We start from the raw sequence: 57,671 nt of genomic DNA, 5'->3' as shown, positions 1-57,671 counted from the left end.
GAGCAACTGCTTGGTTCCCTTGCTCAAGCTGAGATAAAAAAAATTAAGGGTGCTGTCATCATTGATGATACCGCTTTTGATAATGAAGCGATGAGCCCTGGCACGACCTGGGATGATAAGGATTTCTGTTGGGGCGCTCCGGTTAGTGCTCTGATGATTAATCAGAATTGTGCCAATGCGACCCTTGTTCCCGCTTCCAGGCCAGGGCAGCCGGCGACACTTAAACTGCCTGATTATCCTCAACCTATTCGTTTTATTAATCAAGTGACTACTAAGGCGCCAGCAACGAAAGATTGTGCTATCAAAGTCAAGCCAGAAGGGGATAAAACTTATGCAATCAGTGGGTGTATTAAAACAAACGCACAGCCTCAAAATGTAGCGATGGCGATTAGTGGACCCCGTGAGAATACTCGGTTGCTGGTGGATTACTTATTAAAGAAAAATCATATTCAAGTGAGTAAAAAAATAGAGTTTAGAAAAATGAGCTTCTTACCAGCTGAAGTTTTTTCAAAACAGGATTCACTACCCTTTAAGGCTTTAATTACAACCATGTTAAAAGAGTCTGATAATGGTATTGCAGAATCCCTATTTAAGACTATAGGTGCTCTCTATACCCATGAAGCTGGCAGTTTCATTAATGGTAATAATGCCGTGCGGGCTATTCTGGCTGAAGCGGCGCATTTGAATTTTCCACCAACAACACTTATCGATGGTTCGGGAGCTTCTCGTTATAATTTTATTACTCCAGAGCAAATCGTTGCTTTATTACAGAAAGCATTCTACTCTGATTATGCTGCTTATTTTATTTCTTCTCTACCTGTATCGGGAGTGGATGGAACCCTTAAAGATAGAATGAAAGACCCTTTAACACGTGGAAAAGTACATGCAAAAACGGGCTCAATGTCAGCTGTTTCCTCTTTATCGGGCTACCTTGAAACCAAGACGAAAAGAACGCTTATTTTTTCTATTATGATTAATGGTTTTGTTGATTCCCCAGAAAAGTACAAAGCCTTGGAAGATAAGCTTTGTGCAATATTGATAAAATCCAGTTGATGCTTTTATGCTAATTTTTTTTACAAGTCTTGCACAATTGAGCAAAGCGCTATAATTTAAGTCATCTCAGTTTATAAGGACAGTCAACAATTCGCCAACTTGAGTACTTAGGCCATGATTTTCTGGGGTACAGAAAATCATGGCCTAAGTACCAAGATAGCAGATTGTCAACAGCCCTTAGGTTTGCTTGTGTTAGGAGTCACTATGGAATTTGTTAGCCGTTACGTTTCTCATCAGCCTGATGCCCAAGGTCTGGTATCCTATTCCACTGAAGAGCACCGTATCTGGCAAACGCTTTATGAGCGCCAAATGAAAATCATTCCAGGAAGGGCCTGTGAGGAGTTCATACACGGTTTGCAGAATCTTGGTTTGACTGCTAAACAAATCCCCCAATTGCCTGATGTGAGTTGCCGTCTGCAAGAACTAACTGGTTGGCAAGTAGCGCCAGTTGCTGCGTTGATTTCAGCTCGTGAATTCTTTGAATTATTGGCTGAGAGGAAATTTCCTGCAGCCACCTTTATTCGTTGTGAAGAAGAAATCGATTACGTGCAAGAACCTGATATTTTTCATGAAATATTCGGGCATTGTCCTATGTTAACTCATCCTGTTTATGCCGATTTTGTTTGCACTTATGCGCGTAGAGTCTTGGAGTTGCCGGAAGAAGAATGGCCTCTTTTACAACGTCTATTCTGGTTTACGGTTGAGTTTGGTTTGATTAAAACACCCCAAGGAATCCGTGCTTACGGTGGGGGGATTTTGTCCTCAATCAGTGAAACGGCTTACAGTGTTGAGAGTGATATAGCCATGCGTGTGCTATTTGATCCTGTTGTCGCCTTCCGCATGCCTTATCGCATTGATATGTTGCAACCAGTCTATTTTGTGATCGACGATTACAAAATTTTGTATAAATTTGTAGAGTCTGATATTAATAAATATATTCAACGCGCAAGAGAATTAGGTGAATACCCACCGTTGTTTCCAGTGGATAAAGATAATCCTAACATTCATATTCTTGCTTGTTAAAAAATTGACAACACTTAAGCGTAGAGTTTTAGTATATGCTAAATCTATAGCGGTAGAGGTTTTTAAATGGCTGTGTTTGTAGTGCTATTGGAAGATAATTCAAGAATTGATGGTGAAAGAAATGATTAAAATCAGTTCCAATTGTAATGCCTGTTCAGTCTTGTTAATATCAGAGCATATCTTATGTTCATTGGCGATACAGTCAAGGAGCAACGCTTGATTAAAGTTCTAATTGTTGATGACCACGCTCTTGTACGAATGGGGATTCGACGATTACTAGAGGATTTACCCGATGTGGATGTGGTTGCTGATGCAGAAAGCGGCGAACAGGCATTAACCTTGGTTAAATCTCATAAACCCGATGTGGTTTTACTCGACATGAAAATGCCGGGAATTGACGGCTGGGAAGTAACCAGACGGCTCAAGAAATCGAATCCGCAAGTGAAAGTCATTGCTGTAACTGCTGTGTGTGCAGAGCCAATGCCTACAAGAGTTCTGCAACTTGGTGCCATGGGCTATCTGACAAAGGAGTCTGGAGCCGAAGAAATGGCTGCAGCAATTCGTAAGGTAGCAAAAGGAGAAAAATATTTAAGTGCCGAAATTGCGCAAAAAATGGCAATTAACAGTTTGGAAGCAGTACAAGATTCTCCCTTCGATTTGTTGTCTGAACGAGAAATGCAAGTGATGTTGATGATCACGAGTGGTATGACTGTACAGGATATTGCTGATCGTTTGTTTTTAAGCAGCAAAACCATCAATGGTTACCGATACCGTATGTTTGATAAGTTGGGTATAAAAAATGATGTAGAACTTACCTTCCTGGCAATGAAACATCGAGTCATTGAACAGCCTAATGATGCTTTACATGATGAATAATAAAGTAATAACGCATCAGTAAAAGGCATTTCTGCAGCAATTAAATAACCCACAAGCCTGTTTACTGAATTGGGTACAGTTCATGAATGAAAAGTTAATTCCAGCTTCTTTGAATAAATTTTTAGCCAATCTCACTAATGAGCCTGGTGTTTACCGTATGCTAAATAGCGAAGGTACGGTGTTATATGTAGGTAAGGCAAGTAGTCTAAAAAAGCGGGTTAACAGTTATTTTACCAAGCAAAATGCTGGTGCTAAAACACGCTCTTTGGTAAATCAAATTGCGTCCATTGAAGTGAGTGTGACACGTAGTGAAACCGAAGCACTTTTGCTGGAAAGCAATTTAATTAAGGCATTGCGTCCCAAATACAATGTGTTGCTGAGGGATGATAAGTCTTACCCCTATATTCACGTTACTCCTAACCACCCGTTCCCACGCATGGAATTGTATCGTAGTAAGAAAAAACCGCAAAAAGGCGAGTATTTTGGTCCTTATCCAAGCGTGGCGGCAGTACGGGAAACTTTAAATACCATTCAGAAGGTTTTTAAAATTCGTAATTGCCGAGACAGCTATTTCAGCACTCGCTCACGGCCCTGTTTGCAATATCAAATCAAACGTTGCAGTGCGCCTTGTACAAATTATATTTCCGCTAAGGATTATCAGCAGTCAGTTAATGATGCAATTCGTTTTTTGCAGGGAAAATCTCAATTAATCCTTGATGAATTGGCTAAACGGATGGAGCAGGCTGTAGAGCGTCTTGCTTTTGAAGAAGCTGCTGTTTTGCGTGATCAGATCAAGAGTCTGCGCCTTGTACAAGAACAACAAGGTGTCGTGCAATTACGCGGGGATGCGGATGTGATTGCCATTGAGGCACGGCCTGGTTTCGCCTGCATACACTGTGTCACAGTACGTGATGGGCACGTGTTAACGAGCCAAAGCTTTTTCCCTTCTGTACCAAAGCTTCGTTTTGACGAAAAAAATGATGAGCGGGGATTGTGGGAGCAAGTCTTTGAAGCATTCATCGCTTTTTATTATGTTGATGCGCCGGAGAGAATCCCTGCCTTGATCATTACGCATGAACCCATTGCTGAACTTAATCTTTTGCAATCAATGTTGAGTGAATTACGAGGAAAAAACTGCCAAATTCAAATTGCTCCACGTGGTGTTAAAGCTCGCTGGTTAGATTTTGCCCGGGATAATTTACGATTGGCTATAGCCGACTACATAGCTTCATCAACAACTATGAAAAAACGTTATCAAGCCTTGAATGAATTGTTAGAACGAGACGTTGCCATTACACGGATGGAATGTTTTGATATTAGTCATACGAAGGGAGAGGCTACTATTGCTTCCTGTGTAGTTTTTGATGCCCATGGGCCATGTAAAAATGAATATCGCCGATTTAATATTGATGGGATTACTCCTGGTGATGATTATGCTGCTATGGAGCAAGCAATTTTACGGCGGTTTAAGCGTCTGATCCAAGAACAGCATTTGCCGGATGTCCTGATTATTGATGGAGGTAAGGGGCAGGTCGCTGTGGCAAAACGCGTTTTTGCTGCCTTGCAAATAGAGGGAGTAACCTTGCTCGGTATTGCTAAAGGACCCGATCGAAAAGCGGGGTGGGAGCGGTTGATTTTAGCGACGGATGGAATAGAAAGGACTTTACCTGCTGACTCACCTGCCTTGCATCTTTTACAACATATTCGCGATGAGGCCCATCGCTTTGCCATAAGTGCGCATAGAAAAAAACGACAGAAAGCCAGGCTTGATTCCTCTCTGGAAACCATTGAAGGTGTTGGACCTAAACGTCGACAAGCGTTATTGCGTCGTTTTGGTGGTCTACGTGAACTAGCGAAAGCCCCTCTTGATGAAATAGCCAAGGTTAATGGCATTAACCAGGAGTTGGCAACACGAATATTTCAACATTTTCACCAATAAGTTAGCAAAATCCGGGTATAAAACATTGTAGCCAAGCCATGAGATCTGCATTTGATGGTTGCCTGGCACCTTGCCGGCGGCAATTTATAGATTTTTTCCCGTTCACAAAAAGAATAAAAAGAAATTTTTATTTTCTAAATAGTTAAATTTTTGACATTTGGCATTGTTTTCCTAAGCGTTGGCATTTCAACTTTATGTAATATAAACAGTAGGTTATGTGAAATTTTCTGTGTAGCTAAACTTTTTAGTTGCATGACCGAAATAGTAGCTAGAAGGTGGAATCGCATTTAAGCACACTTCTTGCATCACAAAGATTACGTTAATTAGGGGAATCACGACATGAGAAAACTTGCCGGAGTGATTACACTGATGATGGTGGCCTTTCAAGCCAAGGCAGTGAGTTATTATGGTACAGGGCTTTGTGCTTACCCGCAATACCAATGTATCAAAGTTGGGAGCGGGCAAAGCTGGGAGAAATTGTTTCCTGATGAACAGCAACGCGATATCGTACAGCGTTTAAATCGTTCTTATAATTATTTATGGGCAGGGAAGGTGATTGTTGTACCACGTGACCTGGCTCAAAAAACGATCCTGGATTTTTCTCCATTCCCTTTAAAAATTGATGCCGAAGGTGAAAAACAAGTTATTGTAGACCAGGATAAACTGGCTTGGGGTGCCTATGATGCGCAAGGCCAGTTGGTAAAATGGGGGCCTATTTCTTCTGGTAGGGATAAATGTCCCGATAGCGCTCATTCCTGCAGAACAATGACAGGTATATTTCGTTTCTTCAGTAAAGAAAATGAAAAATGCCGTTCCAATGTTTACCCAATAGGACGTGGTGGAGCGAAGATGCCTTATTGCATGTATTTCCACAAAGGGTTTGCTTTACATGGTTCATTTGACATACCAGGCTATCGTGCCAGTCATGGTTGCGTGAGATTATTTACTCGTGATGCTCAATGGCTTAATCATGATTTTGTTGAGACTTCTACTGAGAAAAATAATTATCTGGGAACAAAAGTTATTGTTCGTCCAGTTATGATAAGTGAGAAACAGCAATGAAAAAAATAATTCAACTGAGTCTAACTGGTGCACTGTTCTTCTCTGTATTTTCGGCATCAGTTTTCGCTGATGCGGAAGAAAAAGATAATAATAAACTCCCACTGGGGTGTCGGGATACTGGGTATGAGTTTGAACTGAAGACATTGCATTTATTGCCTGGAAAAAGTGGTGATCGGCAATCGATGTATTTCTTGTTTAATACCTTAGGTCAGCCCGTGAGCCTTTATCAAATGAGAGATGAAGAAAGTTCGCGTAGTATGTATTTAAATCATGCCATTCACCCTCGTCAATGGGCGGTGTTATCAACGAGTGAGAAACAGGTAAAATTTATTTGTACGGTACCTGATAAGAAATCACGCTATGGCAAAATTGTGGATTGCTCGGAAAGTCTTACCATCTGTGAGTACACAAACGTTCGCTATGGTATGAATAATCGGGGTAACTATTGGATAGTAAATTCCAATACAAGAAATGGGGCATTAAGGGAAGTAGTGCGATACGGCATTATTCCTGCGCAGTAAACCGCAATATTGTGGTAAACAAATAAAGAGGGGAATTACCATGAAATCATTCGTACCATGGTTTTATCTGGTTGCTGCTACTGGAGGTCAAGCTGCCTTTGCGATTAATGGCTTGGATGCTTATCGTCAGGGGAATTATCCATTGGCTGCACAGACGCTTATTAATCAGGCGGGTAAAGACCCCATTGCAGATTATTATTTAGGCCGCATGCGCCTCTATGGCTATGGTCAATTAAAAAATAATGCTATGGCTCTGCGGTATTTCAATCAGGCTGCGGAGAAAGGCGTTTTGCCAGCCCAGCAGTTTCTTGCCCGCTATAACCTTGTAGAGGCAAAAAATCTCGAGCAGGCTTTGTATTGGTTTAAAAAATCGGCGGCGGCAGGGGATATACAGGCACAAATGTACTGTGCAGCTGCTTATTTGTTTGGTCTTGGTACAAAAGAGAATCCTGATTTAGCCAGACGTTACTATATTGATGCTGCCAAAAGTGGTAATGCGATTGCGCAATATACTTTGGGAGATCATTTCCTGGATAGTCGTCATGGTGAAAATAAAAAGCTTGGTGTGATTTGGTTAACCAAAGCGGCCGATCAAGGTAATCCCAAAGCCCAATTAGCACTGGGTGAACTGTATCTAGCTGGTAAAGTAGTGGGTCTTGACAAGGCCAAGGCACAAGATTTAATAACAAAATCGGCAACACAAGGGTATGTGCCAGCTATGCTCATGCTCGGTGAAATGGCGGTAAAAGAAAAAAATTTCCAAGTTGCCAAAGACTGGTTTACTAAAGCAGCTATTGAAAATGATGTTCATGGAGAGCTTGCTCTGGCGCGTTTTTATTTAATACCAGAGTCTAGTTTTAATAATCCAAAAACTGCTTTTATGTGGATGTTGCAAGCAGCGCAGAATGGTTCTAGTGAGGCGCAGGAAGCTCTGGCTTTAATGTATAAAGAGGGCACAGGCGTCGCTGCTGATGAGCGCTTGGCAGAACAATGGCAGCTAAAAGCTAAAGAAACGGTTGCCAATGAAGGGAAAGTGGCCGCGCTGAGCGAAGCTGCCCGCTGGTTAAGTAATGATAAAGCAAACTCTTTCACTGAGGATGAAACTTATCGTTTAGGTGGAATCTATAGTGCTTGGAAAAATCCCCTTGCATTAAAAGAGAATAATTATAATCAGGCTCCACAAATGGAAGGAGTTACTCGGGCTGAACTTTATAAACCCCAATTTGTTATGGTTAAGCCCAATGAAATTGCTATTAATGATTATTTTGACCTCCTTGCGCCAAGCATGGGCGGTAATCAGCAAACAGCGTTAATTTTCCCCCGTTATCCTCTTGATCAACAGATAGAGGCGTTACAGCAAAATGAGTCGTTGGTTTTAAAGCATAAACCACGGGTATCCATGATTAATGAGGGCTTGCCTTATCCTGATAAAGCTGGTCCGCAACATTTTGATTATTTTGATGAAATGACGAAAGGATGGGAGCATCAAGCCAATTACCAAGCAGTTCTTAGCCAATTGTATGGCCAGGCAATTCTTGGCGATTCTGATGCCCAATTTGAGTTAGGACAGCTTTATCAATATGGGGTTGCCGTTGCTAAAAATCCACAGCAGGCAATTGTTTACTATGAGTTAGCTGCGATACAACAAGATGTAAGGGCTGAATACAATTTAGGCATTTTATATCTTGAAGGACAAACAACCCCCGTTGATTATCAAAAGGGTATAAATTGGATGACCGATGCGGCTTTTAAAGGAAATCCTTATGCTCAGTATGTGTTGGCTTCCATTTATGAAAAAGGTTTTACTGAGCCTAATGGTACTGTGGTTGTTCAGCCTGACATGCAGCAAGCAATGGCGATGTATTATCTCGCTTCAGCCAATGGCTATGGTTTGGCGGAATACCATTTGGCGGATTACCTGGTTAAGCAATCGAAGAATGGTTTAAGTGTTGCTGCGAAGAGAAACCGCACAAAGCTAATTAAACGACTTTATGCAGGAGCAGTGGCAGATGGTGTCGCCGAAGCCCGGTTACCCTTGGCGTTTTATAATGCGATGGATGACAATCCAGAAAAGCAAGCGCAAGCGTTTGCTGTAGCCAAGGAAGAAGCGAATACAGGTGATAGTCGTGCTGCTTTATTACTAGGAATGATGTTTGAAAGAGGTTTATCGGTAGCGGCCAATCAAGTGGAAGCCTTATATTGGTATCAGCAAACTGCAATGAATCCAGGCATTGCTTTCATTCTTGGTACTTATTACAGCCAAGGCATTGGGCTTACCAAGGATTTGCAAAAGGGGAGGGCGCTTTTACAACAAGCGGCTGATGCGAATTTTTCCTATGCCAACCTAAATTTAGCGGTATTGAAACAACAATCAGGAGAAACCTTCCTCTCTGATTTAGATAAGGCGCGAGAGCTAGGCAATAGTAAAGCTGGTTTATTGCTTGCTGATTATTATCTGGCTCAAGCCAGTGATCCCGAAAAAATGCAACAGGCTCGGGATATTTACCAGCATTTTGCTGAAAAAGGGGATAAAGAGGGGCAACTGAAGTTGGGTTATCTTTATGATAAAGGGTTTGGTGGCCAAATCGATAGGGCAACAGCTGCAAAATGGTACAGTTTGGCTGCAGAACAGGGAGAGCCTGTAGCCCAATATCTGCTTGGTCAACTTTATCAATTGGGTCGTATAGGTACTCAACCCGATTATGCTGCTGCTAAAAAATGGTACGCAGCTGCACAAACCAGTTACCCCAGAGCATCAGTAGCACTTGGTTTTATCTATGATACGGTTGATGATAATTACTTGAAAGCATTAGAAAATTACCAATTGGCTGCGGAAAAGAATGATGCAGTGGGTCAATATAACCTCGGACTGGTGTATGAGGATGGTAAAGGGTTGCCAGTTGATTATGTCAAAGCAAAAGATTTTTATACCAAAGCAGCATCACTTGGCTATAGTAAAGCAATGACACAGCTTGCTGATCTCTACTTTTCGGGTGCCTTAGGTAGTAGAGATGAACAACAGGCTCTGCACTGGTATAAAAAATCAGCCGCTTTAGGGGATGGCGATGCACTGTATCAATTAGGATTATTATCTGAAACAGGTGTTGCTACGAAACTTGATTTTGCTAATGCCACTAGTTATTACCAGCAAGCCGCTGCAAAAGGTAATGAAAAGGCCAAGCTTGCACTCGCAAGGATGTATCAGTATGGTTTAGGCATACCTAAAGATAATGAACAAGCAGCACGTTTGTATGGGGAATTGGCGGCAAACAATAATGCCTATGCCCAATATCAACTAGCTCAGATGTATTTGGATGGTCTCTTGGGCGAGCGCAAACCTGAGTTGGGCAAGAAATTATTAGAACAAGCCCGTGCAAATGGTAGTCCACAAGCAAGTAAATTGTTGCAATGGATGGATGCCCAGCAGCAAGAGCGCTTTAGTTTCATTGAGCCTATCTCTATCAACAAGGTGCCGTCTTTAGCTGATAAATCAGCTGATTTAATGTATTTCGATGCCTTAAGTGAATGGAACAGTGGTGATGAGGCTTATTCACGGATGATCCTGGATCGCTTAAGGAATCAATTCCCACAATATGTGCCTGCCAAACGTGCTTATGAACAATTAAATCAGCAGGACATTGCGTTCTCAGGCTGACTCAAATCGAAATAGTGAGCAAAACAATTACGCCATCTTGACCGATGGCGTAATTGTTAACGGTCAGACAAACATCCTTAATTTTAGTAGGTTCGAATAGTAGTAATCATGTTATTCTTAAAACGGCTTGGTAGTGTAATTTTATTCACAAACCTTTTGATAAATAAATTAATTAGGGGAGTGGAGCTATTTGAGGGGATAGTATGTCATTCAGTAAGCTTCCGACAGAAATATTGAGGGAAAGAGCAACGACAAATGAGGTAGCTCAATTGCAGAGCTTACAACAAAAAGTCAGGAGAGACTTTAGTATTTGTTGTCGGGTTGCTAAAGAGTTAGCAGAGCAATTAGATTTTAATGTCTGTGTCTATGACCCGGCAGGGGGGAAAAGCTATCATGGCCAGTTGGACTACTTGGCTGACTTTGGCATTCATGATCTAAGGAAGCCACCCAATGGGGGAATTGTCGTATTGATAGACTCATCTAATAAAAACCTTGGTGATGCTTTAAAGAGTATTGGTTTTAACGAGTATGCAAAAGATTGGTCCGCAGAAGACAGAGGTGTCTCTGCTCTGCTCATTTCTCCTTGGGATAAACAAAATAGGGTTGAGATGAAAAAGATTGAGTCTTTACCCAAGGATTTCGAACAAGCATTCAACGCGAGTCCTGGTGCTTCCGTATAAGTTATTGTTCGGGTTAGCTCTTTCCCAACAAATTATCTTAAAAATAATTTTTGGCAGAGGTTGGTTTTGTCAAAAAAGGCTTTGAGAAAAAAGTTCTGTTTTTGATAGAGGAACCGAACCGGGAAGCCCGGTTCGGTGTTTACGTTACAGACTTAGAGCGACGGAAACACTGGGTTTAAGCAGCCATGGCTTTAACACGTGCGCTCAGGCGGCTTTTAATACGGTTAGCTTTATTTTTGTGGATCAAGCCTTTACCAGCTGCTTTATCAATAATTGGTTGTGCTTTAGCATAGGCAGCACGTGCAGCTTCTTTATCACCAGCTTCAACAGCCTTAAGAACATTTTTAACGAAGGTGCGGAACATGGAACGTGCACTAGCATTATGTTGGCGTAGTTTGACGTTTTGGCGCGCACGTTTGATCGCTGATTTAATATTTGCCACTTAAGAATCTCCACTCATTTTCAGATGTCACAAAAGATGGTGATCATGCACAATGTGCCAGAATTTGTCAATATACCCAAAGAAATAGAGCGTTGTACGTAAAGACTGGCACTGAACAAATTGTGGCCCGTGAACGTGCCTATGCCGGTGCCTGATTTAATTATTGTGTACTACTTAGCTGGCAAGGTTTTCTAATAGCAAAATACAAAGGAATCCAATAAAGAAGCAGGCTGTAATGACGGGTGTTTCAGTAAATTCTTGTTCATGGGCTTCGGTTAACAATTCTTCTGTGACCAGATAAAGCAAGGCGGCTACACCAAAGGCCAGGAAACCATCGGTAATAACAATGGGTAATTGCGATAATAAAGCGGCACCAACAATACTGCCAATGGGAATCAATAATGCGAGGCAAAAACTTAGCAGTAAACGAGTTTTAATTCCTACCGAGCGACTGCCTAAGGTTGCTGTGGTTGATAACCCTAAAAATAGAATTTCCATTGCCAAGGCGATGGCAATCAGGATGCCTCCTCTGGCCCCTGCCAAAAAGGACACGCCAATTAAGATGCCGTCAATGAATAAATCAACACCCACTGCACTTACTAGACCCAGTGAAATCCCTTTTCTTTGCTCTTCATTCTCCATGAGCCTATTTGAAAATTTTTTAAGCAACAGCATGGAGATGACACCTAGAGAAAAACCGATAATGAGCACTATAGGTTCATTTTCAGCGCCAAGTTTGGGTAACAATTCTTTTGCAACTGCGGCAAATACGACGCCTGCTGCAAAATGTTGCGTGGCAGAGGTTAATTTCTCATTGGGCTGATAGACACTGGCAATTGCACCACCGAGGATCATACCAAGCGCGGGTGCCAGGGAGTATAACGCGATAGTGGGGAGTGAAGTGACTATCATGAAAATCCTTTTATTCTTCTAATCCAGTTACTTTAACAGAAAGTTTACGACCCAATTTAAAAAGATAAAAAATCTTTGCTAAAAATCAATAAAAACTGGTTTCTCGGTATATCATAGAGCACGCCTTAAAAAATAATTAAACTATGTCTGCGATTGAAACCATGGTACCAAAACGACAAAGCCTGCTGCGCTCTACCTCCCTTGTGTCGATAATGACGCTAATATCAAGGCTTGTGGGCTTTGCACGCGATATGATACTGGCGCAACTGTTTGGTGCGCAGGCAGGGATGGATGCTTTCTATGTTGCTTTTAGAATTCCCAATTTTATGCGCCGTTTATTTGCAGAGGGTGCTTTTTCACAGGCTTTTGTTCCGGTGCTTGCAGAATATCAACAAACACGGACGGTTGATGAAGTACGTACTTTTATCGCTCGTATTGCGGGCCAATTAGGAGCGATTCTTTCAATAGTCACAGTAATCGGGGTTTTCGCTGCACCTGTGATTATTTTTATTTTTGCACCAGGTTTTGGCGAGAACAGTGTGCGTTCATTGCTTGCGACAGAAATGCTGCGCTTAACCTTTCCTTTTCTAATGCTGGTTTCCCTAACCGCCATGGCTGGCGCTATCTTAAATACCTATGGTTATTTTGGCGTTCCAGCATTTACGCCAGTGTTACTCAATATCTGCATGATTCTGGCAGCGCTTTATTTATGCCCACTGCTTAGTCAGCCCGTCGTTGGTTTGGCTTGGGGAGTATTGATCGCGGGAATCGCTCAATTATTGTTTCAAATCCCTTTCCTTTATCAACGAAAATTGCTGGTTAAACCCAAGTTGGTGTGGAACGATCCGGGTGTAAAGCGCGTTTTAAAACTGATGATCCCTGCCTTGTTTGGTGTGTCGATTGCACAGATTAATTTAATGGTTGATTCTATCTTTGCATCCTTTTTGAAAGTAGGTAGTGTGACCTGGTTGTACTACACGGATCGGCTGACCGATTTTCCTTTAGGTGTGTTTGGAGTGGCGATTGCTACAGTTATTCTACCTCATTTATCCCGACGCCATGCGGAACAAAGCAATGAGAAATTTTCTCGCGCACTGGATTGGGGATTACGCCTGTTAATGTTGATAGGGATTCCCTCCGCTGTAGGGTTGTCTTTATTTGCCATGCCTTTAATTGCTGGTTGTTTTGCCTATGGTGCATTCTCGGCTGATGATGTCATTCAAACCCAAAAAAGTCTTATTACCCTGGGTGCTGGTGTACCCGCTTTCATGATGGTTAAGGTGCTTGCTTCCGGTTTTTATGCTCGCCAGGACATCAAAACACCGGTCAAAGTAGGTGCTTTAGTCATGGTAATTAATAGCTTACTGTGTCTGGTGTTCATTTGGCCTCTTGCTCACGCAGGCCTTACTTTGGCTTCGGCTTTGGCAGGTTATATTAATTGCGCGATCTTATTGTTTCTATTAAAGCGGCGAGGGATTTATCAACCAATGACAGGTTGGCTTAAGTATATTCTACAGTTAGGCGTTGCCAATACAGCAGTGGCAGTCTATTTGTTATTAATGACTGGTAAAGTGAGTTTTTGGTTAGCCCAATCGCCTGTATTAAGATTAACCTGGTTACTGGCCCATGTGACGGTTGCAGTATTGATTTATTTTGTCAGTTTATATGTGACTGGTATTCGTCCAGCGCAATTCCGTGGTCATATGAAGGAGTAATGATGCGTGCAGATCTGTTTTATGATACTCATTCTGAAAAGGCCGTGCCTTTGTTGTTAGTGACTAAAGCCGAATGGGAAAAGGGTTTGGAAACTTTAACTACAGCAGAGCGTAATGCATTTGCTGGACAGCAATTCAAAGGTAAAGCAGGTGATCTTTGTCTGATCAATACGCCGGATGGTCTTCTTCACAAGGTCTATCTCGGCACGGGTGATGACGATAATCAAAGTCAAGCCCTTGCTCAAGCTGCTAAGTCCTTGCCGCCTGGCCATTATATTCCACAACAGGATTTAAAGCAGGAAGCCTGTATCGCGTGGGCACTGGCACAATATCGTTTTACCGATTATAAAAAACAAGACACTCTTCCTACTGTACTCATCGTCAATAAAGCGCAATTGACGGCAATCCTCGCAGACTGTAATGCCATTTTTCTGGTGCGTGATTTAATCAACAAGCCGAGCAATGATATGGGTCCAGAGGAATTAGCCAAGGTGTTGGCTGATTTGGCAAAGGAACATCGTGCGCATTTTGAGCAATGGGTAGGTGATGAATTGCTAGGTGCTAATTTTCCTGCGATTCATACTGTTGGACGGGCATCGGCAAAAGCACCACGTTTATTATCTTTGACCTGGGGTGATGAGAAACATCCACGTGTAACCCTGGTGGGGAAAGGAGTTTGTTTTGATAGCGGTGGCCTGGATATCAAACCATCCAGTGGTATGCGTTTGATGAAAAAAGACATGGGCGGTGCTGCGCATGTGATAGGCTTGGCGCAGTGGATCATGACCCAGCAATTGGCTATCCATTTACAAGTTCTTATTCCGGCTGTTGAGAATTCAGTAGGGCCTGATGCCTTTCGCCCAGGCGATGTATTAACCATGCGTAATGGTTTAACGGTGGAAATCGATAATACGGATGCAGAAGGGCGACTAATTCTGGCGGATGCAATTGCCAAAGCGTGTGAGGAAAAGCCTGAAGTGCTTTTTGATTTTGCTACCTTAACAGGCGCTGCCCGTGTTGCTGTGGGGACTGAGATCGCTGCTATGTTTTGCAATAAGGATGATATTGCACACGCATTGATTGAATCGTCAAAGGCTGTTAATGATCCGATGTGGCGTTTACCACTCTTTGCCGGTTATGACTCGATGCTTGACTCATCAATTGCCGATTTGGTGAATTCAAGTTCTTCCGGTTATGCCGGCGCCATCACTGCAGCACTATTCATACAACGCTTTGTTGCCTCCTCTATTCCCTGGATCCATTTTGATATCATGGCCTGGAATGTCAGCAGCAAGCCTGGAAAACCAGAGGGCGGCGAAGCGATGGCTTTGCGAGCGGTGGCGCATTATCTAGCGAAGACTTATGGAAAATATAAATAGGATCGACTAATAGGTCTATCTATAGCTTAACGTACATGAGTAGAGTTAAATATTTTGAAATAGATAACTCCTCTCAGCCCAATGAGATCTCGTAATAATTAGAGACACTGATAATTAGACGTAAAGTTCCTATTTTTTCGACGTGACCTTTAGTTTTTGTTAGATTTTTAGTCAATTGAATTGCTAAACGAACACTAATGTTTCCTATAGTCCGACACGGCCAGGAACAGTCTCGTCTCTTGCTTGTGTTGATTTTAAAGTAGGTCGGATCTTGACCCGACGAGCTGTTGGGCGAGGCGCCCAACCTACAATTGCTCGACGTTCCGCAGCTTAGTTAATTCTCAGTCAGAGCACTCACTGGATTCCGCGAATAAAGCGCGGAACTTAGAGAATCTTACGGTAAGTAGCATCGGTGAAGCCGGAATTTGGAATTTTAAATACAAGGAAAAATCATGGCACAACTCTTAATCATTGAAGACAATTGGCTTTCACCCAGAGTTTAGTGCAGATTTGATTCAATACGGTGAATGACCTCTGAACTTTTACCGGGCTACAATTGAATGTCATGCGTATGCAGTTCGCATTGTTTTAGCCGATATTCGCGGTAATGGGCGCGGCTTAATTCTTTGGCTGTTTCGTCGTTGACAACGATTTCCATAACACGGCGAAAGCGTGCATAAAAGCTGGGAATTGGAGAAGCCAAATTCAGCAAAATATCATTGAACCCGCGTGGCTCTCCCTGATAGCCAAGTTGTATGGGTGGCGGTGGCTCGGGACCTTCTCCTTGTAAGTTATGAGGGATGAAACTATTGTCTTTGAAAGTCCACAGTAACTCATCTAGTTGTTCTGCATCCTGTTTCGTATCGCAGTAGACGAAAACCTGATGGCCGCGTAGATAGGCTTTTTCCAGCAAACGACAAGCCAGTAACCAACGAGAAGACAGCTCATTGCTATTTAATAAGTAGAAATCAACGCGTACTGATGGCATGGCGTAATAACTCAATTAATAAAGGAACAGGGCGACCCGTCGCATTGCGTTTTTTACCTGAAATCCAGGCAGTGCCTGCTATATCCATATGAGCCCAGCGGTATTTTTTGGCAAAGCGTGAGAGAAAGCAGGCAGCGGTAATTGCACCAGCACTGCGATCAAAAGAAGCATTGATCATATCAGCCAGTGGACTATCAAGAGCCTCCTGATACGCTTCATCCAGTGGCATGCGCCAGGCCTTATCGTCACTTTCATTGGCGGCAGCAAGAATCATGTTAGCCAGCGCCTCGTCTTCCGTCATAAAACCTGTAGTGACATGGCCAAGCGCTATAATCATTGCTCCGGTAAGTGTCGCCAGATCGATAACCCATTCTGGTTGAAACCGTTCTGCATAAGTTAGCGCATCGGCTAGCACTAACCGTCCTTCGGCATCAGTATTTAGTATTTCAATCGTCTGACCGGACATGCTGGTTACAATGTCACCCGGTTTTATGGCGGTGCCACTGGGCATATTTTCTGCACTGGCAACAAGGCCAATCAGGTTAATCGGTAATTTTAATGTTGCACAGGCTTTGATGGTTCCAAAGACAGCTGCAGCACCCGACATATCATATTTCATTTCATCCATGGCATTACCTGGCTTTAGCGTTAAGCCGCCAGAGTCAAAGGTGATCCCTTTGCCAACCAGGACAACAGGTTGGGTATCGCCACCGCCACAATATTGCATCTCAATTAAACGGGGTGGTTCTGCACTGCCTTTAGCAACCGCAAGCAATGCACCCATGTTCATGGCGTGCATATCCTCAGGGCACATTATTTTTGCGGATAGGTTTTCGTGCTGTTGTGCCAGCTCCATAGCCTGTTCTCCCAGGTAGGTGGGAGTGCAATGGTTGGCCGGTAAGTCGGACAGTGTGCGAGCAAGCTGTACGCCTGCAGCGATTGCTTTGCCAGTTTCGATAACAGTGCTGGATGCTCCTGGCAGATAAAAATCAATTGCTTCCAGTCGATTGGGTTTTTTATTTTTGGTTTTAAAATCGGAAAGTTGGTATAACTGCGCATCTAACTGCAGCAGCATTTGTTGAACTTGCCAATCGGCATTATGCTCATTAACCTGTGGTAAACAGAGCGTGGCTGTAACGATACGTTGTTTAATCAGCGCGGCACCGACGTCACCAAGACGTTTGCGCAAATTTTTTGCAGAAAATTTGGCTTTTTTGCCACAATGAAGAAGCATTAGACTGTGCCCATCAATATCAGCCTGCCATATAGAATCGCCTTCTTCATTTAATTTTTTAAATAAACGGGAAATAAGATGATTGCACTGCTTATCCAGTGTTTTGCCAAAATCACACAAGCCGCAGTCGTCAAAGAAGCCAAGAACAAGGCATTCATTGGTTTTAAGTGATGGTGTTGCAATTAACCCATACTTCATTTCTACTTCCTATCATGCGCAAAAACTGCTAGTTTACCTAGGGTCGGTTCGTAATTCTACTGCCATTTCTGGGAAGACGTTAAGCAATCTATCTTCTTATGTTATGCTGTGCTGTTAAAGAATCTACGTTTAAGTATCGTAAACGATTCAGGAGAAACATTTTGTCCAAAATCTATCTAATACGTCCTGATCAATAGAGACAGGCCGTGCTGATTTTTCGTTATTTAGCCAAAGAAGTTTTTGTTACTTTAGCATCGTTAACGACTATCTTGTTGTTAATTTTCATGTCTAATCAATTTGTACGTTATCTTAATCGTGCTGCCAGTGGACAAATTCCTGGCATGATCATTATGAAATTAATGATGCTGGAATTGCCAAATCTTATGGGATTATTGCTCCCGCTTGGGTTTTATGTGGCTTTGTTAATTGCTTATGGCCGTCTCTATGCTGAAAGTGAAATGACGGTGTTGCAAGCCTGTGGTTATGGACCTTCTCAATTACTGCGTCATAGTTTTGTGATGGCGGCAGTTGTAAGCGTACTAGTAGGGATTATTATGATATGGGCAAGCCCGGTGATTGCCACTGAGCGAGCAAAATTATTACGCACAACAGGTATTCAAACCGCCATTCAAATGATTGTGCCAGGCCGATTTAGGGCTCTATCGGAAGGCAGGCAAATCTTTTATGTAGAATCAATGAATCGAGAGCATTCAAAAGCTCAGCAGGTATTTCTTGCGCGCCAGGTCGTTAAAGATAATCATTTGCAATGGGATATTCTATTGGCAGAGCGGGCTTTTGCTGAAACTGATCCGACTACCCTGGAAAACTATATTGTTTTGCAACAGGGCAGCGAATATGAGGGGATGCCTGGAAAGGCCGATTTTCAGGTTTCAGAATTTGATCAATATAAAGCTCGGTTGCCCCATCCGGTCGTTGAAATAGAAAAAGACATCCGTACGACGGATACTGCCAGTTTGTTGCCCTTCAATAACCCAGATAAGCGGAAAGCTGCTGAATTGCAATGGCGGTTATCGGTACCGATTATGGTGTTGACTTTAACCTTGGTTGCTGTCCCCTTAAGTCGGGTTAATCCGCGTGCAGGTAAATATGCAAAATTGTTACCTGCGATAGTTCTTTATATTGTATATGCCAATTTTATATTTGTTTCCCGCGACTGGCTGATAGCTGGTAAAGTACCGCTGTGGTTTGGCATGTGGTGGTTACACTTTGCCGTTGCAGGAATAGGTTTACTGTTGATTTGGCGTAATCAGGTGAAATTGTCATGAAATTGCTCGACCGTTACATCGCAAAAACGGTTTTGGCAGCCATTGCTTTGGTGACCTTGATGCTTGCAGGTTTACAAGTGTTTATTCTTTTTGTGAACCAGTTGGATGATTTGGGTAAGGGGGATTATGGTATCGTCCAAACAGCCCTTTATGTTTTTTTACAGATGCCTTATCAGGTTTATTTGTTTTTCCCAATGGCTAGTTTGTTGGGCTGTTTGATTGGTTTAGGTATCATGGCTAATCATCGCGAATTGGTTGTTATGCGCGCAGCCGGGATGTCTATTGGTCAAGTAACACTGGCTGTACTTAAGGCTGCTTTATTCCTTATTCTTTTTGTCACTTTGGTAGGGGAAACCATCGTGCCAAGGCTGGCTTCTTATGCCAATGATCAAAAAATACAGGCTATGAGTGGTGGCCAGACTTTACGGACAGCACATGGCGTCTGGCTGCGTCATCTAAATGATTTTATTTCCATCGGAACCATCTTGCCTAACAATACCCTGGAGTTAGTGTTTCAATATCATTTCGATGAATCTCATAAAATGCGTTTTGCTCGTCACATCGACAGAATTAACTATGTGAATGGTCAATGGGAAGCCCATGATATAGCGGAAACTATCATTAATAACGAGGGTACGCAGACTCGCAAAATTAAAGCAATGCCTTGGGATGTGCCGGTGAAACCGGATATTTTAAGTGTCAGTAGTCGTGAACCGGATGAAATGACTTTACATGAATTACGCCAATATTTGCGTGCACAGAAACACAGCCATCAAAATGTAGGTAATTACCAATTGGCTTATTGGCAACGGTTGATACAACCATTGACAACGGTCGTGATGATGATCCTGGCTATCCCATTCATTTTTGGCCCCCTGCGCTCGTCAACCATGGGTTCGAAGTTATTGGCTGGAGCTACGGTGGGTTTTGGATTCCATATTGTCAATCGTTTCTTCGGACCGGTAAGTCAGGTATTTCAATGGCCGCCGGAAATAGCCGCCCTAGGGCCGACTTTTATATTTGCTTTGCTAGGACTTTATCTGATGAGTAGGGTTAGATAGTGGTTATTATTCGTCATGTACTTGAAGGGGTACTCAATCCTTTTTTTCTGTGCTGGTTATTATTGGGCGTTTTTTTGATCCTGCTGTGGCTGTACGGAGACAGTGTGTTGGTGCGTTGTGGCTTCTTATTGGTCGCGCTGTTACTTTTATTATGCAGTACAGGCTGGATACCACAAGCGCTTACCCGTCAATTGGAAGATCAGTATCCTGTGATTACCCAGGTTGATCCTGCCATTCATTGGGTGGTGGTATTTAGCGGGGGGCAATCAGAAATGCCAGGCCAGGCAGTAAACAGCTTGTTATATTCAGCCAGCATCAAGCGATTGTTAGAGGGAGTAAGGCTCTATAAGCAATTACCACAAGCAAAATTATTACTATCGGGCGGGGGGTATGGTTTTGAGTTGCCTGAAGCAGTACGTATGGCAGAGTTAGCGTCTTGGTGTACAATTCCGGCTGGTCATATTGTTTTAGAAAAAGCCTCCATAAATACCGCTGATCAAGTCAAGGCAATTAAAAAAATCGTGCATGAGGAACCCTTTTATTTAGTGACTTCTGCTATTCATATGCCACGTGCAATGGCGCTTTGCCAGGCAAGAGGTATGCACCCTATTGCAGCTCCGACTGATTTTACTTTTTATTGGAACGATGAGCGTTGGGGAAAAACCTACTTACCTAACCCGCATAATCTTTTTTATTTAAGTATTGCCATGCACGAACTGTTAGGGCGCTTATGGGCAAAACTACATGGTGATTACAAATAAAATGATTGGAAAGACAACAGCATACACGATTGTCCAAACTGATGTTGTAATCCCCATAATCTTTCTTTCAATAGATACAATTCATAACGTCATTGATAATGATTAATGGCTAACTGGAACTAAAAGTGATTTCAACGAGTGCGATTTCATGGCGGATAGAGGAAAAATCGCAATGCATGGGTATAAACTTTAAGCAAAAATCGGTAAAATAGGCCACTTTAATCCATTTTGTAGTTAATATGCCAAAACGTACTGATATTCAATCCATCCTCATTCTTGGTGCTGGTCCGATAGTCATTGGCCAGGCTTGTGAATTTGATTATTCAGGGACACAAGCCGTCAGGGCGTTGAAAGAGGAGGGATATAGGGTCATTTTGGTGAATTCTAATCCAGCAACGATTATGACCGATCCTGAACTTGCCGATGCAACCTATATCGAACCAGTGCAATGGCAGGAAGTAGCGCGAATTATTGACAAGGAACGTCCCGATGCTTTATTGCCAACCATGGGCGGGCAAACGGCTCTTAATTGTGCCTTGGATTTGGTAAGAGAAGGTGTATTAGAGAAGTATTCTGTTGAAATGATTGGGGCTACTCGTGACGCAATTGACAGAGCCGAAGACAGGGATAAGTTTCGCCAATTGATGAAGAAAATTGGTTTGGAGATGCCGCGCTCAGCAATTGCACATAGTTTGGAAGAAGCCTTTCAGGTACAAGCTCAACTGGGTTTCCCGACCATCATCAGACCTTCTTTCACCATGGGCGGAAGTGGTGGGGGTATCGCCTATAATCGTGAAGAATTTGAAGAAATTTGTTCTCGCGGCCTCGAATTATCACCTACCCATGAGTTATTACTTGATGAGTCCGTACTCGGTTGGAAAGAGTACGAGATGGAGGTGGTGCGGGATAAGAAGGACAATTGTATTATTGTTTGTACGATTGAAAATTTAGATCCCATGGGGGTCCATACCGGTGATTCAATTACTGTTGCACCCGCACAGACATTGACTGACAAAGAATTCCAGCGCATGCGTGATGCAGCTATTAAAGTATTGCGTGCCGTGGGTGTCGATACGGGTGGTTCTAATGTTCAGTTTGCGGTTAATCCTGAAGATGGTCGTATGCTGGTAGTAGAAATGAATCCCCGTGTGTCACGCAGTTCTGCCCTGGCTTCCAAAGCAACAGGTTTCCCTATTGCTAAAATAGCAGCCAAGCTTGCCGTTGGCTACACGTTGGATGAGCTGGCCAATGAAATTACGGGGGGCAAAACACCGGCGTCCTTTGAGCCCAGTATTGACTATGTGGTTACTAAAATTCCGCGATTTAATTTTGATAAATTTCCCCAAACCCCAGCGACCTTAACTACACAAATGAAGTCAGTAGGTGAGGTAATGGCAATTGGCTCTAATTTCCAGGAATCTTTACAGAAAGCAATTCGTGGTTTAGAAATTGGTCGCTGTGGTTTGGAACCTTTATTTATGAAAGGTGATATGGCACGTTTACGAGGCCATTTGCGTGAGCCTACGCCTGATCGATTATGGTATATAGCGGATGCCTTTCGCCACGATTTATCGTTAGAAGAAATATACCAGGAGAGCAAAGTTGATCCCTGGTTTTTAGCACAGATTCAAGAGTTGGTGTTACTGGAACAATTTCTTCATGAAAAATCAATTCAGGACCTGGATAAAACCACTCTGCGCCATCTCAAACGGCATGGCTTTTCTGATGCTTACCTTGCTCGCCTTTTATATTGCAGTGAAGAACAAGTTAGAGCGCATCGATTAGAACTGGGAGTAATGCCGGTTTATAAACGCATTGATTCATGTGCGGGTGAGTTTCCCAGTGATACCGCTTATTTATATTCCTGTTATGAAACGGTTTGTGAGGCAAGGGCTGAGACTGGCAAACAGAAAATCATGATTCTGGGTGGAGGACCTAATCGCATAGGACAGGGAATAGAATTTGATTATTGTTGTGTACATGCTGCCATGGCTTTAAGAGAGGCTGGCTATCAAACCATCATGGTGAATTGCAACCCTGAAACAGTATCGACTGATTTTGATACGTCTGATCGCCTTTATTTCGAGCCTGTTACTCTGGAAGATGTTTTGTCAATTGTTGCTGTTGAAAAACCAGCAGGTGTTATTGTGCATTATGGTGGACAAACACCGTTGAAATTGGCACGTGAACTGGAAGCAAACGGAGTGCCTATTATCGGTACTTCTCCAGATGCTATTGATCAAGCAGAAGATCGAGAACGCTTTCAGAAATTAGTGACTGAGTTAAACCTGCATCAGCCAGCCAATGGTACAGTACGTAGTGAAGATGAGGCGATAGAGCTTGCCAAACGTATTGGTTACCCATTAGTGGTGAGGCCTTCTTATGTATTGGGTGGTCGTGCTATGGAAGTAGTCTATCAGGAAGAAGATTTGCGTTATTATTTGGAGCATGCAGTGGCTGTTTCAAATGATTCGCCAGTATTGCTGGATAAATTCCTAAACGACGCTATAGAAGTCGATATTGATGCAGTCTGTGATGGCGAAGAGGTGATGATAGGTGCCATCATGGAACACATAGAACAAGCTGGGGTGCATTCGGGTGACTCTGCCTGTACGTTACCTCCTTTTAGTTTAAGTGTAGTGGTGCAGCAGGATTTAATTGAGCAAATTCGCCAGATGGCGCTGAAGTTAGGGGTAGTTGGCTTAATCAATGCGCAATTTGCTATTCAGGCTGATGATATTTACGTGCTGGAAGTGAACCCGCGAGCATCACGAACGGTACCTTTTGTTTCGAAAGCGACAGGATTACCTCTGGCAAAAATTGCAGCTCGTTGTAAAGTGGGTCAGAGTTTGAAGCAGCAAGGTTTAAGCCAGCACTATCCAATGCCAGCTTTTTACTCAATCAAACTTCCGGTGTTTCCTTTTATTAAATTCTCTGGTGTTGATTCAATTTTAGGACCAGAAATGAAATCGACGGGCGAAGTCATGGGTATTGCCAGACGCTTTGGTCAAGCTTATGCTAAAGCACAGTTGGGAGCCGGTTGTAATATTGTTAAACGGCGACGTGCTTTTGTTTCTGTGCGTGATGCGGATAAAGCACGAGTTGGTGAAATAGTTAAACGGCTTATCCAATTGGGCTTTGAAATCATCGCAACCCGTGGTACAGCCTTGGTTTTGCAGGCCGCTGGGATTGATTGCCGACGAGTTTTTAAAGTGGCAGAAGGCAGACCGCATGTTGTCGATTTTATAAAAAATAATGAAATTGATTTTATTGTAAATACCACAGAAGGTAAGCAGGCAACAGCAGATTCCTTTGCCATTAGACGCAATGCATTGCAGCATAAGGTCAGCTATACTACAACTTTGTCAGGTGCCGAAGCAGCGTGTTTGGCAATGAAATACGAGGACCGGGAAACGGTCACCCGATTACAAGATTTACATTAAAGGTGGTGGTCTATGTCAAAACATCCTATGACAGTGCAAGGAGCAGAAGCGCTTAAAAATGAATTACAGCGTCTTAAATCAATTGAAAGACCGCGTATTATTGAAGCGATAGCAACTGCTCGCGAACATGGTGATTTGAAAGAAAATGCTGAATACCATGCTGCACGTGAACAGCAAAGTTTTAACGAGGGGCGGATTCAAGAGTTGGAAGCCAAACTTTCGAATGCCCAAATAGTTGATCTAAGTAAAGTAACGAATAATGGCAAGGTGGTATTTGGCGCAGTGGTTACCGTGTGTCATTTACAAACTGATGCAGAACTCTCTTATCAAATTGTTGGTGAAGATGAAGCGGATATTAAAGTAAATAAAATCTCTTACAGTTCGCCAATTGGACGCGCCTTAATTGGCAAGCAAGTCGATGATACGGTAACAGTGCAAACACCAGGTGGTTTGGTTGAATACGAAATCATTGCTGTAGATTACCATTAGAATAGGCGGTAGCCCGGGTGAAGGTATAGCCGAAGCCCGGGATTCAAAGCCAGGTACCAAGCGCTTTAAAATCCCGGGCTACACAACTGCGGTTTACGCAGAATCTTACGGTAAGTGATAAAATGGGTTAGGTAGCTTAAATCCTTTTTGCATAAAGCCGCCTTTCAGATCACTGTCTTGATCGCCAATCGATGCAATTACAGTATATCCTTGATTGACAATTGATTTTCGCGCCTGGGTTTTGAAAGGTGTAATCGAAGGTTGACGATAGGTGTCAGGCCGTAAATAAAGACCCGCCCAATGGTTAAAACCTGCGCGTAATAAATTGGTTCTGGTTGCTTTTAATTCGGAAAGAGGGCGTCCAGTGACAAAAAAGACTTTCACACCATATTTCAGGGCATCCTGGTAAAGAGCTAACATGGGGGCTATTGCTGGTGCATCAGCAGCTAAAATTTCTTTGTGCAATTGGTCACGATTGGCAACAAAATCCCGTTTAACCATTTTATCGTAGTTACTTAAACTCGTCTCATCGATATCAAGTACCACAGCCAATTTTTTGGGATTTCTACTCTGGCTGTTTGCCAGTGCTTCTTTGACAATATAACCACGCGCCTGAGCGATAACTTGCGCCAATTCTTTTTCATAAAGACCAGAATCATGATAAACCTGAATCTCTTTTTTAACTAAGCTAAGATTTGCAGGTTCAGCAAAAACAGGAGAGAAAAACAAAGCAGTACAACTTATTACTGCCAGAGTTTTCATGATAACTTTAAAAGATCCTTTCATCGGTCATTCCACTGAGAGTAAGTGCCGGCATTATAACGCCTAAAGGATGGATGTCAATTGTTCAGCTTGACTATTTGTATATCACTTGGTCGGTGTGATAAAATAAAGAACATTATATCTAATTGATCTTGAAGAAGTTAATAACTCGCGGAGTCAATTCTATTTTGATTGCCTCTGACTTCTAAAATGGAGTATCATTCGTCTTTTGCTTTAAATAGAACTGAATTAGTACTATATTAAAGAATATAATTCCTGTAAAATTAAGACTTATTTGGTACTAGATTATTTGGTGTGGGGGTGGTATGCTGCGCATCAGCAAATTGGCCGATTATGGAACAGTTGTGATGGTGTATCTCGCGAAGCGGGCACAAACGCTTTGTAATGCACGTGATATCGCGTTACACACCCATCTGACTGTACCAACAGTCAGCAAATTATTAAAACGCTTAACTGCAGCAGGATTACTGACTTCAGTACGTGGTGTGAGTGGAGGATACCGTTTGCAGCGGGCTGCAAGTGAGATATCAGTCGCTGCGATTATTTATGCTTTGGAAGAGCAGCGCGGGTTGACTGAGTGCAGTTTGCAACCGAATGAATGTTCTTTGCAGGGAGTCTGTCACATTCAAGGAAATTGGCGGTTAATAAGTCAAGCTATCGAAACAGCACTTGATAGTGTGAGTTTGGAGGCATTGGCAAAACCATCTCTCCAGGCGGTTGATATTAACCGCATCAGGCAGTTGGCAAGTGGAGTGAGTAATGGCGAAAAGCAGTGAACAAATTAATTCCCTCCTTGAGCGGGAATATCAACATGGTTTCGTTACTGACATTGAGGTTGAAACCTTCGAACCCGGTTTGGACGAAGATGTGATTCGTCGTCTGTCGGCAATTAAGGGTGAGCCAGAGTTCTTATTGCAATGGCGTTTGGCTGCATTCAGGCATTGGCAAACTATGCCGAATCCTGAATGGTCCAGTGTGCATTACCCGCCAATCGATTATCAGGCTATTTCTTATTATTCGGCGCCCAAAAATAAAAAAGATGCGCCTAAAAGTCTTGATGAAGTCGATCCGGAATTATTGCGTACTTATGAAAAATTAGGCATTCCCTTAAAAGAACAGGAAATGCTTGCCGGTGTAGCCGTTGATGCAGTTTTTGATAGTGTCTCTGTTGCGACAACCTTTAAGGCGAAATTGGCTGAGGTTGGTGTTATTTTCTGTCCTTTTTCAGAGGCTGTGCATAAATACCCTGATTTGCTACGCCAATACCTCGGTTCTGTTGTGCCTTATCGTGATAATTTTTATGCAGCACTTAATTCAGCTGTATTTAGTGACGGCTCTTTTATTTATATTCCTAAGGGTGTACGTTGTCCCATGGAATTATCTACTTATTTTCGTATTAATGCCGCTTCAACTGGTCAGTTTGAACGTACTCTAATTATTGCGGATAGTGATAGCTATGTATCTTACCTGGAAGGTTGTACCGCACCGATGCGTGATGAGAATCAATTGCATGCCGCAGTGGTTGAATTAGTAGCGCTGGAAGGCGCGCAGATTAAATATTCAACTGTACAAAATTGGTATCCAGGTGATAAAGAAGGGAAAGGTGGTATTTATAATTTTGTTACCAAGCGTGGTGCTTGTCGCGGTAAACGCTCCAAAATTTCTTGGACACAAATTGAAACGGGTTCGGCAATTACTTGGAAATACCCTAGTGTTATTTTGCAAGGTGATGATTCAGTCGGTGAATTTTATTCTGTAGCACTTACTAATAATTTTCAGCAGGCTGATACTGGAACGAAGATGATCCATTTGGGTAAAAACACCCGTTCTACCATTATATCCAAAGGAATCAGTGCTGGTCGATCACACAATGCTTACCGTGGCCTGGTGCGTATTGCTCCTACGGCTACCAATGCTCGTAATTATACGCAATGTGATTCCATGTTAATGGGCTCTGAATGTTCAGCCCATACTTTTCCTTATATTGAAGTTAAAAACCCTACGGCACAATTAGAGCATGAAGCAACCACGTCTAAAATCAGTGAAGAACAGTTGTTTTATTGTCAACAGCGCGGCATCGATACAGAAGACGCGGTATCCATGATCGTCAATGGTTTTTGCAAACAAGTCTTAAAAGAGTTACCTATGGAGTTTGCTGTAGAGGCTACTAAGTTATTAGGCATTAGTTTGGAAGGGGCAGTCGGTTAATATGTTAGCAATCAATCAATTAAATGTCGCAATTAATGCGCAACCTATTCTAAAAGGTATTAATCTCACCGTAAAACCAGGTGAAGTTCATGCCATCATGGGACCCAATGGTTCTGGTAAAAGTACTTTATCAAAAGTTTTGGCTGGACACCCGGCTTACGAGATAACCGATGGTTCCATCACTTATTTAGGAAAAGATTTATTGCCCTTGGCACCTGAAGAACGTGCTCAAGCGGGAATTTTTATGTCATTCCAATACCCGGTTGAAATTCCTGGTGTAACCAATATTAATTTCCTTAAAGCTGCGGTGAATGCAGTACGTAAAGGGCAGGGTAAAAACACGCTGGATGCCATTGAGTTCTTAAGTTTTATTCGCGAAAAATGTCAGTTATTAGACATGGATGAGAGTTTTTTATACCGAAGCATCAATGAAGGATTTTCTGGTGGTGAGAAAAAGCGAAATGAAATTTTACAGATGGTAGCTCTTGAACCGAAACTTGCCATTCTTGATGAAACAGATTCAGGCCTGGATATTGATGCATTGCGGATTATTTCGCATGGAGTCAATGCCATGCGTTCACCGGAACGCGCCATCATTCTGGTAACTCACTATCAGCGATTGTTAGATTATATTGAACCTGATTTTATTCATGTGTTAGCCAATGGTCGTATCATTAAGTCTGGTGACAAGTCATTAGCATTAGAGTTGGAGAAAAAAGGATACAGTTGGCTTGAGGAGACTGAGCAGGCATGAGCGAACTCCTTGATTTTTATAAGCAGCAAGCGAAGGCAGGGATATCAACCATCCCCTGGCTAGCCGACTTACAGGCAAAAGGCTTGCGTGAACTGACTCGCTACGGTTTTCCAACACGGCATGATGAGGATTGGAAATACACGCTTGTAGACTCATTTTTGCAGCAACGCTTTGCAAAACAGCAGGGTATTTCGGCGTCCGAATCGACGGCCCCCCGTTCTGATTTACCAGCAAGCATGCAATTGATTCTCCAGAATGGTCAGGTATTTGGTACTGATCAAGTTGCCAAACAATTGCCTGCAGGGGTTCTAGTACAATCTCTTGCCCAAGCTCTTGAGCAACAGACTGATAAGATTAAACCCTATTTGGGGCAATTGTTACGTCATGAAAATGGTTTTCATGCGTTAAATACAGCGATGTTGGCCACCGGTGTTGTTATTTATTTGCCAGCAGGTGTTTGTATTGAGGAACCGATTGTTTTATCGCATTGGCAAGATCAAGCCAATCAGGCTGTTTATGGTCGCCATCTCATTATCGCTGAAGAGGGGAGTGAGGCCACGATCATTGAAGAATATCGAGGCGAAGAAGCGTGTAGCTATTTTACTAACACGATTACTGAGGTATTTGCTGCCGCGCATGCGAAAGTGCTTCATTATAAAATTCAGCGTGAGAGTAAGTCGGCTTATCACATTGGCTATCTTGCAGCGAAGTTGGCAAAAAATAGTCAATTTGATAGTCATTCTTTGAGTTTGGGGGGTAAGCTGGTGCGTAGTGATCTGAGCCTGGATTTGCAGGAAGAAAATGCGCGTTGTTTCCTTAATGGTATTTATGCCCCTGCCGAAGGCCAGCATATTGATCATCACACGACCATCCATCATAGAGTACCCAATTGCCAGAGCGAACAGGATTACAAAGGAATTTTGATCGGGCGTTCCCGTGCCGTGTTTAACGGCAAAGTAATCGTAGCCAGGGGAGCACAGCATACCCAAGCCAAACAGCAAAATAAGAATCTGCTGTTATCTGCGCAGGCCGAAATTGATAGTAAACCGCAATTAGAAATTTTTGCTGATGACGTGGTTTGTACACATGGAGCGACAGTAGGGCAATTGGATGAGGATGCTTTGTTCTATTTGGCAACTCGTGGAATAGATAGACGTGAAGCAAGTAGTTACTTAATCCATGCGTTTGCCGCTGATAATTTACGTCTTCTTCCTCATCGTACACTTGCGGAATGGATGGGGACTTTGCTAAATCAGCAGTTGAGGTGAGAGTATGAGTGCAGCAACAGCTTTAATTGAAGATAGGGATATAGAGGCTATTCGTGCTGATTTTCCAGTACTGAATCAAAAAATAAATGATTATCCCTTAACTTATTTGGATAATGCAGCAACGACGCAAAAGCCCAAATCAGTGATCGACGCGATTGCCCATTATTATTCCTATGATAATGCGAATGTACATCGCGGAGTGCATGCTTTAAGTGTACGCGCTACACAACAATATGAAGCTGTGCGTAACAAAGTGCAGCATTTTATTAATGCCCGCTCCGCTCGTGAATGTATTTTTGTGCGTGGTACAACGGAAGCGATTAATCTGGTCGCACAAAGTTTTGTTGCTCCACGAATCCTTCCTGGCGAAGAAATTTTGATCACTCACATGGAACATCACTCCAATATTGTTCCCTGGCAAATGGTTTGTAAAAAAACCGGTGCCCGCTTACGAGTCGCCCCTATTTCCATTGAGGGTGAAATCCTGTTGGACGAATTTGAAAAAATGCTGAATGAAAACACGAAATTTGTTTCTATCTGCTATGCCTCAAATGCTTTGGGTACAATTAATCCTGTTGCAAAAATGATTGAGATGGCCCATGCCCATGGTGCTTTGGTCTTGCTGGACGGTGCACAAGCCACAGCCCATTTGCCTATTGATGTGCAGGCCCTGGATTGCGATTTTTATGCTTTTTCTGGTCATAAGATGTATGGGCCTACGGGCATTGGTGTGTTATGGGGGAAAGAACATCTCCTGGATGATATGGTGCCTTATCAAGGTGGCGGCGAGATGATTAACTACGTTACTCTTGAAGCAACCGAATACGCTGCCCTGCCTCACAAATTTGAAGCAGGTACTCCTAATATAGCGGGGGTAATTGGCTTAGGGGCTGCTATGGATTATCTATGGTCTTTGGATATGGAGGCCGTTGCCGCTTACGAAGCCCATTTGCTTGATTATGCCACCTTGGCTGTGCAGTCTGTGAAGGGGTTTAATATTATTGGTACAGCGAAACAAAAAGTGCCGGTTATTTCTTTTGTCCATGGAAAAATTCATGCGCATGATATTGGTACGATATTAGATAGTGCTGGAATTGCTATTCGTAGTGGCCATCACTGTGCCATGCCATTAATGAGTTTTTTTGATGTGGCTGCAACAAGTCGAATTTCCTTATCTTTCTATAATACGAAGGAAGAAATTGATCGTTGTATTCGAGCCTTACATAAGGTGAAAGAGGTATTTGCATGAGTATGGAATTGCGAGAGCTTTATCAGGAAATTATTATTGATCATAATCGTAATCCGCGTAATCACCATCCTATGCCTGATGCAACGACCCAAGCGAATGGGTTTAACCCTCTTTGTGGTGATAAATTGACTGTTTATCTCAAGCTTGAGGCTGGGATTATCGTTGATGTAAGTTTTGTTGGTTGCGGTTGTGCAATTTCACAGGCCTCTGCCTCGCTAATGACAGAAGCCCTGGTTGGTAAAACCGTTGAAGAGGCGCATCAATTGTTTGAGCGTTTTCATACGATGGTAACCAAAGATGATGATAACCAATTACTCTCTTTAGACAAGCTTGCTGTGCTGGCTGGTGTCAGGGCTTATCCTGCACGGGTTAAATGTGCCACTCTGGCCTGGCATACTCTGGAAGCTGCACTCTCGAAGAGTTCAGAAACTGTTTCTACGGAGTAATTGTCATGTTTGGATTTAAAAAAAAGCAGGATCATGACCTTTTAAAAGAACAGATCATCGTAGCGCTTAGAAACGTCTTTGATCCGGAAATACCGGTTAATATTTATGATTTGGGTTTGATTTACGATGTTGCTATTAATGAAGAACAGCATGTTCACATCCAGATGACTTTAACTACACCCGGGTGTCCGGTAGCGCAAACGTTTCCGGGTACTGTTGAACAAGCGGTTAATCAAGTTGAAGGAGTCAGCGATTGCACCGTTGAATTGGTTTGGGACCCGCCGTGGACGCAAGAGCGAATGACCGAAGCGGCTCGTCTTGAATTAGGGATTTTTTATTAATGGATCAAGAGGTACTGTGGCTGCCTTCAGCTTCTATGGAATTTTTGCAGCGGCGAGCAAAAATTCTCAGTCAAATTCGTGAGTTTTTCAATCAACGCGGTTATTTGGAAGTGGAGACGCCAATTATGGCGCGTTTCGGTATCACTGATGTTTATTTAGCAAATATCAAAGCAACTTTTCGCGAACAAAATTATTGCCTGCAAACGTCACCGGAATACCACATGAAGCGTTTATTGGCTGCGGGCAGTGGCCCCATTTTCCAATTAGCGCGAGTTTTTCGCGATGATGAGTTAGGGCGTTGGCATAACCCGGAATTTACGATGCTTGAATGGTATCAATTGGATATTGATCATTATGCCCTGATGGATGAGGTTGATGCTTTGTTACAAATGGTATTGGATTGCCAGCCGATGTTGAGAAAAACTTATCAGCAGGTATTTCTAGAGCATTGTGGTTTTGATCCTCTTGCAGTAACAATTCCTCAGTTACAGGAAGTCGTACAACGATTCGAGCTGGATAATGTGCTGACACCCAATGAACAAGATCCGGATCAGTATCTGTTTCTATTAATGAGCCACGTCGTGGAACCTGCACTGGGCAAAGAATCCTTACCGGTGGCTGTTTATAATTTTCCCCCATCACAGGCTGCTTTGGCTAAAATCAATCAAGGAGTTGCTGAACGCTTTGAAGTTTACTTTAAAGGCGTGGAACTGGCGAATGGTTTCCATGAACTCACTGATGCTAAGGCTCAGGCATTACGTTTTAAACAGGATCTGGCCATTCGCGCACGACAAGGTCTATCTCGGCCTCAACCCGATGAATATTTGTTGCAAGCATTGGAGCATGGTTTACCACCATGTAGCGGCGTTGCTTTAGGTGTTGATCGGCTTCTGGCATTAGCGTGTAAACAGACAGCAATTGCTAACACTTTAGCATTTGATTTTAGCCGGGCTTGAGTGTGCTCATTACCCCGATCTCTCCACCTGAAAACCCTATAATCATTGCTGGGATTGGCCTATAAGAGTGCTCCTCTTCGGAATTTTGTTGCTAATTTGAACACAGAATTGTCGTCTTATTATCGAAACAGCCACTTTGCCGCCTTCTCTATTGAATACATCTGGTTTGTCAATTTGCTGAACATCTGAGGTGACCTAGGGTTAAAGAAGGATTTGACCGCCTATACACAGTCTTATCCACAGAATTTGTGGATAAGACTGGTGAATTCCTCTCTAGCCTAGTTATATTTTGAATTAGCTAAGACTATCCTTAGTGAAGAGGGTCTTTCTTCGAAGGGCCCGGTACTTGAAAACCTTTATAGATGTAAAAAAATTATCATTTTAGTAGGAGGAATGTTATTGGGTTATAATTTTGTAGCTTTCTTTATCAGATTAATAACCCTTTTTCTCATCGGAGACTTTAATGCCTAACAATACTGGTTCGGATCACTTGGAAATCTTGGTTGATGCTGGCTGTTCTCATGATGATATTAAATGGCTTAAAGGTGCTTTAAACCAGTATAATGCGGAAGTTTTGCCGGATAATAATCACCATTTTACTGTGATAAACCGGGCTTCAGACGCAAGTATTATTGCTGGTGCTTTTATCTGGACTCATGGCGATACCATGTATTTAGATACACTCTATGTCGATAAAAAATATAGGAAACAAGGCCTTGGTTCACTTGTTCTTCAAACAGCAGAGGCTAAAGGTCTTACGCTTAACTGTAGGCGATGTATAACCGATACCCTTGGTTTTCAAGCGCAACAATTTTATGAAAAATTAGGTTATAAGGTAATTGCTGAAGTATCGGGCTATATTCAAGGATATGCACGTATCTACTTAGAAAAAGCCCTGCAGTAGAAGGTGCTCATACTATTGTGAAGTGGGATTTAGTTTGCGCCAAAGCTTGTAAACTTCAATTCCCTCCGGATCAGGATGATAGGTCATTGGTAAATTGCGCTCTTGCCAGGGTTTGCCAAATTCAGCATAAAAATTATCTAAGGTAAAATATTTGCGATGATCAACGTAATAGTGTGAATAATCATCTCGTGTAGTAATAAAAGTAACTTTAGATGGGCTACAATAATACATCGCTGCCAGGCACATGGGGCAGGGATGAGCAAGAATGTAAAACTCGCAATCGGTTAGATGTTCCGTACCTAACTTTGTACAAGCCTCACGTATAGCCACAATTTCTGCATGGGCAGTTGGATCCTTGGTTTGTGCAACTTGGTTGGTTGCCTGGGCAATAACGTGGCCCTGCTGGACTATGAGGCAGGCAAAGGGGCGGCCGCCATGGTTTACATTTTCTTTTGCCAGTGCAATAGTTTGTTTAATAAAATTAGTCATGGTACCCCCTCCAATCAAGTCCCTGATAGCATCATACCAATTAATTATAACCTGAGTTGGGGCTGTTTACAGTTTGCTAGCTAGTGCTTATGGCTGTATTTTCGAGCATCGCAGTGCAAGAAAATAAAGCCATAAGCGCTAAGATGATACCTAGGTAAACAGCGCCTACCCAAATTCCTTGGTTAAAGCGTTAATTAGAAGCGGATAGTGAAATTGATAGCCATTTTCCAGTAAACGCTTGGGTATGACTCGTTGTCCTTGAAGCAATAAACATTCGCCCATTTCACCAAACAGCGCCCGTATAATAAATGCCGGGGTTTTAAGTAATAAAGGACGATGCATGGCTTTGGCCAGCGTACGAGCAAATTCTGCCTGACTTACCGGATAGGGGGATGTGATATTAAAGGCACCAGTTAATTCAGGCTTATCCAATAAGAATAAAAAAGCGTCGACAAGATCCTGACTATGTACCCAGGAAATGACTTGTCTGCCATCGCCTACTATCGAGCCTAAGCCAAAATAAAAACTGGGGGCCAGCTTTTTTAACATACCCTGACCTTTTTTAAGCACAACACCAAAACGGGTAATTGTTGTTTGCATGCCATGATCGATTGCCGGTTGCAAGGCTTGTTGCCAGCGCAATCCTATCTCGTTAAGAAAATCCCGCGGGTGGTTAAAATCAAGGATGCTGCTTTCGTCAAAAGCTTCCGGGGCCCCATTCTCCTGCAGGCCATAAATACCGATTGCATTTGCGCAGTAAAATCGAGGTCTTGCCTCTTGCTTAATGGCCCAATCGATCAATGCAGTACTTGTGTTAACACGCGATTCAATAAGTTGTTTTTTTACTTCTGTAGTCCAGCGGGATGCGCCAATATTGTAACCACAAAGATTGATGACTACATCATAAGTTTGGGCATCCAGTTCATGCAGAGTCTCCCAGGTGCAAATGGTGGCCGCGTTGGAAAAGCACCGTTGTAAGGTGGCTCTGTTTCGTCCTAACACAGTAAGATTATGCTTGGTTAATGCTTTTACTAATTCCTGGCCAATAAAGCCAGATGCGCCTGCAATCAAGATCTTCATGAAAAATTTCCTTCCTCTTTAAGACTATTAATGACTGCCTCTGATAAAGAAGTGAGCCTTAATGTTTCCTTTAAGGTAGCGCGTAAAGCATCAATACTCAAGCGCTTGGAGGCGAGCATAAACTCTCTTTTCATTGGGCTTGCCAATGCCCAGATTTGTTCCCACGGTTCATAAGGTGCTGCTTCTAATCCAAGTGCTTGTGCAACTTGTTGTTGTAAGGTACCCAATAAGTCTGGTTTACCATCAGCGATATTATAAATGCCGCTTAACTCAATTTTTTCGGCAAACTGATAAGCAATCTCACTGAGATCATGCACGTAGATATGATTGGTGTAGGGGGCTTCATGAGGCGCAAGTAGCGGTTTTTGGGCAATAGCGGCTTGCACTGGCAAGCGATTGGGTCCATAGATACCCGCCACACGAAGAAGTACGCAAGGAATTTGATGTTGCTTACAAAAGGTGAGCCATTGTTGTTCGGCATTTAAGCGACGATGTTGTCTGGGATGATCCAAATTGCAGCTTGACTGTTCATCAACCCAGTTTCCCTGGTGATTACCATAAACACCACTGGAACCAAAATAGATAATCTTGGCAGGTTGTATGGAACTTAGGTTAAGAAAGGTCTCCAGGATTTTATCTTGTTCACCCTCACTGGCGGGAGGAATTAAATAATAAAGGACGGTGTTTTTTTCTTGCCAGAGAAAAGGTTTATTGATGTCGTGAATAATGTGTCGTAAGCCTGGCAAATTCATTGATTCGTCAAGATGGCGTGATATAGCCGTCACCGTTTGTTGCCGGTTTAATAAATATTGGGCCAAATGATAGCCACAATAGCCGTAGCCTATAATCAAGTGGTGCATGAATACTCCTATAAATTATTCCTAAAGCGGCACAAACTTTGATAGTCGCAATTCTGGCAAACTGAAACGTTATTGGGCTTGGGAGGGCAATGGCCTTGACTGAATTCACCGGCTAAATCATTCAATTGACTTTGCCAATGTTGGCGATAATCAACCCAGTTTTCGTCTTTTTTTAAAGCTATGATGCCGGGAACAGGATAGGGTTCTGCACTTAATCCTTTACAGGTTAACTGACCAGCTTTTAACTGGGCAAACAACAGTGCATTAATTGTTTCATCTAATAAAGCATAGAGTAAGAGTTGAGGCTCCTGTGGGCGATCTTCTTTCCATGGCAGGCTTTGCGGCAAACTACTTTTATAATCGATCACCCATTTTTTATTCTCTGCAATGTTATCTAAACGGTCAACACGTACGTAAAAATCAATTCCAGCCAGATTAATGGTAAACGTTTGTTCCAGAGCATCCACGCTAAACGGTGGTCGTTGCCGTTCCCACGCCAGGCAGGCATGCACTAATCGTTTAAGCCTTAATAGTTCAACGTCCTGTATCAGAGTAGAAAAAGTGGAGGGTCTTTGTTTTACCAAGGGTTCTATAGCTGAGGTAATGGCGGTCTCGATATGTTCGTTTAACTGCCCTTCATCTAGAGATAAAAGATTTTCCTGATTTTGCAGCGTTTGCCATAATAGCTCCATGATCTTATGAATTAACTGGCCACGCTCCATAGCGTCTGGACCCGTTGACATTTCTGCGGCTGCTCTTACATGGAGACGATGCGCGGCAAAGGCTCGAAACGGGCATTTGGCCTGATTTGCCAAGATAGCAGTTCCGCCACTAATGTTTTCATTGTCGATCAGTGGAAGGTAGTAGGTTTCATTGAAACTGGTTAGATGCGATTGTTGAGCTACTGTTTCAATAAGTGGCGCATCGTAGGTTTCTAAATCGGCGAGCAAGGGACTTGGCATATTTGGCTGATCCTTGCTTAAGCGAGAATAGCTAAATACGGTATGTGCGCTACTGTTTTTTAATCTTGCTAAGGTTTTTTGTGCTAATTGTAGTTCACGTTGCGGGTCTGCGTGTGGCATGGAATAAGCACGCTGCAAGGAAATAGGTATAAAGGCTGATAATTTCGCTTTTTGTGGTAAACACTGATCAGTAAGGCCAGTGACCCAAAGGCTTTCAAACAGACAACCTGACGCCTCTAATAAACCAAGAACCTGGATAACCGCTTTTGCTTTTTTGGGTTGAAAGATGGTTGATTTGAATAGTTCGTTTAAAGTCAGGAGAGCCTGCTCTTTGTTCATACCTGGTGTGATTAGTGCCAATTGTTTAAATTCGTCAAATACGATTAAAAAGCGCTGATAACATTGGTACGTTGCTGAGTCGAGAGGATATTGACCAGGAAATCCCATCGCTGCAAGCCGTGTCTTAAATGCGCTTGCCCAAGTTTGTGGAGAGGCTTGTTCAGGATAGGCCGTGATATTTTCCAAGACTTTAGCAAGTTTAGGCGTGGCATAATGCAAGTCTTTAATCAATGTGCCATAGGAAATAGTGTGTTCTCGTAATGTAGAACTGTCTTCCATAAATTGTGCCCTTGCTAACATTTCTGTTTGTGAGTAGGCAAGGTAAGGCGAATGTAAGAGCAAGCGCGCTTGCTGGGCTGTTATTGTTTTGCTATCGAGATGCAGCCAGCATAAAGCGTGTGCGACTAGAGGGTAATCAGCCAAGGCTTGACCTAAAGACAGGTTGAATTGTTCTACAGGAAACTGCTGTTGTAGAAGACGTTGTAAGCCTTGGGATTGAATTTGTAAATCAGGGACAACGACTGCAATATGCGTTTCTCCTTGGGCTAAGCGTCCTTTTATCCAATGTATAAGTTGTTGCTGTTCATCGTCGTCATTTTGTGCAGTATATTGATAACCGATAGCTGACTGTGGGGCCAAATCGTAATGGTAGATTTGACAACCTTGAGCATTAAATAGTTTTTGCAATGCTTTTTGCTGGGGGGTGTAATCATCAAAACAAGCCCAGATTAAGGGTTGGGCATCTAATATGTTCTGTTGCCTACTTAGATAAGTCGCTAATTCGTCTTCTGTTATTGCATCCAGTTTGTCCAGTTCTTGTTGAAGTTGCAGCACCCACTGCTGAAATTGGCGGGTTTGGGCTGTGTAAGAAAAGGCTGGGTGATGAAAATCAAGCTGCCATAAATGACAACGTTTCCACGCTTCTTCAACGGCGTTTAACAATCCTTCGTTAACAGGAAGTGATGCGTGATTGCTAAGTATTTGGCGCCATAAATGACGAAGTTGTTGTGTGGTTAATACGATAGGGTAATTAACGTGCGGGTTTTTGTGCCTTATTTTTTTGAAAGTATCTAATAAAAATGCCCGGTATGGAAAACATCGGGGTTTATCTTGAATGGAAAGAGGTATGGCAGCAAAAAAATCATTTAACAGTTCTGTGCTTAAGCGATTATTAGGGGTAATCACAATAGCCCCTTCTCGCATAAGGGTTAATAACTGTGTTTTATTATTCATCAGATTTAGTGGAATCAGTTTTACTTTGTTTATTTTCTAGTTGCCGCTTTTCATCCACAGCGAGGAGGCCTGGAAAAAAGTGCTTATTAAAATAAATGGCTACCAAACCAGTAAGAGGGATCAGCCATAGACCAATCGTTAATGTTAAGGATAATAACACTACACCATACACAACAAAATAGTCTTGCCAGTGGTGGAAACGAGCAAAAAAACTGGGGTTACTTAAGTAAGAATGGGTCAATATGCCTAAACTACCTAAAATAAGTGACAGGCAGGCTAATAAAATACCAATGAAAAAAGGACGTACCCAATGGCCTTTTTTTGCTAAAACTCCCCCCAATATACCTCCAGCAAAAGCACCGGTAATTGCGGCGATCAATAGCGAAGGTAAAAGAGGCAGTAACAAACTGTCTTTTAGCGATAATAAAGTGTATTTAGTAAACAGCATGAATAGCACAGCAAAAATAGCAAAGAAAATAGCCCCAGCAAATCCGGGGCTTAATGGAGTTTGTTCGTCAGCATTCAATGTCATAGCACCTGCCATTTAGTGAGTTATTATTTTATCATTCTTAGACTGCTTCAATGCTTCTGCTTTTTGTTGTAAAGAAACAGGCGTTGTTTTTCTCTGATTTTTTGAATGTAGTATGTCGTAAACTAAATGTCCACGTAAATACATCGCTGCAAATCCCGCTGCAATAGCAAGCCACAATCCTGCCAGTATAAAGCTGTATAGTAAGACAAATAAATACATAACAGCTAAATTACTGAAGGTTGAACCCTCAAAAGAATGGCTATAGGAGCCCCTGAGAAGATAAAGGAAACCCAAATCATAAAAAGGCAGGGCCACAATAACCATTAAAAATCCCCATAAAAACGTTTTACGGCGATAAGGTTGAGGGCAATGAACAATAAGTTCTCCAAAAAGGGCTCCGAAACAGGCTGCTACAATAACTGCTAGAAGAATCGCCTGAAAAGTTGGTAGCAGTCGTTCTAATCCTATCGAATAAAAAAGCAAGTCAATGATTACAGTCGCGATAACTGCTAACAAAGCGAAATAAACAGCAGAGAGTAACCGCGGGTTTGAAATTGTAAGTGCTTCATCTTCATGACTCATGATTGTACTCCTGAATAAAGCGGTTGCTATTACAACCATGCTATTAAAAGCATATTTAATATTCTTTTAAGTTAATTTTAGACCATAATTGCGTCATTTTGATCCCGCGTCAGCCCCTAATTTATGACAGTTGATATTTATTGACTGTGCAGAGATACTTAGGAAACACTAGGGATGATTTCACGTCTGAGTTCAACAATGAGACGCCTATTTCATTTAACCAAACTCATTAAACGCCTACGGTTTTTATTTCTTTTTTTTGTCTTGTTGCTTTTTTGTTTTTCTAAAGCATTGGAATCCCAGTTTGAGCTATCAAGAGTGACTGATTTATTTTTTCTGATTCTGATTATCTGTAGTTTGGTATTAATCGGAGAACGGGGAAATAAGCTATTGTTATTGATTCTTGGTATCGCTTTTATTGAGCTATTGCTTATTGTTATCAGTCTATGGTTGGCTCAATCTTGGGTAGGAGCAATCAAGGCATTTTTTGCTACTTGCTATTTCTCTTTGATGACTGCTGGTTGTTTACATTATACCTTGGCGGATAAAACAATTAGTGTAACCACTTTATTTGGCTCCCTATCCGCTTATCTTTTTATTGGACTGGCCTATGCCTATCTTGATCTGTTTCTTTATATGTTGGATCCTGGCGCGTTTTTGGGTTTAGTTGATATGACTGAGAATACGATGATTTATTATTCTTTTGTAACCCTCACTACGCTGGGATTTGGCGATATCGTTCCTAAAAGTCCAATTGCCCAAACCTTATCCTGGTTTGAGTCATTTACAGGTCAAGCCTATCTTGCTGTCCTTATGGGACAGTTGGTTGGCCGTTACGTGGCAGACAGGTTATTGCATAAACAAAATTTCAAAACTAAAACCCAGAATTAAACGAGTGCATCTGAATTGAGTTGTAACAAAATCCCCAGGTATTAATGCACTCTCTGGTTTGATGATTTTGATACGTCAGCTGCCTTATCATTTTCGTGTAATTCAAGCCACATTGCGTTTAATACAGCGAAGGTACAAGCCAAGCCTGTACCTAAAATCCAAGAGAAATACCACATGATTAATAACTCCTAATAAGCTGTTTCGTGATTGGCCTTAAGCGTTTCAACGGTTACTTTACCGCGCAACACGCGGTAAACCCAGGCGGTGTAGATTAAGATAATAGGCAAGAAAATTGCTGTTGCTATCAACATAATAAAAAGCGTTAACTGGCTAGAGGAGCTGTCCCATACAATTAAACTTTGTTCCGGATTAGAGGAAGAGGGCAGAATGAACGGGAACATACTAACCCCGACTGTTGCAATTATGCCTATAATAGAAACAGCACTGGAAATAAAGGCCAGGCGGGCTTTTGCTGCAACGAGTATGGCTAAAAGAGCACCGGCAATACCGAGTATCGGTACAAGAAAAGTAATAGGCATGTCCTGAAAATTAGAGAACCAGGCTCCTGCATGGCGTGCAGCGGTTTTATAGAGCGGGTTGGAAGGCCCATCATGCAAGGGTAGATTAGTTAAAATATAACCATCAATGCCATAGTAAACCCACAATCCCCCGCAGATAAATAGAACGATTGTTAATGCAGCACAACTCTTTCCTGCAGTTATTGCGCGTTGCTGGATATTCCCTTCTGTTTTGACATTAATGAAAAAAGCGCCATGCATTGCAAGCATGCATACAGAAAGTAAACCGCACAATAAAGCAAAAGGATTGAGTAAAGCAAGGAATGTTCCTGTATAGAAAGGACGTAAACTGTCATCAAAATGAAAAGGTACGCCTTGTAAGACATTACCAACAGCGACCCCGAAGATTAATGAAGGAACAAATCCACCTGTAAACAAAGCCCAATCCCAACAAGCACGCCATCCAGGATTTGACATTTTGGAGCGATACTTAAAGCCTACTGGGCGCAAAATCAGGGCAAGCAAGATAAGTAACATTGCTAGATAAAAGCCTGAAAAAGAAATGGCGTAGAGCATGGGCCATGCTGCGAAGATTGCACCACCACCCAAGATAAACCAAACCTGGTTACCTTCCCAGGTTGGCGCAATGCTATTAATAAGAATGCGTCTTTCCGAATCGTTTCTGGAAAGCCAGGGTAACCACATGGCAACACCGAGGTCAAAGCCATCCATGATAGCGAAACCAATCAGCAGAACACCTAACAGAACCCACCATATAACACGTAATGTTTCATAATCTAAAGGCATTATGCTTCTCCGGTTTGATGTTGCATGCCATCGGGGCCAAGACGGATGTATTTCACCATTAAATAGACTTCAACTATGGCGAGGGCAGTGTAGAACAGGATAAAACCAGCGAGTGAAGTTAACACCTGCGAAGAATGAAGAGAAGAAGTACCCATAAATGTTGGTAAAATACCTTGCACCACCCAAGGTTGGCGTCCGTATTCTGCTACTACCCAACCAAGTTCCGCAGCAATCCATGGTAAAGGCAATGACCAGAACGCGATGTGCAAATACCAGCGTGTTGTGTGAAGTCTTCGTCTAACAATGAGGTAGAAACCAACAGCAAATAAGAGAATAAAGAAAATTCCGCAAGCAACCATGATGCGGAAAGAGAAAAATAGAGGGATAACGTGTGGTTTCAAATCCTGAGCTGCCTGTGCAATTTGTTCTTCACTGGCGTCAGTTACGGTTTCCGTATATTTCTTAAGTAACAAGCCGTAACCCAAATAGTTACCATGTTGCTCAAACGCAAGTTTTGCTGCTTCATCATTGCGGTTTTTCTGCAAACGGGTTAAGGCGTCATAGGCCAGGATCCCTTCACGAATTTGTTGTTTTCCTTGTTCAATGAGATCGTAAATGCCTTCCATTGGCTCATTAAATGAGCGGGTGGCAATTATTCCTAATACATAGGGAATCTCAATGGCGTAATCGGTTTTCATCTCTTTTTCGTTTGGAATACCAATGAAAGTCAAACCGGCAGGGGCTTTTTCAGTGTGCCACATTGCTTCTATGGCGGCTAATTTCATTTTTTGGTTAGAGTTTGAGAGATAACCACTCTCATCACCTAACACGACTACTGATAAAGCGGAGGCCAAGCCAAAAGAAACAGCAACCGTCATCGAACGTTTGGCTAATTCTTTGTTGCGGCCGCGCAAGAGAAAATAGGCGCTAACTGCCAGGACAAAAATAGCCCCAGTCACATAACCAGCACTGATGGTATGAACAAATTTTGCTTGCGCAACGGGATTGAACATGACTTCAGCAAAGTCAGTGACTTCCATACGCATCGTTTGATAATCAAATTTTGCACCAACAGGATTTTGCATCCAGCCGTTGGCAATCAAGATCCATAATGCGGATAAATTGGTACCCAGCGCAAGTAACCAAGTACAACACATATGTTGGAATTTGCTTAATCTATCCCAACCAAAGAAGAATAGACCAACAAAGGTCGCTTCCAAAAAGAAAGCCATCAGTCCTTCAATCGCTAATGGCGCACCAAAGATATCACCCACATAATGTGAGTAATAAGCCCAATTTGTTCCAAATTGGAATTCCATGGTTAAACCGGTTGCTACTCCCAAGACGAAATTAATGCCAAATAGGATACCCCAATAACGTACCATTTGACGCCAAATTTCTCGGCCAGTCATGACATAAACTGTTTCCATAATTGCTAATAATAAAGACAGGCCTAAAGTTAGCGGAACAAAGAGAAAATGATAGAGCGCAGTAAGGGCGAATTGTAGACGAGAGAGATCAACTATTTCACTACCAGGAATCATCAGCATCACCTCAGAAGTTGGAGGTTTATAAGGCTAAAAGGAAATGATGCGTTAATTCACGACTTCTTTTTAGCGATAAGTGCCGTATCGGATGGCAAACTAGTGCCCAACAGCCATTGCTGTGTATTTTTTGAAGACTTTTCTACATCTTTGAAACAAACCCACCATAGCGCAATGAGTAACAAAAGCTTGACTAAGAGGGTTAGTAAAATGTCACGAGTCAAGGGCTTCATAGCTTGCTGTCCAGTAAAACACGCGCTTATACTTTAACTTAATCTGCATAATAAATAAACTGGAAATACGATTATTTATATGGAAACAACCACTTCTATTTAAACGTTGCTTCTTTGACTGAATTGCATAGGCCGTATTGGCGGCCTTGCCTTTGATTGGTTAGTGACGAGTAGGAAATAAACGCTGATTCACCAGTCAAGCAGGCTTGCGATACTCTTTATTACACAGCCTCCATAAGCGCGGCTACTCCCATGCCACCCGCTGTACAGATAGAGATCAATCCTCGACCGCTGCCTCGTTGATACAGTAATTTGGCAAGATTAGCGACAATACGTGCTCCTGTAGCCGCAAAAGGGTGCCCTAAGGCAACACTCCCTCCTTTAATATTCATCTTTGTTTTATCAATGGACCCCAGTGCCTGGTTACGATTGAGCACTTTCTTGCAATATTCATCCGATTCCCAGGCTTTGAGAGTGCAGAGAACCTGGCCGGCAAACGCTTCATGAATTTCATAAAAATCGAAGTCCTGTAAGGTCAATTTATTACGTTTTAATAATTCACTGACAGCCTTGGTTGGGGCCATAAGTAACCCTTCTCCACCAACAAAATCAACCGCAGCAACCTGAGCATCAACAAAACGGGCAAGCATTGGATGATTAAATTTTTTGGCAATATCCTCGCATAATAAATACACGGCAGCTGAACCATCGGTGAGAGGGGTACTGTTGCCTGCTGTTAAAGTACCTGCATCGCTTTTATCAAAAGCCGGTTTTAATTTAGCCAGTTTTTCCATGCTTGTATCAGCACGCAAAAAAGTATCCCGCTTTAAGCCCATAAAAGGAAAAACGAGATCATCGTAGAAACCTTCTTCATAGGCTTTGACCGCATTTTGATGGCTAGTTAGGGTTAACTCATCTTGGGCCTGGCGGGTAATTCCCCATTCTTTAACCATTTTCTCGGTATGCTGGCCCATTGATAGACCAGTGCGTGGTTCAACAACGGCCGGAAATTGAGGTTTAAAATCAGCAGGACGAAATGAAGCGATGATTTTTAATTTGGCAGTGAAATCCCTGGCATTATGCAAGGCAAGTAATTTTTGGGCAAAAGAGGGTTTAAACATAATAGGCAAATCACTGTTTGAATCGATCCCCGCTGCAATCCCATCATCGATTTGAAAGTTAGCAATTTTAAGTGCAACTTGTAAGGTTGTTTCAAGACTGGTACCGCAGGCACGTTGTAAAGTATAAGCGGGAGTATGTGGATCAAGTGAAGTGCCCAGAACACATTCTCGTGCCAGGTTCCAATTGAAGGAACTGTTCATTATAGCGCCTAGCCCAACATCGCCAAGAATTCTATTCTCTAAATGCATCTTCTTGACTAATTCTTGCAACGAAGCAGTCATTAAGTCTTGAGTTGAAACATTGCTATAGTGGGTCATCGATTTTACAAAAGGGGTTCGCATTCCTCCTGCGATATAGACTGGCCTTGTTTTCATAGTGAGTTCCTTGCTTCGCTATTAAAGTTAACCCTTAATAAGCATAGCATGGTCGGCCAGGTTACTTTGATTCCCCACAGGCAGTTAAGCCACAAAATAAAGGATAACTCAATGTAATGAACAACAACGCGCCAGCAATCAAGATTATTTTTCTATTAAGATAATCAGAACTCCAACCCCAAAAAGCGGTCATAAGACCAAAGCTTAAAAAATCATTAAATTGACTGGAATCCTGGTAATTTGGCTGGAATTAGAGGTAAGAACTTGGTTGAGTCCTTGATATCAATCGTTTTTAATAACCTTGGCCTCAGCTTCTTTTTTCATCACAATGATCGTAATGCGGCGGTTATTGGGGTTTAAAGGGTTTTTCTTGTCTAGTAAAACAGTGGAGGCATAACCTGTTACCCGCATGACTTTCTCTTCTTGCATACCTGATTTGACCAAGGCGCGGCGTGCCGTATTGGCTCGTTGTGTTGATAATTCCCAATTACTTTGTTCCAAATCCTCGGGGTTGTGGTAAGGATGGGCGTCTGTATGGCCTTGAATCGTTATTTTATTAGGCATGTGTTGCAAGAGTTTTGCTATTTTATCAAGTACGACCAGCATTTCAGGATCGATCTCATCACTACCCATTCCAAACATCGGCTTATTTTGATTATCAATGAGTTGAATGCGTAATCCTTCAGAAACAACATCCATTAGAAGGCGTTTTTTCAATTCAGATAGGGACGGGTCGTTATCCATGCTCAACATGATGTCTGTTTTCAATTGCTCAAGCTGTTTCATCTCAGCGCTTTCTTGATTGCTTCCTGCTACTTGGCCATCCTTTTTCTTGAAATTGTCACCTCCACCGTTGATGGTTTCTTTTCTGGCCCCCATACTATCTCCACCAATGGAAGCTATTCTAAGGGGTTGTTTGAAATACTCTGATAAGCCATCTTTTTGTGCTTTATTTAAGGAAGCCAGCAACCACATCAATAAGAAAAATGCCATCATGGCAGTTACAAAATCAGCATAGGCAATTTTCCAGGAACCGCCATGATGGCCGGAATCGCGCTTTTTTATTTTTTTTATAACGATAAGGTTTTTTTCATTATTATTACCAGCCATAGACTCCTACCTAACTACTAGTTTTGACTGCTTTAATTTCTTCATTGAGTTCATTAAAGGAAGGTCTTGCATTAGAAAAAAGAACCTTGCGGCCAAATTCTGTCGCTATAATGGGTGGATTATTATGTACACTGGCCATTAGCGTTACTTTAATGCAATTGAGCATCAATTGGGTTTCGTTAGCTCGTTGCTCGATTGCGGTTGCTAAGGGACCTATAAAACCGTAACCTAATAAAATACCGAGAAAGGTTCCAACCAAAGCCTGTGCTACCAGCACCCCAAGTTGGGCTGGTGGCAGATTGATTGACTCCATGGTATGCACGACACCTAATACCGCAGCTACGATACCAAAAGCGGGCATGCCGTCTCCCAGCTTGGTAATGGCATGTACTGGAATCAATTCTTCTTCATGATTGGTTTCAATTTCACTTTCCATCAGCGATTCCAGTTGAAAAGGCTGCATATTGGCAGTGATAATCAGGCGAAAATAATCGCACATGAATTCAATCAAATGGGGTTTGGCCATTAGACGCGGGAAATTGGTAAAAATTGGGCTGTTTGCAGGTTCGTCAACGTCGGATTCCAATGACATAAGGCCTTCTTGTCGAGCCTTATTAAGAAGGGCATAAAGCAGGCCCAAGATATCTCTATACATAATCTTGGCCGATTTTTCGCTACGAAAGGCATTGGGTAATGCTTTGGCGATTGATTTTAAAACACTGGCTTTATTACCAACGATTAGAGAACCAATGGCAGCTCCGGCAATAATTAATAATTCAACAGGTTGTATGATTGCTGCTAAATGCCCGCCAGCCAATGCAAAGCCGCCAAAAACAGACAGTAGTATTACCAGATACCCCAGCAAAATTAGCATTTATTTTCCCTAAAAAGCTATCTAATTGATTTTGAAGTATTAATTTCAAGAATTCAACACGTTTTATCTGAAAGTTGATGAATTCTTTTTTTGTGCGTTCATTTCAGATAATCATGTACTACCCGGCCATAGGGTAGAGTCAGATCAGAGAGAATATGAACGGCATTCACAACTTTTTTCACAGGCAGTTTAGCAATCGGTGCCATAGCATGATGGAACAATTCTAACTGGGCAGGCCCGGTCCATGCTCCTTTAATAATGACATCAGTTAATTCATATTCAACTAATTCGCAAATGCGTATGGTGCCATCAACATGTGGAATTATTTTTAATAAATAACAGGGGGCTGTCAGGGATTCAGCAACTTTTTTGCAATCCAGTGTTTGATATTTATAACCCATAGTGGCTGTAGCAATTCGATTGCAACCATAATCCAGCGAGCCAAGCAGGGTTTCTTTTTCAACAGTGAGTTTAGGTTGGGCAAGTTTTTTAGGAAAGCCCCAGATTTCACGCCCGCCAACGATAGGTGGAAGATCATCCAAATACATGGCGTGGGTATAACTGCCAGCTTTACCCTTGTAACGTACGGGAATAACCTGACCTGATTCGGTGTAATCACCGAAACCAGTTGAATCAGGCATGCGGATAACTTCAAATTTGACCAGTGGCTCGACCACTTCTAAGGGCGCGGGTACAATTTCACGAAGCAAATCAATATCAGTTTCATAGGTGACAATTAAAAATTCACGGTTAATAAAGCGATATGGACCTGGTGGATAAGAGGGGCTACTAAAGGGCATGGCAAACGCATTTTTTTTAACTTCTGACTCATTCATTCTTAAGCTCCTGTCTTTATTAGTGGCCCGCCGTACATTCCCACCTGCTTTGAAAAAGCAGGTGGGAATCTTTTATTGTGCGGTTATTCCATATACCAACCATGACTGACTACTAACGATTGTCCAGTCAATGCATTGGTACTGAAAGAGGCAAAAAATAAAGCAGTTTGTGCGACGTCATCAATGGTAGTAAATTCACCATCAACCGTATCTTTCAGCATAACTTTTTTGATAACGTCGTCTTCACTAATCTTTAATTCTTTAGCCTGCTCTGGAATTTGCTTATCGACTAAAGGGGTACGTACGAAGCCCGGACAGATTACGTTAGCTCGCACACCATAAGCCGCCCCTTCTTTGGCGACAACCTTACATAAGCCGAGTAAGCCATGTTTTGCTGTCACATAAGGTGCTTTTAATTTGGATGCTTCCTTGGAATGGACTGAGCCCATGTAGATAATACTCCCACCATTGCCAGAAGCGTACATATGTTTCAAACAGGCTCGGGTAGTAAGAAAGGCACCATCCAGATGAATAGCAAGCATTTTTTTCCAATTGGCGAAAGAAAGTTTATCGACTGGATCAATAATCTGAATGCCTGCATTACTTACCAAAACATCCACACCACCAAAATGCTTGGCAACAGCATCAACACCTTTTGTTACTTGGTCTTCATCCGTAACATTCATTTCTACTGCCATGGCTTGGTGTTTCATGGATTGAATTTCTTCAGCAACTTGTTGTGCCTGACTGAGGTTCAGATCAGCAATGGCTACTTTTGCTCCTTCACGCGCATAGACAAGTGCAATTTCTTTACCAATTCCACTGGCAGCACCGGTTACAATAGCTACTTTATTTTTTAATCGCATGCTTACATTCCCTGTTTTTTATTATTCTTTACCAGTATAGCAACGGGTTTTCCATTTTGCCTTAACACAACGCATAGATTGCACAAGCCTATGAATCAAGACAAAATGGAAGCCGATTAGTAGTAATAGTAATGACCGTGTCGATAGTAGTATCTTCGGTCTTGCTCCTGGCCGATTTGATTACCAATTAAGGCGCCTGCACCTGCACCGATCGCAGATCCCCAACCACCACCGACAGCGTAACCGATACCAGCGCCTGCTGCGGCTCCTGTGGCAGTTCCTACTTGCGTGCTTGTACAAGAAACGAGTCCTGCTGTTGATAAGCTCAAGAAAAACAGCGTACCTATGATATTTCTCATGATGACTATCCTCTTCCAAGTTGATCCCTTCATAGTCATATTAGTACAAAAAGAAGTCATTTGCGTAAATGTTGTTCATGTTGGGTGATTGCTAATGTGATCTGGATTTTACTTCTGCTTAGAAAACCAGCTACAAATCAGGAATGCTGAATGGAGTCGTTTATTAGCTCAAGAATAGCCAACTTTTCTGGTAAAAACTTTTTGGCTTGAGAAATTATCTATCCCCCAGTAGTATTGGCAAATCGTTTTCAGGAAAAGAGGGCATCATGTTTCGAGGCAGCATAGTTGCATTAGTTACTCCAATGTCAGAAGACAAAGTGGATGTCGAGCGTTTACGTGAACTGGTTGAATTTCATATTTCAGCTGGTACACATGCAATTGTTGCGGCGGGGACCACGGGTGAATCGGGTACTCTGTCTCATCAGGAAAAATTGTTAGTGATAAAGACCGTTGTTGACCAGGTTAGAGAGCGCATTCCAGTCATTGCGGGTACAGCAATGAATGCTACTCGGGATTGCATAGAGTTGACTGAGATGGCTATGGAGTACGGTGCTCATGCGGCACTTATTATGACACCAGCTTATATCAAACCGACCCAGGAAGGGCTGTATCAGCATTACAGCCATATTGCCAATTCTGTAGCGATACCTATTATATTATATAATGTGCCCAGTCGGACTGCGTGTGATCTGCTACCTGAAACGGTGGCGCGACTCGCCAAAATATCAAATATTGTAGGGATAAAAGAGGCAACAGGGCAGATGACACGATTACAACAGATACTGCGTAGTTGTGAAGCGAGTATTGATGTTTATAGTGGCGATGATTTGACTGCTGCCCAATGGCTGTTAGCGGGTGCAAAAGGTGTTATTTCAGTGACAGCAAATGTGGCTGCCAGACAGATGGCCAAATTATGTGATGCTGGCTTAGACAATGAGCATGCTACTTGTTTACGTATCAATGAGCAACTGACGCCGTTACACCAGTTGTTATTTGTGGAGTCAAATCCTATTCCTGTGAAGTGGGCTTTAGGTAGAATGGGATTAGTGAATGATGAATTACGGTTACCTCTGACGTCCTTGTCAGAAGAGCATCATCAAGCTTTAGAGCAAGTACTTCGTACTTTGCAACTTGTTTAAACTGAGGGTGGTTGTTGTGAAAAAAATTGGATTCTTTGTTTTATCAATAATGCTGTTAACCGCTTGTTCGCAATATGCAAGTAATGGTGAGCAATTGTATTTACGCAGTAAAAATGGTACTACAGTAGTAGTGCCGCCCCCTTTAACGGATAGTAATATAAGCCATTTCTATGATTTACCTCCGCAAAACCAAAATGCGCAGGTAAGTATTGCTCCTCCGACGGATCCGGCACTTAGCTCGTAAATTACCTAATTTAAGGTTGGCACTTATGTCAGAATCAGACGAATTAGTTATTATCCAGGAATTGTCAAAGCGATTAGTAGAAGCACAGCGTAACATACGTATTTTGGATAGTATTAAATGGGATGATTCAATCAAGCAGGATTTTTTTCGTAATAAAGCAGAGAAGTTGCCTGCAATTGATAAAGCTTACTACGATAATAAACCGATACCCTTTGATGCCTCAGAGAAGCAGGAAGAATTTCGTTGTATTTTGCGTGATGCACAAAATCAGTTAGGCCAATATTCACCGGTTGTCCGTTTAATTAAACGGCAATGTGAAGAATATTCCAGAGCCGCTCAAATGCTAGCCATGCGTGGTACCCCTGCCTTTTGCGAGTTAGCCATGGAATTGTATGGTAGTCCTAACGATGCTTTTTATTCAGGCGGACCACGTCTTTCCGAATTGGGTACTCTGCTTTTTGATGTATTAACGGCGTTGGATGTGCAATTACAGTCAGAGGCGGATGTTAAACAATACACGCCTAAACAGGCACAGGATTTATTGCAAAAGCGCTTAAGCTGCTTTTTTGATCAGCATCCCGGCAAAGTGACTGTCATGGTCAGTGATGATATGGTTGCTGATGCCTCTGCGGGAGCTGATAGTATCAAATTAAGTCAACATGCCAAATTCAGTGATCGTGATTTGAAATACCTTGAAGTGCATGAGGGTTGGGTACATGTTGGCACGACTTTAAATGGTGCCATGCAGCCTTATTGTTTTTTCCTCTCCAAAGGCTCACCTTCAAGTAGTGTGATTCAGGAAGGTTTAGCGGTTATTACTGAGGTCGTTACTTTTTCCTCATATCCTGGTCGGGTACGCAAAATAACAAACCGTGTTATTGCTCTTGATAAAGTAAGGCAAGGGGCTAATTTTATTGACATCTATCGTTATTTTATTGAATGTGGGTTAACAGCAGACGATAGCTATAATCATGCTGTACGCGTATTCAGGGGCAGTACCCCTGATGGAGGGCCATTTACCAAAGACTTGTCTTATGCAAAAGGGTTTTTATTAATTTATAATTACATGCGTTTTGCTATCAGTCAGCGTCGAATTGATTCTATACCGCTTTTATTTACTGGTAAGCTGGTATTGGATGATCTGCCTCTTTTAGGTGAATTAAAAGAACGCGGACTTTTAATTCCGCCGGTATACCTACCACCACCGTTTCGTGATCTTGCTGCACTGAGTGCATGGATGAGTTTTTCTTTATTCCTAAATAAATTTAGTTTGACTGAAATTCAGAAAAATTTTCGTTTTCTTCTTGTTTAAAATGTGAATAAAAATAGCCTGGGTTATTTTACATTTCGCCAGTTTGAGTGATGGTGTAAATACCCCAGGCTCTAATTCAGCAGGAGGATAAGATGGGTTTGTTAATCAACGGTCAGTGGCAAGATAAGTGGTACGATACTGCTAAAACAGAGGGTGCCTTCAAAAGAGAGTCAGCACAATTCAGAAATACAATTAGTCTGGAGTCCGGTGCCCGTTTTCCGGCAGAAAAAGGACGCTATCATCTTTATGTATCGCTTGCCTGTCCTTGGGCTCATCGTACTCTTCTATTTAGACAATTTAAAAAATTGGAAAATTATATTGGTCTGTCTATTGTTCATCCTCACATGCTTGAACAGGGTTGGGAATTTAAAGCAGAAATGGGGGCTACAGGAGACCACTTATATGGCTTGCGCTATTTATACGAGCTGTATTGCAAAGCAGATCCCCATTATAGCGGTCGTGTGACTGTACCTGTCTTATGGGACAAAAAAGAAGAGACTATCGTTAGTAATGAATCGGCAGAGATTATTCGTCAATTTAACCAGGTTTTTAATCATTTAACGGGTGATAAACAAGATTTTTATCCCACTGCCTTACGAGCGGAGATTGATGCTATCAATGACAAGATATACAACGCTGTCAATAATGGTGTCTATAAATGCGGTTTTGCAACTCGCCAAGAAGCCTATGAGTTAGCTTTTTACGAGTTATTCAAGGTGTTGGATGAATTGGATATTCATTTGAGCCGTCATGATTATTTAGTAGGTGGGCAATTAACTGAAGCAGATTGGCGTTTCTTTACTACGTTGATTCGTTTTGATGCAGTTTATTATAGTCATTTCAAAACCAATCAACGGCGAATCAGTGATTACCCAGCTATCCAACCCTATTTACACAAGCTGTATCATTACCCTGGTGTACGAGAAACAGTCAATTTTTTGCATATTAAACAACACTATTATTTTAGTCATAAAACAATTAACCCTTCCCAGATTGTTCCGGTTGGGCCAAAACTTGATTTTGAATAGAATTTTACGTTGCTCATCCCGGATTCACTAGATCTCTTTTGAACTTGCTGTAGTGAGAATAGTTCGAGGAGACACGGCGCACAAAGCCGCAGTCTATGAGGATTCGGGCACTGTATCGACGAAGTAATGTGCCAATGTAGTAGCGTTTTGAGAGAAGTCTACCGAGTGAGCTAGCGGGACTAAGGCAATTTATGCTTTAATAAGCCTTATTGTTAATGAAGTTTAAGGGTTCTGCCATGACCTTTGTGGTTACAGAAAGTTGTATTAAGTGTAAATACACTGATTGTGTTGAAGTATGTCCAGTGGATTGTTTTTATGAAGGTCCCAATTTTTTAGTCATTCACCCTGAAGAGTGTATTGATTGTGCTTTGTGTGAGCCTGAATGCCCAGTTGATGCTATTGTTTCTGAGGATGATTTAACGGACGAGCAAAAACAATTTTTACAACTCAATGCGGAACTTGCTAAAACCTGGCCGAATATCACTTCCAAAAAGGATGCACCAGATGACGCTAAATCTTGGGAAGGTGTGGAAGGCAAGCTGCAATATTTAGAAAAAGAGTGGACGAAGTAATAAACTCGGCTGACGATGTCAGTAAGCATTGTCAGCGTGTATTAAGCAATAACGGCCGGCTTGCTACAGCGATTCCCGGCTTTGTAGCCCGTGCTCCCCAAGTGATTTTATCTACTGCGATAGCCAAGGCTATTATGGAGAAATCAACCTTGATTGCTGAGGCAGGCACAGGGACTGGAAAAACCTTTGCTTATTTAATTCCTTGTTTACTAAGTGGTAAAAAAGCACTCATTTCTACTGCTACTAAAACGCTGCAAGATCAACTTTTTCATAAAGATCTACCCATGTTGGTACGTGCATTGGGTGTGGCAGTACGAGTACAAAATCTTAAGGGTAGGGCCAATTATCTTTGTCGTTATCGTGTCAATTTACATGCCGAAGAGGGGCGATTTATCAATCCACAATGTGCCCATGAGATTTTACATGTACGTGAAAAACTGCCTCAGTTGACTGCCGGAGAACGTTCCGAATTACCCGAGATTAGTGAGGATTCACCAGTTTGGCCCTATGTTACTTCAACAACGGAAAATTGCCTTGGTAGTGAATGCGAGCATCACGCAACCTGTTTTTTGGTAAAGGCACGTAAGCGAGCACTTGAATCGGATGTTGTTGTCATTAATCACCATTTGTTTTTTGCTGATTCTCGTTTAAAAGAAGAGGGGTTTGGTGAACTTTTACCTGGTGTTGATGTGGTTGTATTTGATGAGGCCCACCAGTTAGCAGAAATTGCCATGAATTTTAATGGCGAGCGCTTAGGTACGCGTCAGCTTCGTGATTTGGTAGACGATTTCTTACGCGAATGGCCGGTGCTTGATTTGGCGAATCAACCATTGAAAAAATTGAGCTTCCAAATAGAGCAGGCTATTGAACAATTGCTGTGCGCTTTGACAGTACGTGAGGAACGTATAGCTTGGGAAGAATTGGAGCGCAATAAAGCATTTAGAGAAGGTTGGGAGGCTCTGCTTGCTTTGGTTGATGAGTTATTAGATTGTGTATATAAGGCAACGATTGAAGAGACTCCTGGTCTGGCACGATGTTTAAAACGATTGGAAGATTTCAAGGTAATACTGGGGCGTTTTAGCCAGACTGACAAAGCACAAATCCGTTGGCTGGAACGTTTTAAGCACACCCTGGTTTTTCATGCCACGCCCTTTGATGTCGCCGAAGCGTTCCATAATCTGTTAACCCGGCAACATTGCGCTTATGTGTTTACCTCTGCAACCTTAACGATGGCCTCTTCTTTTGATTGTTTTACCAAACCTTTAGGTTTAACCCAGGCTCAAACATTGTTACTGCCAAGTCCTTTCGATTATCAACAACAAGCCTTGCTATATTTACCTCGTGAATTGCCTGATCCTAAAGACAATCGTTATTACGATATTCTGTTAGAGAAGGCTTTACCAGTTATTGATGCTTGTGGTGGGCGGTGTTTTTTCCTGTTTACCAGTCATAGGGCATTAAAATTAGTTGCTCAACGACTGGCCAATACTTTAAAATATCCCCTTTTGGTACAAGGGGAAGAAGCCAAGCCAATCTTGTTGGCACGGTTTCGCCAGCTCGGTAATGCAGTACTTTTGGGTACAGCGACCTTTTGGGAAGGTGTAGACGTCAAAGGGGAGGCTCTCTCTTGTGTTATCATTGACAAACTGCCTTTTGCCAGCCCAGTTGATCCGGTGGTACGTGGTAAAATGGCCTACCTAAAGTCACGCGGTTTATCTGGTTTCGATGAATTATCCTTACCCAATGCTGTCTTAGCCTTGAAACAAGGGATAGGGCGTCTGATTCGAGATAGCAGTGATCGAGGCGTATTAATGATTGCTGATCCACGTTTAACGGGTAGAGACTATGGTCGTTACGTTTTTGCAAGTTTACCTTCACTGCGTAAAACACGCGATGAGCAAACAGTATTAACTTTTATTCATGAATTGGCCTTACAAAATGAATCTATTGTCAATTGACACTTCAACAGAAAAAGCGTCTGTGGCTTTGGCACTAAATGGTGAGATTCGTTGGGAAGAACAGGACGTACAGCGTCAGCACGCGCGGATGCTCTTACCCATGATTGACCGGTTACTGGCTGACAGTGAACTCTGTTTAAGTCAACTCGATGCAATTGTATATGGACGTGGCCCTGGGAGTTTTACTGGGTTGCGTATTGCCTGCAGTGTGGCCAAGGGATTGGCTTATTCCCACGATTTGCCTTTATTGCCGGTCAGTAGCCTGGCGGCTATAGCCAATGAAGTACGAGTGCAGAATCAGTTAGCAAAGGATGCTGCTATACTGGCAGTACTTGATGCTCGGATGAATCAGCTTTACTGGGCCTGTTTTTCTGGTGATGCGAAAGAGAGCGAAGAACAGGTTTGTGATGCTGCTGATATTCATGTACCTGGTGAAAAAAAATTCGTTTTAGCTGGTGTTGGTTTTGATGCTTACTTGCGGCAATTACCGGTGTCTTTACATACACGGCTTGTGAATCATTTTACAATTTACCCCCATGCACAAGCAATGATTCGCCTTGCCTTAAGTGGTGAGGTAAAAGCGATTAGTGCAGCAGAGGCATTGCCTGTTTATGTGCGCAATCAAATAACGCAAGGAGAAACACGTGGATAAACGTTTGTTAGAAATCTTGGTTTGCCCGCTATGTAAAGGAAAATTGCTGTTAAAAGAAAATGAGGTGATCTGCCGTTTTGATCGTTTAGCGTATCCTATTCGTGATGGGATCCCAGTGATGTTGGAACAAGAAGCACGTTTGATTCCTTTAGAGGAAAAGGAACGTTTATGAGTATTGATTTTCATGTGATTATTCCTGCACGATACCAATCTACGCGGTTGCCTGGCAAGTTATTGATGGAATTGGCGGGTTATACAGTAATAGAGCGGGTCTATAGACAAGCTCTGAAAGCAAAGCCTAAATCAGTCATCATAGCGACTGATAATGAGTTGATTGCGGAGCATGCCAGTCATTTTGGGGCGCAAGTATGTATGACTGATCCTGCTCATGAGACTGGTACTGATAGAATTGCTGAGGTAGTGGCACAGGGTCAATTCCGGCCCGAGGACATTATTGTTAATGTTCAGGGAGATGAACCTTTAATAGCGCCAGAGCTTATTTCGCAGGTTGCACATAATTTACATCATTCACAATGCCCTGTGGCAACATTATGTTGGCCAATTGACCATTATGAACAATTAGCGAATTCTAATGTGGTGAAAGTAGTGCGTGATTGCCACAATAACGCACTTTATTTCTCTCGAAGTGCGATTCCAGCCCACCGTGATGAACCAGGCAGTATTAAACACGTTTTTCGCCATATTGGTTTGTATGCTTATCGGGCGGCTTTTTTACTCGATTTTGTTACTTGGCCTGTATGCGAGCTTGAAAGCCATGAAGCGTTAGAGCAACTCCGTGTTCTATGGTCTGGGTATCAAATTAGAGTCGATGACGCTTGTTTGCAACCTTTACAAGATATAAATACCCAAGAAGATCTGGTGATGGCTCACAAGTTGGTTAAAGAACTAAGTTAGGCTTATACCACAGTCTAATATTATTAGATTTCTTCGGAACACACTACAGGAAGAAAATGCAAGAACGGTCAGATTTGAGCACAGGTTGCGAGAAAATTTTTTTAAAAATGCGCAGCATAATAACCATGTCAGTAGTTTTAGAAAAATTTTCTCGCAAGATGTGCGAAATATGACCGTTTATATTTATCCCATGGTTTGTGGATAAGATCCCAGTAAAGTCATCATGACCGACATACTACCAAGATCATCCAGGGCTGCCTTGATATGGGGTTCTGTCTGGTGTCCTTCAAAATCAATAAAAAATAGATAGCTCCAATTACGATGGCGGTAAGGACGTGATTCAATCAAGGTCATATTAATATTATATTTGGCGAAAGGAGCAAGCAGATGAAGAAGACTTCCTGGTTCATGCGGTGTGGAAATAATGAGTGAAGTCTTATCATGACCACTGGGAGTAGGTAATTGTTTACCGAGTATAATAAAGCGAGTAGTGTTGTTTGCGTAGTCTTCAATATGTTGATGTAATTTTTGCAATTGATAGATTTCTGCGGCTTTATCGCTACAAATAGCTGCTGATTCAGGTTCCTGGGCCGCAAGTTGAGCGGCAAGACCAT

General features: G+C 42.3%; 56 protein-coding genes (1 of these 56 running past the window's edge). 34 read left to right on the top strand and 22 right to left on the bottom strand.

What is annotated here, in order from left to right:
- The 8 genes from dacB to Lfee_RS10470 all read left to right on the top strand — a co-directional run.
- Nucleotides 1–1,053, top strand: the 3' portion of a protein-coding gene (gene dacB / locus Lfee_RS10505; protein ID WP_058446566.1) for a D-alanyl-D-alanine carboxypeptidase/D-alanyl-D-alanine endopeptidase. 384 nt of this gene lie to the left of the window's left edge; the window shows 1,053 of its 1,437 coding nt (coding positions 385–1,437); its start codon lies beyond the left edge, outside the window; it ends in the stop codon at nucleotides 1,051–1,053.
- Nucleotides 1,054–1,257: 204 nt separating this feature from the next.
- The gene (gene phhA / locus Lfee_RS10500) at nucleotides 1,258–2,076 is read left to right on the top strand and encodes a phenylalanine 4-monooxygenase (protein WP_058446839.1); all 819 of its coding nucleotides are present in this window, start codon (nucleotides 1,258–1,260) and stop codon (nucleotides 2,074–2,076) included.
- A gap of 216 nt (nucleotides 2,077–2,292) precedes the next feature.
- On the top strand, nucleotides 2,293–2,952 hold the full coding sequence (gene letA / locus Lfee_RS10495) for a two-component system response regulator LetA (RefSeq protein ID WP_058446837.1): 660 nt from the start codon (nucleotides 2,293–2,295) through the stop codon (nucleotides 2,950–2,952).
- A gap of 82 nt (nucleotides 2,953–3,034) precedes the next feature.
- Nucleotides 3,035–4,891, top strand: a complete 1,857-nt coding sequence (uvrC, locus tag Lfee_RS10490) for an excinuclease ABC subunit UvrC (protein ID WP_058446564.1) — start codon at nucleotides 3,035–3,037, stop codon at nucleotides 4,889–4,891.
- A 369-nt stretch (nucleotides 4,892–5,260) separates the two neighbouring features.
- Nucleotides 5,261–5,953 (top strand): L,D-transpeptidase, encoded by a 693-nt coding sequence (locus Lfee_RS10485; protein WP_238584922.1) that lies wholly within the window; start codon nucleotides 5,261–5,263, stop codon nucleotides 5,951–5,953.
- Nucleotides 5,950–6,474, top strand: a complete 525-nt coding sequence (locus Lfee_RS10480; RefSeq protein WP_058446561.1) for a hypothetical protein — start codon at nucleotides 5,950–5,952, stop codon at nucleotides 6,472–6,474. Before Lfee_RS10485 ends, Lfee_RS10480 begins: the two co-directional genes overlap by 4 nt.
- Nucleotides 6,475–6,514: 40 nt before the next feature.
- A complete protein-coding gene (locus Lfee_RS10475) occupies nucleotides 6,515–10,129 on the top strand; it encodes a tetratricopeptide repeat protein (protein WP_058446560.1) in 3,615 nt (1,204 codons plus the stop codon).
- A gap of 203 nt (nucleotides 10,130–10,332) precedes the next feature.
- Nucleotides 10,333–10,809, top strand: a complete 477-nt coding sequence (locus Lfee_RS10470; protein WP_058446559.1) for a hypothetical protein — start codon at nucleotides 10,333–10,335, stop codon at nucleotides 10,807–10,809.
- A 175-nt stretch (nucleotides 10,810–10,984) separates the two neighbouring features.
- On the opposite strand, the gene rpsT is transcribed toward Lfee_RS10470, so the two are convergent.
- Nucleotides 10,985–11,251, bottom strand: coding sequence for a 30S ribosomal protein S20 (rpsT, locus tag Lfee_RS10465; protein WP_058446558.1), 267 nt, complete (start codon nucleotides 11,249–11,251; stop codon nucleotides 10,985–10,987).
- 174 nt (nucleotides 11,252–11,425) lie between these two features.
- Nucleotides 11,426–12,163: a ZIP family metal transporter gene (locus Lfee_RS10460; RefSeq protein ID WP_058446557.1), complete on the bottom strand. Its 738-nt coding sequence runs from the start codon at nucleotides 12,161–12,163 to the stop codon at nucleotides 11,426–11,428.
- Nucleotides 12,164–12,324: 161 nt separating this feature from the next.
- Here Lfee_RS10460 and murJ point away from each other — a divergent pair, with 161 nt between their 5' ends.
- Both murJ and Lfee_RS10450 read left to right on the top strand, forming a co-directional pair.
- A complete protein-coding gene (murJ, locus tag Lfee_RS10455) occupies nucleotides 12,325–13,878 on the top strand; it encodes a murein biosynthesis integral membrane protein MurJ (protein ID WP_112854893.1) in 1,554 nt (517 codons plus the stop codon).
- A gap of 2 nt (nucleotides 13,879–13,880) precedes the next feature.
- Complete coding sequence (locus tag Lfee_RS10450) at nucleotides 13,881–15,257, top strand: leucyl aminopeptidase family protein (protein WP_058446552.1); 1,377 nt, start codon at nucleotides 13,881–13,883, stop codon at nucleotides 15,255–15,257.
- A 550-nt stretch (nucleotides 15,258–15,807) separates the two neighbouring features.
- On the opposite strand, the gene Lfee_RS10445 is transcribed toward Lfee_RS10450, so the two are convergent.
- Complete coding sequence (locus Lfee_RS10445) at nucleotides 15,808–16,245, bottom strand: DNA polymerase III subunit chi (RefSeq protein WP_058446550.1); 438 nt, start codon at nucleotides 16,243–16,245, stop codon at nucleotides 15,808–15,810.
- Nucleotides 16,226–17,677: a leucyl aminopeptidase gene (locus Lfee_RS10440; protein WP_058446547.1), complete on the bottom strand. Its 1,452-nt coding sequence runs from the start codon at nucleotides 17,675–17,677 to the stop codon at nucleotides 16,226–16,228. The genes Lfee_RS10445 and Lfee_RS10440 overlap by 20 nt, the downstream gene beginning before the upstream one ends.
- Before the next feature lie 206 nt (nucleotides 17,678–17,883).
- Here Lfee_RS10440 and lptF point away from each other — a divergent pair, with 206 nt between their 5' ends.
- The 5 genes from lptF to greA all read left to right on the top strand — a co-directional run bounded on the left by lptF (nucleotide 17,884) and on the right by greA (nucleotide 24,717).
- Nucleotides 17,884–18,963 (top strand): LPS export ABC transporter permease LptF, encoded by a 1,080-nt coding sequence (lptF, locus tag Lfee_RS10435; protein WP_058446545.1) that lies wholly within the window; start codon nucleotides 17,884–17,886, stop codon nucleotides 18,961–18,963.
- On the top strand, nucleotides 18,954–20,024 hold the full coding sequence (gene lptG / locus Lfee_RS10430; protein WP_058446544.1) for an LPS export ABC transporter permease LptG: 1,071 nt from the start codon (nucleotides 18,954–18,956) through the stop codon (nucleotides 20,022–20,024). Before lptF ends, lptG begins: the two co-directional genes overlap by 10 nt.
- A complete protein-coding gene (locus Lfee_RS10425; RefSeq protein ID WP_058446543.1) occupies nucleotides 20,024–20,785 on the top strand; it encodes a YdcF family protein in 762 nt (253 codons plus the stop codon). Before lptG ends, Lfee_RS10425 begins: the two co-directional genes overlap by 1 nt.
- Before the next feature lie 239 nt (nucleotides 20,786–21,024).
- Entirely contained in the window at nucleotides 21,025–24,228 is a 3,204-nt protein-coding gene (carB, locus tag Lfee_RS10420; protein WP_058446542.1) for a carbamoyl-phosphate synthase large subunit, read from the top strand.
- 12 nt (nucleotides 24,229–24,240) lie between these two features.
- The gene (gene greA, locus Lfee_RS10415) at nucleotides 24,241–24,717 is read left to right on the top strand and encodes a transcription elongation factor GreA (protein ID WP_058446540.1); all 477 of its coding nucleotides are present in this window, start codon (nucleotides 24,241–24,243) and stop codon (nucleotides 24,715–24,717) included.
- A gap of 105 nt (nucleotides 24,718–24,822) precedes the next feature.
- On the opposite strand, the gene Lfee_RS10410 is transcribed toward greA, so the two are convergent.
- Complete coding sequence (locus Lfee_RS10410) at nucleotides 24,823–25,503, bottom strand: HAD family acid phosphatase (protein WP_370447022.1); 681 nt, start codon at nucleotides 25,501–25,503, stop codon at nucleotides 24,823–24,825.
- A 302-nt stretch (nucleotides 25,504–25,805) separates the two neighbouring features.
- Here Lfee_RS10410 and Lfee_RS10405 point away from each other — a divergent pair, with 302 nt between their 5' ends.
- The 9 genes from Lfee_RS10405 (at nucleotide 25,806) to Lfee_RS10365 (ending at nucleotide 33,626) form a co-directional block, all read left to right on the top strand.
- A complete protein-coding gene (locus Lfee_RS10405) occupies nucleotides 25,806–26,276 on the top strand; it encodes an SUF system Fe-S cluster assembly regulator (RefSeq protein WP_019218120.1) in 471 nt (156 codons plus the stop codon).
- The gene (gene sufB / locus Lfee_RS10400) at nucleotides 26,260–27,708 is read left to right on the top strand and encodes a Fe-S cluster assembly protein SufB (RefSeq protein ID WP_058446538.1); all 1,449 of its coding nucleotides are present in this window, start codon (nucleotides 26,260–26,262) and stop codon (nucleotides 27,706–27,708) included. The genes Lfee_RS10405 and sufB overlap by 17 nt, the downstream gene beginning before the upstream one ends.
- A gap of 1 nt (nucleotide 27,709) precedes the next feature.
- Nucleotides 27,710–28,462 carry a Fe-S cluster assembly ATPase SufC gene (gene sufC, locus Lfee_RS10395; protein ID WP_058446537.1) on the top strand — a complete coding sequence of 251 codons (753 nt, stop codon included), beginning with the start codon at nucleotides 27,710–27,712 and terminating at the stop codon, nucleotides 28,460–28,462.
- Nucleotides 28,459–29,730, top strand: coding sequence for a Fe-S cluster assembly protein SufD (sufD, locus tag Lfee_RS10390; RefSeq protein WP_058446535.1), 1,272 nt, complete (start codon nucleotides 28,459–28,461; stop codon nucleotides 29,728–29,730). Before sufC ends, sufD begins: the two co-directional genes overlap by 4 nt.
- 4 nt (nucleotides 29,731–29,734) lie before the next feature.
- Complete coding sequence (locus tag Lfee_RS10385) at nucleotides 29,735–30,979, top strand: cysteine desulfurase (protein WP_112854883.1); 1,245 nt, start codon at nucleotides 29,735–29,737, stop codon at nucleotides 30,977–30,979.
- Nucleotides 30,976–31,425, top strand: coding sequence for a Fe-S cluster assembly sulfur transfer protein SufU (sufU, locus tag Lfee_RS10380; RefSeq protein WP_058446533.1), 450 nt, complete (start codon nucleotides 30,976–30,978; stop codon nucleotides 31,423–31,425). Before Lfee_RS10385 ends, sufU begins: the two co-directional genes overlap by 4 nt.
- A gap of 5 nt (nucleotides 31,426–31,430) precedes the next feature.
- Nucleotides 31,431–31,766, top strand: coding sequence for an SUF system Fe-S cluster assembly protein (locus tag Lfee_RS10375; RefSeq protein WP_058446531.1), 336 nt, complete (start codon nucleotides 31,431–31,433; stop codon nucleotides 31,764–31,766).
- The gene (gene epmA / locus Lfee_RS10370; RefSeq protein WP_112854884.1) at nucleotides 31,766–32,722 is read left to right on the top strand and encodes an elongation factor P--(R)-beta-lysine ligase; all 957 of its coding nucleotides are present in this window, start codon (nucleotides 31,766–31,768) and stop codon (nucleotides 32,720–32,722) included. Before Lfee_RS10375 ends, epmA begins: the two co-directional genes overlap by 1 nt.
- Nucleotides 32,723–33,185: 463 nt before the next feature.
- Nucleotides 33,186–33,626, top strand: coding sequence for a GNAT family N-acetyltransferase (locus Lfee_RS10365; protein WP_058446528.1), 441 nt, complete (start codon nucleotides 33,186–33,188; stop codon nucleotides 33,624–33,626).
- Between the two features lie 12 nt (nucleotides 33,627–33,638).
- Here Lfee_RS10365 and Lfee_RS10360 read toward each other — a convergent pair whose 3' ends face one another.
- The 6 genes from Lfee_RS10360 to Lfee_RS10335 form a co-directional block, all read right to left on the bottom strand.
- Complete coding sequence (locus tag Lfee_RS10360; RefSeq protein ID WP_058446526.1) at nucleotides 33,639–34,115, bottom strand: nucleoside deaminase; 477 nt, start codon at nucleotides 34,113–34,115, stop codon at nucleotides 33,639–33,641.
- A 165-nt stretch (nucleotides 34,116–34,280) separates the two neighbouring features.
- Nucleotides 34,281–35,195 (bottom strand): TIGR01777 family oxidoreductase, encoded by a 915-nt coding sequence (locus tag Lfee_RS10355; RefSeq protein WP_058446524.1) that lies wholly within the window; start codon nucleotides 35,193–35,195, stop codon nucleotides 34,281–34,283.
- Nucleotides 35,192–36,055 (bottom strand): SDR family oxidoreductase, encoded by an 864-nt coding sequence (locus Lfee_RS10350; protein ID WP_058446522.1) that lies wholly within the window; start codon nucleotides 36,053–36,055, stop codon nucleotides 35,192–35,194. Before Lfee_RS10350 ends, Lfee_RS10355 begins: the two co-directional genes overlap by 4 nt.
- Nucleotides 36,056–36,063: 8 nt before the next feature.
- On the bottom strand, nucleotides 36,064–38,589 hold the full coding sequence (locus tag Lfee_RS10345; RefSeq protein ID WP_058446519.1) for a PD-(D/E)XK nuclease family protein: 2,526 nt from the start codon (nucleotides 38,587–38,589) through the stop codon (nucleotides 36,064–36,066).
- Nucleotides 38,582–39,121, bottom strand: coding sequence for a hypothetical protein (locus Lfee_RS10340; protein ID WP_131753128.1), 540 nt, complete (start codon nucleotides 39,119–39,121; stop codon nucleotides 38,582–38,584). Before Lfee_RS10340 ends, Lfee_RS10345 begins: the two co-directional genes overlap by 8 nt.
- Before the next feature lie 12 nt (nucleotides 39,122–39,133).
- Nucleotides 39,134–39,703, bottom strand: a complete 570-nt coding sequence (locus tag Lfee_RS10335) for a hypothetical protein (protein ID WP_058446515.1) — start codon at nucleotides 39,701–39,703, stop codon at nucleotides 39,134–39,136.
- Nucleotides 39,704–39,901: 198 nt separating this feature from the next.
- Between Lfee_RS10335 and Lfee_RS10330 the strand changes: the two genes are divergently transcribed.
- On the top strand, nucleotides 39,902–40,594 hold the full coding sequence (locus Lfee_RS10330) for a potassium channel family protein (protein WP_238584916.1): 693 nt from the start codon (nucleotides 39,902–39,904) through the stop codon (nucleotides 40,592–40,594).
- Between the two features lie 41 nt (nucleotides 40,595–40,635).
- Here the strand turns inward: Lfee_RS10330 and cydX are convergent, their stop codons facing one another.
- The 10 genes from cydX to Lfee_RS10290 all read right to left on the bottom strand — a co-directional run bounded on the left by cydX (nucleotide 40,636) and on the right by Lfee_RS10290 (nucleotide 49,237).
- Nucleotides 40,636–40,773 carry a cytochrome bd-I oxidase subunit CydX gene (gene cydX / locus Lfee_RS16735; RefSeq protein ID WP_202972495.1) on the bottom strand — a complete coding sequence of 46 codons (138 nt, stop codon included), beginning with the start codon at nucleotides 40,771–40,773 and terminating at the stop codon, nucleotides 40,636–40,638.
- Between the two features lie 9 nt (nucleotides 40,774–40,782).
- Complete coding sequence (gene cydB / locus Lfee_RS10325; RefSeq protein WP_058446511.1) at nucleotides 40,783–41,919, bottom strand: cytochrome d ubiquinol oxidase subunit II; 1,137 nt, start codon at nucleotides 41,917–41,919, stop codon at nucleotides 40,783–40,785.
- Nucleotides 41,919–43,463: a cytochrome ubiquinol oxidase subunit I gene (locus tag Lfee_RS10320; protein WP_058446508.1), complete on the bottom strand. Its 1,545-nt coding sequence runs from the start codon at nucleotides 43,461–43,463 to the stop codon at nucleotides 41,919–41,921. The genes cydB and Lfee_RS10320 overlap by 1 nt, the downstream gene beginning before the upstream one ends.
- Nucleotides 43,464–43,519: 56 nt before the next feature.
- Nucleotides 43,520–43,696, bottom strand: a complete 177-nt coding sequence (gene cydP / locus Lfee_RS17350; RefSeq protein WP_165482121.1) for a cytochrome oxidase putative small subunit CydP — start codon at nucleotides 43,694–43,696, stop codon at nucleotides 43,520–43,522.
- Nucleotides 43,697–43,917: 221 nt separating this feature from the next.
- Nucleotides 43,918–45,192 (bottom strand): acetyl-CoA C-acetyltransferase, encoded by a 1,275-nt coding sequence (locus Lfee_RS10315; protein WP_058446506.1) that lies wholly within the window; start codon nucleotides 45,190–45,192, stop codon nucleotides 43,918–43,920.
- A 282-nt stretch (nucleotides 45,193–45,474) separates the two neighbouring features.
- Nucleotides 45,475–46,302 carry a flagellar motor protein MotB gene (motB, locus tag Lfee_RS10310; protein ID WP_058446504.1) on the bottom strand — a complete coding sequence of 276 codons (828 nt, stop codon included), beginning with the start codon at nucleotides 46,300–46,302 and terminating at the stop codon, nucleotides 45,475–45,477.
- 10 nt (nucleotides 46,303–46,312) lie between these two features.
- Complete coding sequence (motA, locus tag Lfee_RS10305; protein WP_058446502.1) at nucleotides 46,313–47,176, bottom strand: flagellar motor stator protein MotA; 864 nt, start codon at nucleotides 47,174–47,176, stop codon at nucleotides 46,313–46,315.
- A 98-nt stretch (nucleotides 47,177–47,274) separates the two neighbouring features.
- Nucleotides 47,275–48,012: an acetoacetate decarboxylase gene (locus Lfee_RS10300; RefSeq protein WP_058446500.1), complete on the bottom strand. Its 738-nt coding sequence runs from the start codon at nucleotides 48,010–48,012 to the stop codon at nucleotides 47,275–47,277.
- Nucleotides 48,013–48,095: 83 nt separating this feature from the next.
- Nucleotides 48,096–48,878 carry a 3-hydroxybutyrate dehydrogenase gene (locus Lfee_RS10295; RefSeq protein WP_058446498.1) on the bottom strand — a complete coding sequence of 261 codons (783 nt, stop codon included), beginning with the start codon at nucleotides 48,876–48,878 and terminating at the stop codon, nucleotides 48,096–48,098.
- 116 nt (nucleotides 48,879–48,994) lie between these two features.
- On the bottom strand, nucleotides 48,995–49,237 hold the full coding sequence (locus tag Lfee_RS10290) for a glycine zipper domain-containing protein (RefSeq protein WP_058446496.1): 243 nt from the start codon (nucleotides 49,235–49,237) through the stop codon (nucleotides 48,995–48,997).
- 266 nt (nucleotides 49,238–49,503) lie between these two features.
- Between Lfee_RS10290 and dapA the strand changes: the two genes are divergently transcribed.
- The 9 genes from dapA to kdsB all read left to right on the top strand — a co-directional run bounded on the left by dapA (nucleotide 49,504) and on the right by kdsB (nucleotide 57,057).
- Nucleotides 49,504–50,376: a 4-hydroxy-tetrahydrodipicolinate synthase gene (gene dapA, locus Lfee_RS10285; RefSeq protein ID WP_058446494.1), complete on the top strand. Its 873-nt coding sequence runs from the start codon at nucleotides 49,504–49,506 to the stop codon at nucleotides 50,374–50,376.
- Nucleotides 50,377–50,392: 16 nt separating this feature from the next.
- Complete coding sequence (locus Lfee_RS10280) at nucleotides 50,393–50,620, top strand: hypothetical protein (protein WP_058446492.1); 228 nt, start codon at nucleotides 50,393–50,395, stop codon at nucleotides 50,618–50,620.
- A 25-nt stretch (nucleotides 50,621–50,645) separates the two neighbouring features.
- Nucleotides 50,646–51,932: a flavohemoglobin expression-modulating QEGLA motif protein gene (locus Lfee_RS10275; protein ID WP_058446490.1), complete on the top strand. Its 1,287-nt coding sequence runs from the start codon at nucleotides 50,646–50,648 to the stop codon at nucleotides 51,930–51,932.
- A gap of 92 nt (nucleotides 51,933–52,024) precedes the next feature.
- Nucleotides 52,025–52,960, top strand: coding sequence for a glutathione S-transferase family protein (locus tag Lfee_RS10270; protein WP_058446488.1), 936 nt, complete (start codon nucleotides 52,025–52,027; stop codon nucleotides 52,958–52,960).
- Nucleotides 52,961–53,196: 236 nt separating this feature from the next.
- Nucleotides 53,197–53,532 carry a ferredoxin FdxA gene (fdxA, locus tag Lfee_RS10265; protein WP_026069609.1) on the top strand — a complete coding sequence of 112 codons (336 nt, stop codon included), beginning with the start codon at nucleotides 53,197–53,199 and terminating at the stop codon, nucleotides 53,530–53,532.
- Nucleotides 53,520–55,490, top strand: a complete 1,971-nt coding sequence (locus tag Lfee_RS10260) for an ATP-dependent DNA helicase (protein ID WP_058446486.1) — start codon at nucleotides 53,520–53,522, stop codon at nucleotides 55,488–55,490. The genes fdxA and Lfee_RS10260 overlap by 13 nt, the downstream gene beginning before the upstream one ends.
- The gene (gene tsaB / locus Lfee_RS10255) at nucleotides 55,471–56,142 is read left to right on the top strand and encodes a tRNA (adenosine(37)-N6)-threonylcarbamoyltransferase complex dimerization subunit type 1 TsaB (protein ID WP_058446828.1); all 672 of its coding nucleotides are present in this window, start codon (nucleotides 55,471–55,473) and stop codon (nucleotides 56,140–56,142) included. The genes Lfee_RS10260 and tsaB overlap by 20 nt, the downstream gene beginning before the upstream one ends.
- On the top strand, nucleotides 56,135–56,314 hold the full coding sequence (locus tag Lfee_RS10250; RefSeq protein WP_058446484.1) for a Trm112 family protein: 180 nt from the start codon (nucleotides 56,135–56,137) through the stop codon (nucleotides 56,312–56,314). Before tsaB ends, Lfee_RS10250 begins: the two co-directional genes overlap by 8 nt.
- Entirely contained in the window at nucleotides 56,311–57,057 is a 747-nt protein-coding gene (gene kdsB / locus Lfee_RS10245; protein ID WP_058446482.1) for a 3-deoxy-manno-octulosonate cytidylyltransferase, read from the top strand. The genes Lfee_RS10250 and kdsB overlap by 4 nt, the downstream gene beginning before the upstream one ends.
- Before the next feature lie 183 nt (nucleotides 57,058–57,240).
- Here kdsB and Lfee_RS10240 read toward each other — a convergent pair.
- The coding region (locus Lfee_RS10240; RefSeq protein WP_193786949.1) for a prephenate dehydratase at nucleotides 57,241–57,671 on the bottom strand (431 nt) is incomplete at its 5' end.

The sequence above is a fragment of the Legionella feeleii genome (genome assembly GCF_001467625.1).
GTDB classification, from domain to species: Bacteria; Pseudomonadota; Gammaproteobacteria; order Legionellales; family Legionellaceae; genus Tatlockia; species Tatlockia feeleii.
Note: the sequence above shows the minus strand (reverse complement) of the source record. Positions and strands in the feature narration are given on the sequence as shown.

What these genes read in the sequence shown, in the direction of transcription:
- Lfee_RS10475 (WP_058446560.1), top strand. Translation starts at nt 6,515, where the DNA reads ATGAAATCATTCGTACCATGGTTTTATCTGGTTGCTGCTACTGGAGGT.
- Lfee_RS10355 (WP_058446524.1), bottom strand. Translation starts at nt 35,195, where the DNA reads ATGAAGATCTTGATTGCAGGCGCATCTGGCTTTATTGGCCAGGAATTA.
- Lfee_RS10450 (WP_058446552.1), top strand. Translation starts at nt 13,881, where the DNA reads ATGCGTGCAGATCTGTTTTATGATACTCATTCTGAAAAGGCCGTGCCT.
- cydP (WP_165482121.1), bottom strand. Translation starts at nt 43,696, where the DNA reads ATGAAGCCCTTGACTCGTGACATTTTACTAACCCTCTTAGTCAAGCTT.
- Lfee_RS10290 (WP_058446496.1), bottom strand. Translation starts at nt 49,237, where the DNA reads ATGAGAAATATCATAGGTACGCTGTTTTTCTTGAGCTTATCAACAGCA.
- Lfee_RS10345 (WP_058446519.1), bottom strand. Translation starts at nt 38,589, where the DNA reads ATGAATAATAAAACACAGTTATTAACCCTTATGCGAGAAGGGGCTATT.
- sufD (WP_058446535.1), top strand. Translation starts at nt 28,459, where the DNA reads ATGAGCGAACTCCTTGATTTTTATAAGCAGCAAGCGAAGGCAGGGATA.
- Lfee_RS10320 (WP_058446508.1), bottom strand. Translation starts at nt 43,463, where the DNA reads ATGATTCCTGGTAGTGAAATAGTTGATCTCTCTCGTCTACAATTCGCC.
- Lfee_RS10445 (WP_058446550.1), bottom strand. Translation starts at nt 16,245, where the DNA reads ATGCCATCAGTACGCGTTGATTTCTACTTATTAAATAGCAATGAGCTG.
- uvrC (WP_058446564.1), top strand. Translation starts at nt 3,035, where the DNA reads ATGAATGAAAAGTTAATTCCAGCTTCTTTGAATAAATTTTTAGCCAAT.
- Lfee_RS10375 (WP_058446531.1), top strand. Translation starts at nt 31,431, where the DNA reads ATGTTTGGATTTAAAAAAAAGCAGGATCATGACCTTTTAAAAGAACAG.
- motB (WP_058446504.1), bottom strand. Translation starts at nt 46,302, where the DNA reads ATGGCTGGTAATAATAATGAAAAAAACCTTATCGTTATAAAAAAAATA.
- sufC (WP_058446537.1), top strand. Translation starts at nt 27,710, where the DNA reads ATGTTAGCAATCAATCAATTAAATGTCGCAATTAATGCGCAACCTATT.
- Lfee_RS10340 (WP_131753128.1), bottom strand. Translation starts at nt 39,121, where the DNA reads ATGACATTGAATGCTGACGAACAAACTCCATTAAGCCCCGGATTTGCT.
- phhA (WP_058446839.1), top strand. Translation starts at nt 1,258, where the DNA reads ATGGAATTTGTTAGCCGTTACGTTTCTCATCAGCCTGATGCCCAAGGT.
- Lfee_RS10460 (WP_058446557.1), bottom strand. Translation starts at nt 12,163, where the DNA reads ATGATAGTCACTTCACTCCCCACTATCGCGTTATACTCCCTGGCACCC.
- kdsB (WP_058446482.1), top strand. Translation starts at nt 56,311, where the DNA reads ATGAGTATTGATTTTCATGTGATTATTCCTGCACGATACCAATCTACG.
- Lfee_RS10440 (WP_058446547.1), bottom strand. Translation starts at nt 17,677, where the DNA reads ATGAAGTATGGGTTAATTGCAACACCATCACTTAAAACCAATGAATGC.
- dapA (WP_058446494.1), top strand. Translation starts at nt 49,504, where the DNA reads ATGTTTCGAGGCAGCATAGTTGCATTAGTTACTCCAATGTCAGAAGAC.
- Lfee_RS10385 (WP_112854883.1), top strand. Translation starts at nt 29,735, where the DNA reads ATGAGTGCAGCAACAGCTTTAATTGAAGATAGGGATATAGAGGCTATT.
- carB (WP_058446542.1), top strand. Translation starts at nt 21,025, where the DNA reads ATGCCAAAACGTACTGATATTCAATCCATCCTCATTCTTGGTGCTGGT.
- fdxA (WP_026069609.1), top strand. Translation starts at nt 53,197, where the DNA reads ATGACCTTTGTGGTTACAGAAAGTTGTATTAAGTGTAAATACACTGAT.
- Lfee_RS10485 (WP_238584922.1), top strand. Translation starts at nt 5,261, where the DNA reads ATGATGGTGGCCTTTCAAGCCAAGGCAGTGAGTTATTATGGTACAGGG.
- motA (WP_058446502.1), bottom strand. Translation starts at nt 47,176, where the DNA reads ATGCTAATTTTGCTGGGGTATCTGGTAATACTACTGTCTGTTTTTGGC.
- Lfee_RS10405 (WP_019218120.1), top strand. Translation starts at nt 25,806, where the DNA reads ATGCTGCGCATCAGCAAATTGGCCGATTATGGAACAGTTGTGATGGTG.
- Lfee_RS10315 (WP_058446506.1), bottom strand. Translation starts at nt 45,192, where the DNA reads ATGAAAACAAGGCCAGTCTATATCGCAGGAGGAATGCGAACCCCTTTT.
- Lfee_RS10470 (WP_058446559.1), top strand. Translation starts at nt 10,333, where the DNA reads ATGTCATTCAGTAAGCTTCCGACAGAAATATTGAGGGAAAGAGCAACG.
- Lfee_RS10270 (WP_058446488.1), top strand. Translation starts at nt 52,025, where the DNA reads ATGGGTTTGTTAATCAACGGTCAGTGGCAAGATAAGTGGTACGATACT.
- sufB (WP_058446538.1), top strand. Translation starts at nt 26,260, where the DNA reads ATGGCGAAAAGCAGTGAACAAATTAATTCCCTCCTTGAGCGGGAATAT.
- Lfee_RS10330 (WP_238584916.1), top strand. Translation starts at nt 39,902, where the DNA reads ATGAGACGCCTATTTCATTTAACCAAACTCATTAAACGCCTACGGTTT.
- sufU (WP_058446533.1), top strand. Translation starts at nt 30,976, where the DNA reads ATGAGTATGGAATTGCGAGAGCTTTATCAGGAAATTATTATTGATCAT.
- greA (WP_058446540.1), top strand. Translation starts at nt 24,241, where the DNA reads ATGTCAAAACATCCTATGACAGTGCAAGGAGCAGAAGCGCTTAAAAAT.
- Lfee_RS10410 (WP_370447022.1), bottom strand. Translation starts at nt 25,503, where the DNA reads ATGAAAGGATCTTTTAAAGTTATCATGAAAACTCTGGCAGTAATAAGT.
- Lfee_RS10350 (WP_058446522.1), bottom strand. Translation starts at nt 36,055, where the DNA reads ATGCACCACTTGATTATAGGCTACGGCTATTGTGGCTATCATTTGGCC.
- cydB (WP_058446511.1), bottom strand. Translation starts at nt 41,919, where the DNA reads ATGCCTTTAGATTATGAAACATTACGTGTTATATGGTGGGTTCTGTTA.
- murJ (WP_112854893.1), top strand. Translation starts at nt 12,325, where the DNA reads ATGGTACCAAAACGACAAAGCCTGCTGCGCTCTACCTCCCTTGTGTCG.
- Lfee_RS10275 (WP_058446490.1), top strand. Translation starts at nt 50,646, where the DNA reads ATGTCAGAATCAGACGAATTAGTTATTATCCAGGAATTGTCAAAGCGA.
- Lfee_RS10335 (WP_058446515.1), bottom strand. Translation starts at nt 39,703, where the DNA reads ATGAGTCATGAAGATGAAGCACTTACAATTTCAAACCCGCGGTTACTC.
- epmA (WP_112854884.1), top strand. Translation starts at nt 31,766, where the DNA reads ATGGATCAAGAGGTACTGTGGCTGCCTTCAGCTTCTATGGAATTTTTG.
- Lfee_RS10300 (WP_058446500.1), bottom strand. Translation starts at nt 48,012, where the DNA reads ATGAATGAGTCAGAAGTTAAAAAAAATGCGTTTGCCATGCCCTTTAGT.
- tsaB (WP_058446828.1), top strand. Translation starts at nt 55,471, where the DNA reads ATGAATCTATTGTCAATTGACACTTCAACAGAAAAAGCGTCTGTGGCT.
- Lfee_RS10295 (WP_058446498.1), bottom strand. Translation starts at nt 48,878, where the DNA reads ATGCGATTAAAAAATAAAGTAGCTATTGTAACCGGTGCTGCCAGTGGA.
- Lfee_RS10365 (WP_058446528.1), top strand. Translation starts at nt 33,186, where the DNA reads ATGCCTAACAATACTGGTTCGGATCACTTGGAAATCTTGGTTGATGCT.
- Lfee_RS10480 (WP_058446561.1), top strand. Translation starts at nt 5,950, where the DNA reads ATGAAAAAAATAATTCAACTGAGTCTAACTGGTGCACTGTTCTTCTCT.
- Lfee_RS10360 (WP_058446526.1), bottom strand. Translation starts at nt 34,115, where the DNA reads ATGACTAATTTTATTAAACAAACTATTGCACTGGCAAAAGAAAATGTA.